Here is a 57,671-nt window from a genome sequence, read left to right as displayed (position 1 = left end):
CGCCAGCGCCAGCGCCATCCTTGCCAGGGCGTATTTCTAGCTTGAATAGGCCTTGTCCCGCTTCTTTGTCAGTTTCTATTTTTTGTATATCGGCCTGCTGACCAATAGAAAAGAAGTGTAACAGGCCCGAGGAACGCCGGTCTACGAAAGCGCTTAATTGCTTAAAATCTCGAGCCGATGTGCCCTCGATGACTTCGGGCAGGTATTGGGGCGTCTCATCATTTAGACGCAGGCGTACTACGGCTAGTAGGTTTTTAACGGCCGGGTCGGTGCGCATGTAGGCCCGGCCCTGGCCATGCACGTGCCGAAAATTCAATTCATCTTGCTGGTCAGCCAAGTGCTCGTTTTTCAGTTGGGGCCAGATATGCTGCCCTTCCTTCCCCGCATTGCGCCAGCCGTTGGCTTCGATGAGCACCAACGTAGGCCGCTCGTGCGAAACCGCTACTACGTGCGCGGCAAACTGCGCTAGCTCGGGCGGGGATAGCTTGGGGCTAGGCTGGTCTTTCTGAAACGCTGGCACACCGCGCTGCTTTAGCAGAAATTGACCCAGCCGGGGGCCAGCGCTGGCATAGGGCTGCCAGACCTCCTCATGCGGAAACAGCACATCTACTTCGCCCGTAGCGCGCAGCCGCACGGCCACGGCATAATGCACTTCAGGGTCTTGCACCTCGCGGCGGTACAAGGCAATGACATCCAGATTGTCAGCCAATAGCGCGGGTAACGCCGCGTGCTTATAGAGGGCGCTAGGCGGGCCACCCAGTACGCCGGGCTGGCGCACCAGCAGGTCGAAGGCCGCATTAGCGCCCCGGCTTTGCGCTCCGAAGGAGAATGATGCGCCATCCTTGCCAAAATCGGCCCTTCGCAACCGCTGCGAGGCAACACCCAGGCTAGCGCAGGCGGCCCGCACGGCCCCCTTAATGTGCCGCACTTCCTCTGAACAGTCTTTTTTAAGACCTTCGATGAAGGCAAAACGCGCGGGTTGGCTTTCCTGGACATACGCTTGCAGGAATATTTTCCAGGCTTGTCGCTTCACGTTGTGCTGCCGGGCGTAGTGCTGCTGCTTGGTACCAGCATGCAAGTCGGGGTCATACTTGTCGTACTCTGCCAGCAGTGTGGGGTCGGTGATTGGCACTTCTATGATGCTCAGCCACGCGGGCACCTGGCCGGGGGGCAGCAACAGGGCTTTTTGCACCTGTTGCTTCATCAGGGTTAGCGTGCTTTCCTCCCGGTACACCAGCAACAGCTGGGCGGGTGCCTGCCGCAAGGCTTGTCGCCAGCGGTGGTGAAAGTTGTCGGCAGTAGCCGAAGCGCTTTCGAGCGGACCAACGCCTTGTTGCGCTGCTTTGCGCCACTCGTTCTTGACCTTGCCATTGAAAAACTTACTGGTGCGCATGGCGGCCGGCACCTTGCTACCCTTAGGCAGCGGGTGCGTATCGGCTGGCACGGGCTTATCGGGGCGCAACCGCCCGCCTAGCAAGTGCAATACTTGGCGCAATACGGCGCGGCGCTCATCCAAGTGGAAGCCGGACTTGATGGCATGCCCCCGGCCGCGCGCGGTGTCGTAGCCATAGCCCTCGGCGTGAATTAAGTAAAACTCGTCGCCGGCCGGGTCGTGGGGTGGGCCTTCAATACCATAGGCAGCCGGATTAGCTATGAGTAACTCGGGTGCGGGCAGCAGCCGGGCCGAGGCATCCTCCAGCAGCTCGGGTAGCTGCAATTGCCACTCCCATTGCCCGTAGTTTTTACCTAGCTGCAGGCGCACCAGCGTAGCCGGGCCGCTGCCGAGCGGCGCGTCGGCCAGCCGGGGCGTGTGCAAGCCAGTAAGCACTGACACATTGCGCCGAAAATTTTCCCGCGTCAGGGCTTGATGGCCGTAGCGCTGGCAGCTAAGCCGCATAAATAGCCAGGGCCTGAGCCGGTTGCTGTCTTCATAAAAGCGGCCAGCTTGCGTTTCAACTTCAAAATCGAGGCGATAAGCAAAATAGCCTTCTTTCTCGGCAGGCATCTCCTCGTCGTACTGGCTTTTTTCGGGCTGGTAGCGGGCTCGGAAGGGCTGACTGACGACGTAGATTTCCGTGCGGTCGCCGCCACCACCTTGTACCCTACGCCACGTTACCGGGCGCTGGTCATCGCCTACCGGGGCCGTTTGCCCATGCAGTAGGGTAGCCAGCAGCGCCGGCAGGGCCTGATAGATGAGGCCACTGGCCCGGCCTGGGTCGCGCACCAGCTCATCGGATTTATAGCGCTGCCAGCCGGCGGGCTTTAGCTGGCGCACGGCAGCTAAAAATTGCTCGCATTCAGCTGGCCTATCTTCTTCGTACTTTCTGGTCCAGTTTTTAGCCCTGATGCGTACCAGGCGATGAATGAGCGTCGGCTCGGGCAACGCTGGCGGTACCTCTGGGGTACCTACTACCAATAGGCGCCGGCCGTATTTGCGCCCCTCAAAGCCGTGGGCCAGCGTCGGCAGGCACGCCAACAGTAAGTTGTTAAGTTGCCGAATGGGCAAGCCCCGGCGGTTGGGCGCTACCGCCTGTATAAAAGCATCAGCAGCCTGCTCGTACTCACGGGCAAACGGCAGGCAATAAGCTTCCAGGCCGACAAAGCGGTCGGGGTCGGGAGTAAAGCGTAGCAGGCGCACGTCGGTCAGCGGCTTAGGCGGGTTTTTGGGCATAAGTTTGTTTTAAAAAAAGGAAGTTAAAAAAATACTCTTGTCCAGCTATTCTACAAATCCTTCAATAGCGTCCATCGCTTCTTGCAAAGGCAGATACAGCGCCTGGCCCACCGGGTCATCGTCGCTGGTGTACACGCGCAGGCGCTCTATCATGGCGGCTAGCAGGCTGGTTTCGGGTGCATCGGGCTGTGGATGGCCAGTGCGCGGGGCCGCATTGTTGGGTGCCCAGGCCGCATCTACAAAGAAGGCGTGGAAGGGCACCCCGCCGCGCAGCAGGCGGCCCATGGCCTGAATGACGTAGCCCAGCGTGGTGGCAGCCAAGTCGCGCCGGGGGTAGGCGCACAGGGCCGGGTCGTCGAAGAGGGTACTGTAGTACGAGCGGCTTTCGGCCTGCCGCCAGTAGCGCAAGGCTTGGCGGCGGGCGGCATTGGCCTTACCCAGGAGGCCATCGGCCTGCCAGGCCTCCTGCCCACTGTCCCGCAGCCAGTCGAAGGTGCGGCGATTCAATTCGCGGGCCACGGCCTGCGCATCATGCGGGTGCGGGTAGGGCCGCGTCAGAAAATACACGGCCCCAAAGGCGGCCCGGCCGTGAGCATTCAGGATGTTAAAGCCGCGCCCTACTGCGTTGAGCGGCGCTATCAGTACGCAGGCATCGTGTTGGTGCGCAAACTGCTCAATATCGGCCCGCAGCAAGCCCCCTGCGGGCGGTTCGCCCGCCGCTTGGGGCACGAGGTAGCGAATACTCCTGCGCTGGGCCAGCCAGCTGCTGCGTAGCGCATCGGCCGCCCAGCTGGCTTGTTCATAAGAATTAACGAATAGCAACAAGCGGCCCCGGTCGGCCCATTGCGCGGGGTCTTGCTGGCCTAGGTGGTGCAGGCGGTCGAGCATTTCGGCTAGGTGCCCTTGTCCACCCCGGCCGGCCAAGCCGCTCATTAATTGCGTAATGCGGCCCATTGTCTCAATCTGCCGGCCACCGCCGGAGATACGGATACCCTTATCCTGGGCATCGCGCTGCGGCAGGAACGCAAACTTGCTGCGGGCAATGGCCGCCATTGCCTCGGCCGGGGGCGATAGCAGCCCCTGCGGCGGCCCCACATGAAAAGTGGTGGAATCGGGCAGGTACGAGGTCCCCGACAAGGCTAGCACGTGCGGGCCGGGCTCGCCCGTGAGGTCGGCGAACAACTCGTGAAAATGCAGCACATAGTGCCGCCCTACGTTGGTGTAGGCAAAGAGCGACAGCGCATGGTCGGCCGCGCCGGCCTGCCGGCTGCCGCTAGCGTAGTAGGTGCCAAACTGCCGCCCCGTGAGCGGCAGCGGCAACAGGCTTTGCATGGCGGCCCGGCTACGGTGGTTGGGCGAATCGACCAGCACGCCGGCCGGGCGCTGGTCCCACTCGTATAATACGATGCGGCTGTGCCGGTCGAGCAGGGCTACCGTCAGCACCAGCTGTAGCTGATAGGCCAAGCGCTCTACCTCGGCGGCCGGGCGCTCGGGGCCACTAGGCACTTGGCTTAGGCCAAAAGCTCGCAGCCACTCGGCGCACTCGGTGCGTAGCTCGGCGTCGCTGGCACTTTCCTCGGCGTTGCTGAGGCGCTGCAGCAATTGCCACAAGGCACGGGTAGCATCCTGCTCCCGGGCGCGGCGGCTTAGCGGCCGGAGCGGGTCGGGCTCATCGAGCAAGGCCTCGAAAGGGTGCAGCACCGTGCGCGTCAGCTGCTCATTGGCTTGGCGCTGCGGCTCAGGCACTTCGGGCCGGTCGTATTCTGCCAGGCCAGCGATGCCTCGCGCCAGCCGGTAGCTGAGCGACAGCGGCGTGAACTGATGATTGGCCACCCACTGCTGCAAGAAGCCGGGGCCCCGGCCGGGCGTAAGTAGTGTCAGCAGGGCCGATATTACCTGCTGGGCGGCCCGCTCGGCGCCTACCCACCGCTGCGTACCCGGTGGCATCACCCGCGTCTGAATGGTATGGCGCTCGGTGGGCAGCGTAATCGTATCGAACAGCCCACGCTGACCGCCGGTCAGCTTTAGCTCCTGCGCATAAAAATCATCCAACCATTTGATAATGGTATCGGCCTCATCAAAAATTACCAGGTCGGACTGTTCATAGACCAACTCGCCTAGTTTCAAGGGCCGCTGCTCAACCTGCGGGGGCAGGCTGCCGCTGGTGAGGCCGCCGGGCGTTGTAATCCAGACCGCCGCAGCGGGCATGTCGCGGTAGAGCTGGTACTGCGGGCAGCTGGTAATAAACGGGCAGCTCACGGCGGTGCGGCTAGCCACCGGGGGCGCGGGGGCCCGGCGGCGGCCGCGGTGAGGGGCATCTGCCAGGGCGGGCGGCAGCTTATACAGGCGCTGGCAGGGCTCGCGGCCGGCGGGTAGCAGGTGGCCTTCCAGCTGAGTGGCTACCGTGCCGTCGGTGAGGCAGGCTTGCAGCGGGCACAAGGGGCTGAGCCAGCGCTCGCCCCAGTGCGGCTGCCGCCGTGCCAGGTGCTGGCGATAGTCGTCGGAGTGCGCAAAGGCCCGGCGGTGGGTTTCGCGGGTGCTGCGGCCTAGCAGCGGCACGGCCACCGGCGCACTGGTTTCGGGGTCGCCGGCAAACCAGGTATTGAGCTGGTTGGCTAGCCCCACGGCCGACTGCACATCGCCCACTACCAGTGTCATGCGCCGGCCCGGTGGCTGCTGGCAGAAATATGCCGCCAGCAGCATCGCCAGCGTAGACTTGCCCGAAGCTACCATGCCTGCCAGGTGCATAAAACCCTCCATCGGCAACTCATCGGTAGGGTCTAGGTGGCCCGCCCGCACCAGTTGAAAGGTGAGATTGCGAAGCCGGTCAGACCAATTTTGAAGACGGTAGCCACGATAGTCAGCGGCTAGCTTTAGCTCTAGCTGGTCCAGCTTTTCCGCCACGGCTTCCAGCGTAGCCCGCCTGATGCACAGCGGCTCGCGGGGCGGGCGCGGGGCTAGCCAAGCCGGCGGCAGCGGTGGCACGGCGGCCAGCGCCGCCGCACTAAAGCGCACTTGCACCAAGGCCGTCAGCGGCTGCTGGTCGTTAGTAGGCACCACGGCCCGAAACTGGTAGTCGGTATCAGCCTGCGCAAGCTTCGGCTGCGGGCGCAGCCGCCACGGCAGCCGCTCGGTTAGGCAACGCTGGAATAGGTCTTCCTGGATGCGGTTTGGCGGCAGCCGCTTCGCGTTGGCAATCAGGGTGGGCGATGGCTCGGCCGGGTCAAAGTGGTAGCTACGCGGGGCGTGCGCCGGCAGGGCCAGGTAGTCGCGCAGCGCCACCAGCCAGGCAAAGCGCGGGCCATAGGGCACCAGCTGCCGGGCATTGACCAGGGCGCGGCGGCGAGTAGCATCCAGGCGCAACAGACGTGCCTCGCGCAGCGGCATGCCACTCAGCAGCGCCCACGGCGCCGTTACCGGCTCGTCGTCGAAGCCTAGCATTTCGGCCAGCGCGAAAGTCAGCTCTACGTTCAGTAGCGTATGAGCCTCGGTGGCTGTCATGGGGCGGCCGCCTTCCTCAGGCAGCAGGCTCGTTAGCTCCTGCACGCGGTGCCGAAACACGGCCGGAGCCTCAAAGAACGTAAGCTGATTCATGAGCGGGGGCGCTTGGCGCGAGTGGTGAGCGTAACTTTTTGCGTTACCTGCCCCAGAAATTCTTGCAGGCCGACGATGGAGTGAGTAGCCGGCAGCTTGGCATTCTGGCGTACTGTGCGCAGGTAAGTGCTACCGTGGGGCGGGGTTAGCCAGCGGTCGGGCACCACGTAAAAGGCCCGGTCGTAGGCCAGGTCATGTTGGGTACCTAGCGGGTACAGACTTTGGCCTAACAGGCGCGGATTTTGCTGATCTTTCACGTCCACGGCCCAGTGGGTGCCATCGGCAGGCCAGCCCAGGCGCAGGTCATACTGGTCGAGGCCCGGCCACAGCACTGGGGCCGCTAGCTGCTGCGGGTACTGCTGGTGCAGGTACAGCAGCTCCGCATACAAGGCTAGCTCGGGCTTGCCCGGCAGGCACACGCGCCAGAGGTGGCCCGGCCGCAGGCGCAGCACTTCGCCGGGGCCAGCCGGCCCGGGCAGCACGGCCGCGCTACCCGGCAGGTGGTCGGCGCACAGGCGCGGGCGAATGCCGCGCAGGCCGCCATCGGCCACGTGCAGCGGCCCACAATGCTGGCAGTGCCAGTGTGGCCCCGGCCCGGCCGGCTCGTACAGCTCCCCTACCTCGGCCACTCTGATGAAGCGGGCATCCTCAAACGCCTCCCCAATGGCGGCAGCCGTTGTGAGCGGGTGCTCAATCAGGAACTGCCGCAGCCGCACGTAGTCGCGCTGGGCCGCCGGGGCGGTGGCCGGTTGGCGGTTTTTGTCGCGCAGCCGTGCCAGCAGGTGCGCGAATACCTGATTGTCCAGCACCCGCGCGGCAGCCACGGCCGAGCTTCCAGCTAAGCCGGCTTCTTCTACCAGTACCGTGTAATAGAAGCGATTAGCTTCCTCGCTAAGCTCACCATCTTCGAGCAGACTGAAATCACTTTCAAAAGCTGCTGCGCGGGGCAGGGTGGCGGGCCACCAGTCGCGCACGGGCCGGCTCAGCAGCGCTTGCCAGCCCCGCGCCGATAGGGGCGCTGCGGTGGCCAGCGCCACGGCTAGCCCGTTGAGCCCCCGCCGAAGCGCTGGCCCATCAAGCCAATGGGTAGCAGACTGGCGGCCAGCTTCCTGCAAGCCAATAACCATACTCTCGAACAGATGCGCTTGCGGGGTAATCGGGGAAGGAGGCGGTTGTTTCATATAATATTTTTTGTTTCAAAAATTAAACAACGCTTTTCTCACACTTCCAAACTTGCACTCAGGTTATTTTTGCAAGCTTAGCCCAGAAACCCATGAAACATCACTTAGATGCTGCTGCCCTTGCCGCCTTGGTGCGCGCCAAACGGGCCGGCCGGGGCCTGCGCGAGATAGCCGAGGAAATCGGCGAAATCAGTCCGGCTACCCTATCGCGGGTTGAAAATGAGAAAGCGCCCGACATGACGACTTTTCTGCGCCTCTGCGACTGGCTACAAGTAGCCCCGGCCCAGCTACTGGCCGCCCAAAATGGCACAGCTGACACGGCCCCCGACCGTCCCCAGCAGATTGCGTTGCTCCTGCGCTCTGACCGGCAGCTCGACCCGGCCACTGCCAACGCCTTGGCTTCGCTGGTAGAAGCAGCTTATGCCAAGCTGCCCCGGCACGATGACTAACCCCCTGGCCGGCCAGCCAATTTCGCCGCCCCGCCTATCTGCGGCCTTCCGCCAGCGGTGCGAAGCACTGGCCACCGAGGCCCGCTACGCGCTGGGTTTGAAGGCTTTTCAGCCTTTGCCTGCCCGGCAGCTAGCAGCCCATTACCAAGTACTACTACTTACTCCATTAGACTTGGCTGCGGATGCCGGCGCTGCTGTGGCGCAAGTGCTGAGCCAGCCCGGCTGGTCAGCGGCCCTCATTAGCCGCCAGCCGCCGGTTATCCTGCACCACCCGCTGCACTCGGCGGCCCGGCAGGAGGCTAATCTTATGCACGAGCTGGCGCACCTGCTGCTAGGCCACCCCCTACCTGCTTTTGACCCCGCTACCTGGCCGGCGACGCTGGACAAGCAGCACGAGCGCGAAGCGGATTACCTGGGTAGCTGCCTACAAATACCCCGGCGCGGCCTCGAATGGGCGCAGCAACGCGGTTTTACGCGGCAGCAGACCGCTGCGCATTTCGGGGCCAGCCTGCAACTAGTGAGTTGGCGCTGCAATGCTACCGGCATTACCATTTTGAGCGCTGCGCTGGATGCATAGCTACCTTTGAGGCCTGTGCCCATGCCCGATTCACCCTTAGCCACGCTACTCATCCAAACCGCCTTTATCGGCGACGTAATCCTGGCTACGGCGCTGGTCGAGTACCTGGCCGAGCACGCGCTTGGCCAGCCGCTCGACGTGCTTGTGCGGCGCGGCAACGAGGGCTTGCTGGCGGGTAATCCGCACATCCGGCGGGTACTTATCTGGGACAAAAAAAGCCAGAAATACCCGAACCTAGTGCGCCTGCTGAAGCAAGTTCGAGCGGAGCGATACGGCCGGGTAGTAACGTTGCAGCGCTTCGCCAGCACGGGGTTTCTCACGGCTTTTTCGGGCGCGCCGGAGCGGGTGGGCTTCGCCGAAAATCCGTTCAGCCGGTTTTTTACGCGGCGCGTGCCACACGTTATCGGCGACGGCACCCACGAGGTGGCGCGCAACCTGGCCTTAATTTCTGGTTTCCAGTTGCTGGTTTCTGGTTCTCAAACACCTACCAAAAACCAAAAACCAAAAACCAGCAACCCACAGCCCCGCCTCTACCCCACCCTAGCCGACGAGGCGGCCGCCGCGCCCTACGCCGCCGTGGGCGAGTATATCTGCCTGGCGCCTACCTCCGTGTGGTTTACCAAGCAGTACCCGGAGGAAAAATGGCTGGAATTGCTGGCTGCGCTGCCCGCTAGCCTGCCCGTGTACCTGCTCGGCGGCCCGCCCGATACGGCCGCCTGCGAGCGGCTGGCCCAGGCGGCCGCCCGGCCGGGGCTGGTCAACTTATCGGGCAAATTATCCCTGCTGGCCTCGGCCGCCCTCCTGCGCGGGGCGGTGCTCAACTACGTCAACGACTCGGCGCCGCTGCACCTGTGCTCGGCAGTGGATGCGCCGGTGTGCGCCATTTTTTGCTCCACGGTGCCGGCGTTTGGGTTTGGGCCGCTGAGTTCTTTTTCACGAATTGTGGAGCACCCGGGGCCGCTGGCCTGCCGGCCGTGCGGGCTGCACGGGCACGCCCGCTGCCCGCTGGGGCACTTCCGCTGCGCCCGCGAAATCGAGACGGCGCAGCTGCTAGGGGTGCTGGCAGAGGCGCGGGCGTGGCGGGCTACCAGGCCGGCCGCGAGCGGAACGGAAGGGCGCACCTAAATTGCCTGATTATGCGTACCTTACTGCATGGACCGCATCTATCATCTCCTCGCCGAACACTGGCACCTGAGCCAGGCGCAGTACTACCATCTGCACCTGCTCAGCTCGGTGCTGCTAGGCCCCTCGCTGGGCGTTTTGCTGTTGCTGCTTTTCTGGCGCGCGCGCCAGAAAATAGCCGTGCGGCCGGCGGTGTAGCCGCGCCCGCAGCCCTAGCCAAACTGCTCCCACAGCGCTCGCAGGCTAAGGCCACCCATGATGACCACCACCACCCAGCCGGCGGCCAGCATCCAGCGGGGGTGGCGGTACGTGCCCATGAGGCGGGGGCTAGCGGCGGCCACCAGCACGATGGCCAAGGCCAGGGGCAGGATTAGCCCGTTGATGGCACCGGCAAAAATGAGCAGTTGGGTAGGCTTGCCGATGCCCACGAAGATGGCCGTTGACAAAACGATAAATACCGAGATGCAGGCCCGCTCGTGGCGCGCAAACACGGGGTGAAACGTCTTGAAAAACGACACCGACGTGTAGGCCGCGCCCACCACCGACGAGATGGCTGCGCTCCACAGAATGACGCCGAACACCCGGAAGCCCACCTCGCCCGCCGCCGCGCGGAACACGCTGGCCGCCGGGTTGTCGGCGGCTAGGGTAGCACCGTGGCTGAGCACGCCCACAATGGCCAGAAACAGCACAAACCGCATGAGGGTAGAAATGACGATGCCGCTGACGGCGCTGCGCGTCACTTCAGCCTGACTGTCAAGGCCTTTAATTCCCGCGTCGAGCAGGCGGTGGGCGCCCGAAAATGTGATGTAGCCGCCCACCGTGCCACCCACGATGGTGACGATGGCCGCCGCGCTCACCTTGGCCGGCAGCAGCGTGTGGTGCAGGGCCTGCAGCAGCGGCGGGTGGGCGCTGAAGGCAATACCCAGCGTAAGCAAAATCTTAACCGTGCCCAGAATCTTAGTGAAGCCGTCGAGCATCTTGCCCACTTCGCGCACCCAGAATAGCAGCAGCGCCACCCCGCAGCTAATGATGGCGCCCTGCTCAAACGAGAGCCCGGTGAGCACGTTCAGCCCCAGCCCGCAGCCCGCAATGTTGCCGATATTGAAGGCGAAGCCGCCCAGAATGACCATGCCCGCCAGAAAGTACCCTAGCCCCGGCAACAGCTTATTGGCCAGGTCCTGGGCCCGCAACTCGCTCACGGTGAGAATGCGCCAGGTATTGAGCTGCGCGCCCACGTCGAGCACCACCGACACCAGAATGACGAACCCGAAGCTGGTGAGCAGCTGCTGGGTAAAAACGGTGGTTTGCGTCAAAAAGCCGGGGCCGATGGACGAGTTGGCCATCAGGAAGGCAGCGCCCAGGCTAGCCCCGCCCCAGGTGCGAAACTTTGGCTTCATCGGGGGCTGGGCGCTGGGACAGGTGCGCCGGTGGCCTGCACCGTTACGTTGGCCTCGGCCAGGGCCGTGCGCAGCTGGCGGGCAAACTCCAGGGCGTGGGCGCCGTCGCCGTGCAGGCACACCGTATCGGCCCGAATAGCCACCTCGGGCCCCTGCTGGGTGCGCACCCAGCCGCCCTGCACCATGCGCAGCACCTGGGCAATGGCCGCGTCGGCACTGGTAATGAGCGCGTCGGGCTGGCGGCGCGGCGTGAGGGTACCGTTGCTTTGGTAAGTGCGGTCGGCAAAGACTTCGTGGGCCGTTTTAAGGCCGATTTTCTCGCCGGCCTTTGTCAGCTCCGAGCCGGCCAGGCCGTAGAGCGTGAGCTCGGGCTGCACCTTGTAGATGGCTTCGGCAATGCTTTCGGCCAGGGCCGCGTTGGTAGCGGCCATGTTGTAGAGCGCGCCGTGGGGCTTAAGATGGTGTAATTGCCCGCCTTCGGCGCGCACCACGGCCGCCAGCGCCCCGAGCTGGTACACCGTCATATCAAACGCTTCCTCGGCCGAGATGTCCAGGTTGCGGCGGCCGAAGCCCACCAGGTCGGGCAGGCCGGGGTGGGCGCCGATGGCCACGCCGTGGGCTAGCGCCCGGCGCACGGTCTGGCGCATCACGCCGGGGTCGCCGGCGTGAAAGCCGCAGGCCACATTGGCCGAGGTGATAAAGGGCATAATTTCAGCATCCTGGCCCAGGGTCCAGGCGCCGAAGCTTTCGCCCATGTCGCAGTTTAAATCGACGGTAGCGGGAGGGTTCATAACAGATATTTCAGGTACACGGCGCGCGCCAGGGCCCGCAACTGCCGTTCCTGCGCAAGATACAGCGCCAGCGCCTCGGCTAGCCCCACGGGCTGAAAGCGCAGCCGCGCGCCCGGCAGCGCCTGCGCCAGCCGGCCCAGGTCGGCCGAGATAGCCTGGGCTAGCCGCGGGTAGCCCCGGTGGTCTGGCAGTCGGCCAGCAGCACAATGGGCTGCCCCCCGGCCGGCACCTGCACCGTGCCAAAAGCGACGGCGCTCGATAGTAGCTCGGCGGCGGTGAGGCGGGCCAGCACCGGGCCACTGAGCCGGGCGCCCATGCGGTCGGCCTCGGTAGTAACGACGAATGGTTCTTCCCAGAAAGCGCGCTGGCTAGCCGGCGTAAATTGCGCATATTCGGGCCCCGGCAGCGCCCGCACCACCAGCGGCGCGCCGGGGCGGGCTAGCGGTGAGTTATCAACGTGCCACCCGGCCGCACCCCAGCCAGCCGCACCGGCTAGCCGTATGCCTTTGAACAACGCCTGCGAAGCAGGCGCCCACTCGCCCACCGGCAGCACGTCGCCCGCCTGCAAGGCGCGCCCGGCTAGCCCACCTAACCCGGCGCGCAGATAGGTGGCACGGCTGCCCAGCACCGGCGGCACCGCCACGCCGCCGGCCACCGCCAGCCAGGCCCGGCCGCTCGTGTTGGGCGCGCCAAAAGTCAGCACCGTGCCCGCCCGCACCGCCACCGGCCGGCCCAGCGGCACAGGCCGGCCGCCGATAGCTACGGCTAGGTGGGCGCCGGTGAGGGCTAGCAGGGCGTCGGCCTCGAAGCGGAGCGTGGGGCCGCGCAAGGTGCATTCGAGGCCGGCCAGGTTTTCGGGGTTGCCCACTAGGATATTCGCAGTGCGCAGAGCCAAGGCGTCAAGCGCACCGCTCACCACGAGGCCGGTTTTTTGGTAACCAAAGCGGCCCAGGTCCTGCACCGTGGTGAACAGGCCGGGCTTTATGACGCTAATGCTCATGGCTAAGGCGCTGAAATTCGGCTTCGGAAATCGGCACGAAGCGCAGCCGGTCGCCGGCCTGCAGCAGGCTCGGTTGGGCCCGGCCAGGGTCGAACAGCCGCCGCGGCGTGCGCCCGATAAGCTGCCAGCCGCCCGGCGTGGGCAAGGAATAAACACCGGTTTGCGCGCCCGCGATGCCCACCGCGCCGGCCGGCACCAGCGCCCGGGGCTGGGCACGGCGCGGGGTGGTCAGCCGCGCATCGAGCCCGCCGAGGTAAGGAAAGCCGGGCGCAAAGCCGACCATGTACACCAGGTATTCGGGCTGGGCATGGCGGGCAATAACCTCTTCGGCCGCTAGCTGCGCGTGGCCGGCCACCAGCGCCAGGTCGGGGCCAAAGCCGCCACCGTAGCACACCGGAATTTCTACTAGTGGCCCCGGCGCGTAGTGAGCCGCGGCGGCCTGGGCAGCGGGCAGTAGTTTTTGCAATGCGCTCGCCATCTGCGCATAAGGCAGCTCAGGGCTAGCCTGGCTCAGCACCCAAGGGTCATAAAATACGGTGAGGGTGGTGAAGGCCGGCACGTACTCACGCAGGCCCAGCGGCGGGTGCTGGTCGAGCAGCCGCGCCAGCGCCTGCAGGAGCTGGTGCGTGCCTGGAGCAATAGCCTGCCCCAGCTCCAGCACCACGGCCGCATCGCCGAGCGGGTAGAGGCGCAGGGGTGGCGTGGGAGTAGCCATGCGGCGAGCAGCTTAGTTTTGGGAAATTGTTTGTCGTTCGTCACGCTTGCTATGCCCGTGAATTACCGTAAATATGGGGCGCTCGGCGGCCTGCTGCTGGCCGCAGCCTGCCAGCGTGCCACCTACCCTACCACCAGGGCGGCTACTGCTACCCTAGCCGCCCCGGTGGCTGCGCCAGCTGTAGTGCCCGGCGTGAGCCGCGAGCTGGCCGAGTTTCGCAAGCAGACCATCAGCCGCGTAGCGTATGAGTTGCGTCTGACCGTCCCCGCTAGCAAAGCCGACCCGGTACGAGCCGACGAAACCATCACCTTCCGCCTGCGCGACAACCGCGCCCCGGTGCAGCTCGATTTTAAAGGCCGGGCTAGCCAGCTGCACAGCCTGGCTATCAACGGCCAACCCGCCGCCATCGACTACCAGGAGGAGCATCTGGCACTGCCCGCCGCCGCGCTGCAAGTGGGCGATAACGTGGTCAAAATCAGCCTGAATGCCGGCGATTTATCACTGAACCGCAACGCCGACTACCTCTACACGCTACTCGTGCCCGACCGCGCCCGCACGGTGGTGCCCGTGTTCGACCAACCCAATTTGAAGGCCACATTTGCGCTAGCCCTCACGGTGCCGCCGGGCTGGAAGACTGTCGCCAACTCGCGCTGGGCGGGCACCGATTCGAGCAAAACGACCCAGTACGTTCCCTCCGACTCCATTAGCACCTACCTGTTTTCGTTCGCGGCGGGCAAATTTACGCGCGTGGCGCAGCAGGTAAACGGCCGGCCCATGAGCTTTCTGCACCGCGAAACGGACTCGACCAAAATCCGCCTCAGCGTGCCCGCTATTTTCCGGCTGCACGGCGAGACGCTGGCCTTTTTGGAGAAGTACACGGGCATCCCCTACCCATTTCAAAAATTCGATTTTACGGCCATCCCCGACTTTCAGTACGGCGGCATGGAGCACGTCGGCAACATTGACTACAAGGCGTCCAGCCTGTTTCTCGATGAAGGCGCGACCAAGGACCAGCTGCTGGCCCGCCAAAACCTCATCGGCCACGAAACGGCCCACATGTGGTTTGGCGACCTCGTGACCATGCAGTGGTTTAACGACGTGTGGATGAAGGAGGTATTCGCCAATTTCATGGCCGATAAGATGAACCCCGAAGCCGCCGCCGGCCCGGCGCAGCTGCTCAAGTTCGTCACCGACCACTACCCCGCCGCCTACGCCGTGGACCGCACTGCCGGGGCCAATCCCATCCGGCAGCCGCTGGAGAATTTGCAGGAAGCCGGCTCGCTCTACGGTAATATTATTTACCACAAGGCGCCCATTATGATGCGCCAGTTGGAGCTGTTGATGGGTGAAAAGCCTTTCCAGGAAGGCGTGCGGGAATACTTAAAAAAGTACGCCCACGGCAACGCCACCTGGCCCGACCTCATCGCCATTCTCGACGCCCACACGCCCGCCGACCTTGCCGCCTGGAACCAGGTGTGGGTAAACCAGCCCGGCCGCCCGGTATTCGACTACGAGCTGCAACCAGCGGCTAGCCAGCTCGTTATCCGCCAGCACGCTGAGGACGGCTCCGACCGCCTCTGGCCCCAGCAGTTTGAAGTGACGCTTCTGTACCCTAGCGGCCCCCTGTCGCTGCCCGTGAATATGAGCCAGCGTGAAGTAGCCGTGCCGCTGCCGGCCGGCAAAGGGGCGCCCAGCTACGTGCTGCTCAACTCGCAGGGCCTGGGCTACGGCGTGTTTCCGGTGGCCCCGCAGGCCGCCGACCACCTGGCCAGCCTCGCCGACCCGGTGGCCCGCGCCAGCACCTACATCGCCCTCTACGAGAATATGCTGGCCGGCCGGGGGCTGGCCCCGCGCCCGCTGCTCGACCGTTACCTGGCCCAGACGGCGCACGAAACCAACGACCTCAATATCAAGCTCATCACCGACCAGCTTAGTCATATCTACTGGCAGTTTCTGACGCCCACTGAGCGCAGTGCGCTGGCCCCAGCCGTGGAAAAAGCTATTTGGCAGGCCATGCAAAAGCAGCCGCGCCCCGGCGAGCAAAAGCTGTATTTCAAAGCCTACCAAAGCATTGCGCTCACGCCAGCCGCCCAAAAATGCCTCTACCAAATCTGGCAGAGCCAAAAAGCACCCGGCCTGGTGAAGCTGACCGAGGACGACTACACCAGCCTGGCGCTGGCCCTGGCCGTGCGCGACTACGCCGCGCCGCAACCCATTCTGCCCCAGCAGCTAGCCCGCATCACCAACGTAGACCGCCGCCAGCGCCTGCAGTTCCTGATGCCCGCGCTCTCGCCCGACGTAGCCACCCGCGACCAGTTTTTTGCCTCGCTTAAAGACGAGAAAAACCGCGAAAAGGAAGCCTGGGTGCAGAGCGCCCTCGGCTACCTGCACCACCCGCTGCGCCAGGCCACGTCGGAGCAATACCTGCCCGCTAGCCTCGATTTATTGGCAGAAATTCAGCAGACGGGCGACATCTTCTTCCCCGCGGGCTGGCTGCAAAGCACGCTGGGCAGCTACCAGTCGGCCACGGCGGCGCGCACGGTGCGCGAGTTTTTGGCTGCCCACCCCAACTACAACCCGCAGCTGCGCAACAAGCTGCTGCAAGCGGCCGACGACCTGTTTCGGGCCGAGAAACTGGTGCAGTAGCGCGGACTTTTAGTCCGCGAGTAATGGGCGCACTGACTCGCGGACTAAAAGTCCGCGCTACGGCCCGAACTTTGTTGCTTTCGCCGATTATAGTATCAATGTCTGATTACCACCAATTCGAGTATCCCAACGGTATCCGCCTCTTGCACAAGGAGGTGCCGCACACCAAGATTGCGCACTGCGGCTTTTTGCTCGACATCGGCTCGCGCGATGAGCAGGCGCACCAGCAGGGGCTAGCCCATTTTTGGGAGCACATGGCCTTCAAAGGCACCCACAAGCGCAAGTCGTTTCACATCCTCAACCGCCTCGAAACCGTGGGCGGCGAGCTGAACGCCTACACCACCAAGGAAAAAATCTGCTTCTACGCCACGCTGCTCAGCACCCACTTTGAGCGCGCATTTGAGCTGCTTACCGACTTGACCTTCAACTCGGTATTCCCGGAGCGCGAGGTAGAAAAAGAGCGCGGCGTGATTCTGGAGGAGATGAGCATGTACCAGGATGCGCCGGAGGATGCCATTATCGACGACTTCGACGCCGTGATATATGGCGCGCACCCGCTAGGGGTCAATATCCTCGGCACGCGCGAAAGCGTGAGCGGCTTTCAAACGGCTGATTTTCACGCCTTCTATAACGAAAACGTGCGCACCGACCGGCTGATTTTCAGCTCCGTCAGCAACCTGCCGTTTAAGGAAGTAAAGCGGCTAGCCGACCGTTTTCTGGCGCCTATTCCGGCCCGGCTAGGGCCGCGCGAGCGGCTACCGTTTAGCGGCTACGTGCGCCACGACCGCACCGAAACGCGTCCCATCTCGCAGGCGCACTGTATAGTGGGTGGCCCCGCCTACCCGCTCACCGACGAGCGCCGGGTGCCGTTTTTCATGCTCAATAACATCCTGGGCGGCCCCGGCATGAACTCGCGCCTCAACCTGGCGGTACGCGAAAAATATGGCCTCGTGTACACCATCGACAGCTCGTACTCGCCTTATACAGATACCGGCTTGTTCGGCATCTACTTCGGCACCGAGGCCAAGCAGCTCACCCGCACGCTGGGCCTGGTGCAGAAGGAACTCAAACTACTGCGCGAGAAAGAGCTGACTACCAGCCAGCTGCACGTAGCCAAAAACCAGCTCATGGGGCAGCTCGCCATGAGCGAGGAAAGCAACTCGGGCCTGATGCAGCTGCTGGGCAAAAGCACCCTCGACCTGGGCCGCGTGGAGCCGCTGCCCGAGATTTTTGCGCGCATTGAGGCCGTGACCGCTAGCCAACTGCGCGAGCTGGCCAACGAGGTGCTGGCCGAGGATAATCTCAGCATCCTGCAATACGTGCCGGAAGAAAAGTAGCAATGGCGGCCTCCCCGGTTTTTGGCCACGTAGGCACGGCGCAGCCGGGCGACTTGTTTGCCTCGCGGTTGGAGCTTTCGCTACGGGGCCAGCACCGGCCGCGGCGGGCCGGCGTGGGGGCTACGGCCGCCTTGGGTGCCGAAAGTATCGTGCTGGCCGAGCAGTACGAAGACGATGCTTACCATGACGACCACTTCTGGTATGCGGGCAGCGGCGGACGCGACCCCAAAACCGGCCGGCAAGTAACCGACCAAGCCCCCAACGATTACCGCAACCAGGGCCTCATGCGCAGCGAGCGCACGGGCCAGCCGGTGCGGGTATTTCGGCGCATCGCGCCGGGTGGCGACCGGCAATTTCGCTACGAAGGGCTGTGGCAGGTAGTGGCGCACACCTACGGCCCAGGTAAATCGGGCTTTCAAGTATTTCGCTTTAAACTGAAACCGTGGCAGTAGTCGAGCGCCCTTAGGCAGCCCTGGGGCGCTCTTTCGCGTTGTTGGGCCGCCTTGCTTTCTTACTATGTCCGATTTCGACTCTCCTCTCCAGGCCTACGCCAACCAGCATACCGCGCCCGAGCCGCCGCTGCTGCACCAGTTGTGGCGCGAAACCCACTTGCAGCTGCTGATGCCGCGCATGGCCACCGGCCACTGGCAGGGCCGGCTGCTGAGCTTGCTTTCGCACCTCCTCAGGCCGAGCCGCATTCTGGAAATCGGCACTTTCACCGGCTACGCTACTTTGAGCCTGGCCGAGGGGCTAGCCCCGAATGGCGGCCACCTGCACACCATCGAAATCAACCCCGAGCGCGAAAGCCGCATCCGGCGCTACGTGGCGGCGGCGGGGCTGGCCGGGCGCGTGAGCCTGCACATCGGCGACGCGCGCGATGTTTTGGCCGGCTTGGTCGGCGAAGTATGGGATTTAGTCTTTATTGACGCCGACAAGCTGCATAATGCCCGGTACTTTGAGCTTGTAATCAGCCAGGTGCGCTCTGGTGGGCTGGTGGTGGTGGATAATGTGCTGTGGGGCGGCAAGGCCTTGCCCGCTTATCCGCTCAAAGCCAATGACCACGACACCCGCGCCGTGCGTGCTTTCAACGAGCAAGTGCGGCACGACCCGCGCGTGGTACCGCTGCTGCTGCCCGTGCGCGATGGGCTGCTGCTGCTGCGTAAAATTTAAAATTCGTTTGTCCTGGCGAGCGCAGCGCGGCAATCGCAGCAGCACAGCGCCCGCGCCGGCCGTGCTGCCAGCTTCATGCGCCCATCGTTCGGAGGGGCGATTGCCGCGCTGCGCTCGCCAGGACAACTGTAAAAAATCAGTACCCTATGCGCTTGCTACTCTTCGCTAGCCTGGCCTGGCTGCTTACTTTCAGCGCGGCTGCTCAAAGCACCGTGCGCGGCAAGGTGCTCGATGGCAAAGACCAGAGCCCGCTCATCGGGGCCAATGCCGTGCTCATTCACCTGCCCGACTCGGTGCGCACCGGCTCGGCCGTGGGGGCCGACGGCAGCTTTGAGATAACGGGCGTGGCGCCGGGGCGCTACGTGTTTCTGGCCTCGTTCATTGGCTACCGCGACCAGCGCCAGCCCCTTACCGTGCCGGCCGGCGGCGCGCCCATCACCATTGGCACCGTGAGCCTGGCCACCGGCGGTGTGGCCCTGAAAACGGTGGTGGTGACGGGCCAGGCGGTGCAGGCCGTGCAGCACGGCGACACCACCAGCCTCAATGCCAAGGCTTTTAAGGTAAATCAGGACGCTACGGCCGGCGACCTCGTGACCAAGATGCCGGGCATCTCGGTCGATGCCTCGGGCAAAACCCAGGCCCAGGGCGAGCAGGTGCAGCAGGTGCTCGTCGATGGCAAGCCTTTCTTCGGCACTGACCCCGACGCGGTGCTCAAAAACCTGCCGGCCGAGGCCATCGACCGGGTCGAGATATTTGACCAGCAGAGCGAGCAAAGCCGCTTTTCGGGCTTCAACGATGGCAATACCCAGAAGACGCTGAATATCATCACTAAGCCGCAGTTTCGCAACGGGCAGTTTGGGCGGGCCGTGGTGGGCGCCGGGCCGGGCAGCTCGCCCACCAGCAACCAGGCTGGCCGCTACCGGGCTAGCCTGAATCTCAACGACTTTCACGGCGACCGGCGCATGACGGTGCTGGCCCAGAGCAACAACGTGAACGAGCAAAACTTCGGCACCGACGACCTGCTGGGGGTTATCGGCAACTCGGCCCCCGGCGGGGGGCGGGGCGGCGGGGGCGGCGGCTCGGGCGCTAACCCCGGCGATTTTTTGGTGAACCAGAGCGGCGGCATCAGCAAGACCACGGCGGCGGGCCTCAACTACTCGAATACCTGGAATAAAAAGACGGAGCTAACCGGCAGCTATTTCTACAACCACTCGAATAACACGCTGAACAGCACCACCAACCGCCAGTTTGTGACCGGGGCGCTGTACAACGAAAATTCGCTGTCGGGCAGCGCCAACACCAACCACCGCGCCAATTTCCGGCTCGACCAGAAAATCGACTCCATGACGTCGGTGCTGTTTCGGCCGCGCCTTTCGTGGCAGCAAAACGACGCCAGCAAGACGCTGGCCGGCATCACTTCGCGGGAAAATGTGACGCAGAGCCAGATTAATACGCTGTACCAGAGCAACAATCAGGCAATCAACCCCGGCGGCGACGTGCTGCTGCGCCGCAAGCTGGGCCGCCGCGCCGGGCGCACGCTCTCGCTCAGCCTCAACGGCCAGTATACCGGGCGCACGGGCACGTCCATTCTCAACACCACCAACATCGGCAGCACGGCCACCAACCTCAACCAGAAGTCGCTGCTGACCCAAAACAGCGGCAGCATCGCCGGCAACCTGTCTTATACCGAGCCGGTGGGCCAGCACGCCCAGCTGCAAGCCAACTACGCCCTGAGCTACGCGCCCAACAACTCGGATAAGCGTACCTACGACTTCAACAACGGCGACCAGCAATACTCGCGCCTCGACACAGCGCTGAGCAACGTCTTTACTAATTACTATCTTACGCAGGGCGGCGGGCTGAGCTACCGCTACAATACGCGCAAAATTCAGGCCTCCATCGGGGCCAACGGGCAGGTGGCGCGCCTGCAAGGCGACCAGACGTTTCCGCGCCCCGGCCCGGTCGATTATACGTTTTACAGCGTGCTGCCCCAGGCCATGCTGATGTGGCGGCCCGACCGCGAGCACAACCTGCGGCTGTTTTACCGCACCAACACCAACGCGCCGAGCATCAACCAGCTGCAAGCCGTGGTGAACAACTCGAACCCCTTGCAGCTGACCATCGGCAACCCGTTCCTGCACCAGGAATACGCCCACAATATGGTGGCCCGCTACTCGGCTACCAAGGCCGGCAAGTCGAGTAATTTTTTCGCCCTGCTCGCGGGCAGCTACACCCAGAACCCCATCTCGAACCGCACCATCGTGGCGAGCCGCGATACTACCATCGTGCCCGTCGGCACCGACCAGGCCCTGCGCCTGCCGGCCGGCGGCCAGCTCACGCAATCCACTAATCTTCAGCAGCAGTACACGCTGCGGGCGCTGGCTAGCTACGGCCGGCCGCTGACGGTTATCAAGTCGAATATTAACCTGAGCCTGGGTGCCAACTACAACCAAACTCCGGGCCTGGTGAATGAGCAGCTCAACTACGCCCGCACGCCCTCGCTCACGGGCGGCCTCACGCTGAGCAGCAACGTGAGCGAGAAGCTGGACTTCACGCTCTTCTCCAACTCGACGCAGAGCTACGAGCGTAATACGCTACGCAAACAATTGGATAACAGGTACTTTAATCAACTTACCCGCCTGCGCCTGAGCTGGATTGTGGGGCCGGGCATCTCGTTCCAGACCGACATAACCCACACGCTGTACCGGGGCCTGAGTGCCGCCTACAACCAGGATTATGTGCTCTGGAATGCCAGCATCGGCAAGAAGATTTTTCCGGGCCAGCGCGGCGAAATCAAGCTCTACGCCTTCGATATTCTCAAGCAGAACCGCGCCATTCAGCGCAACGTGACGGTGGCGTACTACGAAGACGTGCAAACCACGGTCTTGCAGCAGTATTTCATGCTGATGTTTACCTACAATATCCGCTCGGCTAATATGACGACCCTGCCCACCGCCCCCGATGGCCCCGGGGGCCGGCGCGGGCGCGGCGGCTTTGATGGCCCGCCCGGTGGCGGCGGTGGCCCACCCGGTGGTGGCCCCGGTGGCTTTGGCGGCCCTCCCGGCGGCTAGCGTGCCCGGCGCTACTATCGATAAAGAACATCAGGCTGACGCGAGGACGCGGCGCTACCGCTTTGCTGGGATTAGTACCCTAGCGGCGGGGAGAGCTACGTCCTCGCGTCGGCCTGACGTTCTTTACAGCTTGTGTTCAAGCGGCATCTTTCCGTTTTTCAGCTAACTTGCCAACCGTAGGCGGCGTGATACGTTGACTGGCATATCGTTATGAGAAAACTTTTCCCGGCCTTGCTGCTGGGGCTAGCCAGCCGCCCGGCGCTGGCCGCCGCCCCGCCCACCGTGCCCGCCAGCCTCGACGTGGCGGGCCTGCACCTGACCCTGGACGATGAAGCCCGGCAGCTGGTGCAGGCTAAGGTAAACAGCCTCTGCCGCCACCCGGCGTCGTTTGAGGCGCGGGTGGCGCTGGCCGAGGCCGCGTTTCCGCTCATCGACCAGGTGCTGGCCGAGGAAGGCGTACCGGCCGATTTTCGCTACCTGGTGCTCCAGGAAAGCGCCTTGCAGGGCAACGCCGAGAGCGCGCACGGAGCCGTGGGCTACTGGCAGCTCAAGCGCGAAACCGCCCTCAGCCTGGGCCTGACCGTGAACGGCAGCATCGACGAGCGCCGCCACCTCACGGCCAGCACGCGCGCCGCCGCCCGCTACCTCACCCGCAATAACGCCACGCTGCACAACTGGGCCAATGCCCTGCTCAGCTACAATACCGGCCTGGGCGGCGTGCGCCCCTACACCCAACCCGCCGACGCCGACGCCACCGATATGGCTTTCACGGCCGATACCAACCAGTATCTACTCGATTTTCTGGCTCAAAAAATTGCCTTTGAGCCGGTCTGCGCCCAGCACGCGGTGCCCTTTGTGCCCTGGCGCGAGGTGCCCGCCGCCCCCGGCCAAACGCTAGCTGAGCAGGCCGCTGCCCTTACCACCGACCCTGACGCCCTGGCCCAGCTCAACCCCTGGCTACTAGCCCGCGCCGTGCCGCAGGATGGCCACGCCTACACCCTGCTCGTGCCGCTGGCCGGCGCGCCACCCGTGGCCGCTAGCCCGGCGCCGGCGCACACCTCAACCCTGCCCGCCGCGGCGTTGCCTGCGCCTACCTACCTGCGCATCAATGGAATAAAAGCAATGTTGGCCCGCCCCGGTGAAACGGCCGCGGCCCTGGCCCAGCGCGGCGGGGCTAGCCTAGGCTTCTTCTTGAAAGTGAATGAGCTGGACCACGACGAGCCGCTGGCTCCCGGCGAGCCCTACTTCTTTCAGCGCAAAAAGGAAGCGGCTGAGGAGGACTACCACGTGCTGGCGCCCGGCCAGAGCCTGGCCGCCGTGGCCCAGCACTACGGCGTGCTGCGCCACGCCCTGCGCACCTTCAACCACCTGCCCAACGACGAGGCCATTCGCCCGGGCCTGGTGCTGTGGCTGAGCCACAGCCGCCCGCGCAACATTGCGGCCGAGTATCAGCCGGTGCCGGGTACGCGGCCGGTAGCAACCGCCCGGCCGGTGCCTTTGCCAGCGTCCACCCCGGCGCCGGTAGTAGTCGCCAGCCCTGCCCCTGATGACAACGATGAGCTAGCCAGCATCAACGACTTGCCAACCGAGGTGCCGGGCCCGCCGGTGCAGCCCCTGCCCGTGCCGCACCCGGCCGTGGTGGTGGCTAGCCCGGCTGCTCCCAGCCGCCCGGCCCTACTGGCCCCGGTGGCGGTGCGGCCGGTAGCAGCACCGACGGCTCGCCCAATGGCCGATTTTAGCCATCCCTACCTGGTGGCACCCGGCGAAACGCTGTATGCGCTCGCGCGCCGCGTGGGGGTGCGCCCCGCCGAGCTAGCCGCCTGGAACGCCATCTCGCCCGCTACCCCGCTGCGGGCCGGCCAGCTGCTGCACCTCAGCCCGCCCGCCGCCGAGCCAGCTTTGCCTAGCGAATACGGCCTCCCCGGTGTGTATACGGTAGCTAGCGGCGATACCTTTTACAGTATTTCGCGGCGCTACAACTGCACCGTAGCTGAGCTACTGGCGCACAACGAGCGCGCTACCCTGGCATTGCGCGTTGGGGAAACGTTGCGCGTGCCCCGGCAGTAGCGCGCTGCTACTGGCCTCACAACAAGCCCCGCTCACGTATTGTGAGCGGGGCTTGTTATTAATTTCCTACTTGCTGGCAATCAGCTTATAGCTTATTAAGCGCTACGGCGCGGTAGGCAGCGGCGCGGCCCACGGCCGCCTTGAGGTCGTCTTGCAGGGCGCGGCTGCTAAGCACGCGCGGGTGCAGGTCGAGCAAGGTGCCGTCTTCGGCAATGACGACGGCACTAGGCAGGCGCTCAATACTGTAGGCCTGGCGCACGGCCTCGCGCTGCCCCGTCGGCACGTAGGCCTGCACGCCGCTCAGCGCGGGCTCGGCGCAGGCCACCGTTTGCTGCCAGTTGGTGAGCGACTCGTCTAAGGCGGCCATGACGATGACGATGGGCTGGCCCGCTAGGCTGGCAGTTAGTTCTTTTAGAAAGGGGATTTCGCGCTGGCTAGCCGGGAAACGACTGTCCCAGAACATCAGGTACACCAGCTTGCCCCGGAAGTCGGCCAGCGACAGATTTTGACCATCAACGGTGCGCAAGAGTACCGGCGGCGCAGCACTGCCGATGGCAAACGACTGATTATCGGCTAGGTCGGTGCGCAGCAGGGCCACCCAGCCAGCCGGCGCCTGGGCCGTAGCGGCGTAAGTGTTCAGCATGGCCTGGGCGTGCGCCACGTGCCCCTGCCGGATGGTTTCGAGCACAATGCGACCCAGCACTACGGGGCGAGCCTGCGCGCGCAATAACTTGTCGGCCAGCTGGTAGCACACGGGGTAATAATCGGGGTTTGTTGGCTGGTGGCCAGTAATGCGGGCCTGGTAATGCACGTAATCCAGCAGAAAATCCTGATAGTGCTGGCTGGTCACGGCCAGCTCATTGCCGGGCAGCAGGCCAGGTTCTTGCAGAAAATTATAGTAGTCGGCCGAGAGCTCGATGCGCGGCTGGCCGGCCACAGTTTGCTCGCGCAGGTCGGCGTAGGTGAGGCGGTCTTCGGCGTAGGCATAAGCAATATCGGCCTCGGCGTAGGCCTCAAAAGCGGGCGTAAAATTGCCGCGGTGGCTAGCCTGCTTCAACAAGCTGCTTTCGTGGTCGCGCCGGTAATCCAGAAACGATAGAAAGCCTTTTTCTAACAGCTTAATATTTTCCGGTAATACTTGATAATCTTCGTTGTTCAGATATTTACGGCTCAGGTCTTGCAAGTAATTATTGGCCGCTGCGGCCGGCCGGTGGGCGCCGCCATCGCCAGAGTCAAACTTACCGGTGGCAGCCAGGTCTGCGGCATCGCCGCGCAGTTCCAGCACGTCGCCAGGCTCCAAAAAAACGGGCATTTCCTCGTCGCCGTAGCTGAACTGCGCCAGCGTAGGCCGCGAAACGGGCACCGAGATACTAAAGTCGCCGTTGGGCCCGACGTGCACGGCGCGCTGCTGCTCGTGGGTGGCTAGCGGCTGGCTCCACCAGCTCAGTAGCAGCTTTTCGGTGCCAGTGTTAGTCAGGTGGCCGCGCAGCTCGGCCGTAGTTTGGGCCACCACGGGAGTTGCCAGCAGGCTCAGACCTGTCAGCCAAAGGGTTAGTGCTTTCATGCAGGAGAGTGAGTGAATTGGGCAAACACGAAAGTTCGTAATTTGTTGCCCCGCGTCACTATGCCAAACCGGTACCGGGCGTTCCCTTCGCCGCGCAGTTCCAAAAATTGTCGCCAGCTTTGCGCCCCCAAACCCATTTCCCGGCCCCATGTCGCAGCACAAAGAAGTCAAGCTCGTAACTACCCACCAGATGCTGGCCATGAAGCAGCGGGGCGAAAAAATCTCCATGCTCACGGCCTACGACTACTCGATGGCCCAGATTCTGGACGGCGCCGGCGTGGATGTACTGCTTGTGGGCGACTCGGCCTCCAATGTGATGGCGGGCCACGAAACCACCTTGCCCATCACCCTTGACCAGATGATTTACCACGCCCAGAGCGTGGTGCGCGCCGTAAAACGCGCCTTTGTGGTGGTCGATATGCCTTTTGGCTCGTACCAGGGCAACAGCAGCGAGGCGCTGCGCTCGGCCATCCGCATCATGAAAGAAAGCGGCGGCCACGGCATCAAGCTCGAAGGCGGGGCCGAAATTAAGGACAGCATCGTGCGCATTCTCACGGCCGGCATTCCGGTGATGGGTCACCTTGGCCTTACGCCCCAAAGTATCTATAAATTTGGCACTTACAACGTGCGCGCCAAGGAAGAAGCCGAGGCCAACAAGTTGATTGAAGACGCCCACCTGCTCCAGGAAATCGGCTGCTTCGGGCTGGTGCTGGAAAAGATTCCGGCGGCCCTAGCCAAGCGCGTGGCCGAGGAGCTCACCATCCCGGTTATTGGCATCGGCGCCGGCCCCGACGTAGATGGCCAGGTGCTGGTCGTGCACGACGTGCTCGGCATCACCAAGGAGTTTAAGCCGCGCTTTCTGCGGCGCTACGCCGAGCTGCACGACATCATGACTGCCGCTGTGCAGCACTACGTGGCCGACGTAAAAAATCGCGAATTTCCGAGCAAGGAAGAAGGCTATTAGTCTGTTAAGCAAGAATTTACCCTTGCTTCTGCACTGCTCGGCGGCGGATTAAGACTCTCCGTTGGCCGCGGGTTCTTACCTTCGCGACCAGCAAGCCATTCGTTCGGGTAGTCACGCTGAACAAACCCGCCCCAGCGCGGGCGGGCCGCTAGCTATTTTTTGGCGAACAGATTATTTTTCCCGCAGCGTGCGCTGCGGCTTCTTGCTGCGTGAATCGTCCGAACCTGTGGGCCGAAGGCCGGGAAATTATTTTTGAAGACAATCACCTGTTGGTGATTAATAAGCCCGCCGGCATTCTGGTGCAGGGCGACGAAACCGGCGACGAGCCGCTTTCCAAAAAAGCCGAGGAATACCTGAAATTCAAGTATAAAAAGCCCGGCGCCGCCTTCGTGGGCGTGGCCCACCGCATCGACCGGCCGGTGTCGGGCATCGTGGTGCTAGCCAAAACCAGCAAGGCTCTGAGCCGCCTGAACGAGATGTTCCGCGACAGCCAGATGCAGAAAACCTACTGGGCCCTCACCGGCAAGCCGCCCGTGCCCGAGCAGGGCAAGCTGGTGCACTGGCTGGTGAAGGACCCCATGCGCAACGTCACGAAGGCCTACACCGACAAGCACGGCCAGGGTCAGCGCTCCGAGCTGAGCTACGAGCTGCTGGGCCCCGCTGCCAACCGCTATCTGCTGCAAGTGAACCCCGTAACGGGCCGCCCGCACCAGATTCGGGTGCAGCTGGCTACGGGCCTGGGCACCCCTATTGTCGGCGATGTGAAGTACGGCTTCCTCAACCCGCTGCCCGACGTGAGCATCGCGCTGCACGCCCGCCAGCTCGAATTGCAGCACCCGGTTACCAAAGAAGCTATGACCTTTGTGGCACCTCTGCCCGACGCCCCGCACTGGGATGCCGCGCGGGCCTTTTATAACGAGCCGGCTGGCTAGGGATGCTTAGAAACCGGCCGGTAGTCGAGGCCGAAGTTTTTGGCGTAGTCGGCTAGCGGCTCCAGGCCCATGCTGGCGCGTCGCTCATCCACGTGCGCTTCGTCAGCGATGGGCAGAAATTCGATTTTGCCCGTGTCCGGGTTGGAGTGCAGCTGGCTGCCGTAAATCTGCGGTTTGTTTTGAAAAGTCAGCACCCGGTCTTCAACCAGGGCCAGGTTTTGCTTGGCCATTTCGCCCTTGGCGGCCGCTGTGCGCATCACGGGCAGGTATTTCTGCATGGTAGCCAGGTTAGAATGCTGGATAACGAGGAAGGCCGCCAGGCTGCCCGAACGGCCCACCAGGCTAGTGCCAGGCCAACCGTACTTGTCGATGATAGCCATGACGCGGGGCAGGTTGCGGGCATCGGCGCGCTGCATCTGGCGCCACAGCGAATCCATCTGGGGCGATTTGGAGCCGTATTTTTCCTCCGTGGGGGCTATCTGGCGGCGCAGCCCCTGGTCCGACTCCAGGATTTCGGCCAGTTTACGCTTTAGTGGCTGATTAAGCTTGGCTTCGGCTTGTATCACAGTGGCTTGCAGCTTGCGTAGCATGGGTTCCCAGCGCTTATCGGGGTGCAAGGCAGTGAGGTCGCTGTCGGTTTTGAGGTGCGTCATGTCATCCCAACCGGCGGTGGTAGCCCGGTCGAGGTTTTGGAAAGCCTTCGCGGCCTCGCCCGCCAGCGCCCAGCTGCACGCCGCATTGTAGAAGTCGCTTGCGGTGGGCTGGGCTGCTTTCTGCCGAAAGCTTTCTTCATACCGCTGGGCCGACTCGCGGTATTCCTTGTTGTGGTAAGCCGCCAGGGCCTGGGTGCGGAGCGTGGCAAAAGTTGTCTGGGCCTGAGCCGCCGTGCTCCAGCATAGCCCTAGCGCAAGTAGTAAAGTGTATTTCATAGGCTTACGTAACGCGTGGCGCGCGGCAATTGGTATGTACTTGGTAAGGTTTACGCTGCGAATTACCATGCGGGGCTTCTTGGCTAGCCAAGCTGCTTTACAATGCCTAGCGCAGCTTCGGGGCGCAGTGTAACATTATGGCATTGTGCAAGCGCAGGGTCATTCTGGCTAAACAACGGCCGTAATTTTGTCTTAACGGTTGAACTAAGCCCCTCGCGAATATGCTTGTGCGGGCGGCGCTCGCCTCACGTTTACTTCATTACCGAATGGTCATCCTGGTTTTCTTCGTTGCCCACTATTACCTGTCGCTGTTCACGCAGACGTTTTACTTGCACCGCTATGCGGCGCATAAAATGTTTACGATGAACAAGTTCTGGGAAAAATTCTTCTTCCTCTTCACGTACATCTGCCAGGGCAGCTCGTTTTTGTCGCCGCGCGCCTACGCGCTGCTGCACCGCATGCACCACGCCTACTCCGACACGGAGCTGGACCCGCACTCGCCGCTGTTTTCCAACAACGCGTTTGATATGATGTGGAAGACCAAGAACATCTACAACGACGTGCTCAATAATAAGTACGAGCTGGCCGAGCGCTTCGAGGGCGACTACCCGGTGTGGCAGGCCGTGGAGGACTTTGGCGACAAGTGGTACTCGCGCTTGGGCTGGGGCACGCTCTACGTGCTGTTCTACATCCAGTTTGCCACCGCCTGGTGGCAGTATCTGCTGCTGCCGATTCACTTCCTGATGGGACCCATCCACGGCGCCATCGTGAACTGGGGCGGCCACAAGTACGGCTACCAGAACTTCGACAACCACGACCACAGTAAGAACACGCTGGCGCTTGATTTCTTGGCATTCGGCGAGCTGTTTCAGAACAACCACCACAAGCTGCCCATGCGCGTCAACTTCGGCGTAAAATGGTGGGAGTTTGACCCCACCTACGTGGCCATCTGGACCCTGGACAAGGCCCGCATCATCAAAATCAAGCGCAAGAACGTGCAGCCCAAGCAGCGCACCAAAAAGCTGGCCCAGGCCGCTTAATTGCCAACCTGGCACATTAAAAAGAACGGGCGGCCTCGCGAGAGGCCGCCCGTTCTTTTTGTGGCTAGCGGGGGCTAGCCAGGCTATTTCTGCAATACCAGCACGCCATTCAGGATGAACGTGCTGCCCTCGCTAGCCACCAGATTGTAGACCGGCTGCTCGCCGCCTGCGTATTCCTGCTTACGCAGCACAGTATGCGGCTCGTAGGCCTGCGTGTGCGCGTTGAGGCAGAGAATCTGCTCGCCTACTGCTACTTCGCCGGCGGGCTTGGGGCCGGCCAGAGTGGGCAGCGGGTGGTTGGGCGTGGCCTCCAGCACCCGGCTGGCGAGGTGCGCGTGGGTGGACCCCTGGCTAGCCTGCTCGCGCACGGCCACCACGTCGAGGCGCGTGAGGGCGTAGTTTTTGGCGGCGTGCACCGTCAGCCCCTGCACTTCGGCAAAGCCTAGCTGGCGGGTTTCGGGGTGGATGGAAGCCACGCGGTCGCCGGCCACAATGTCGCGCAGCGGCTTGTGGCCGCCATCGGCCAAGGCCACGAGTTGGTGGCCCGGAAAGCAGATGTCGCTGCCGTAGTGGCCGGCCTCGGCGTGCAGGTCCTTGCCCTGGTTGAGGTTCTTATACTGCTGAAAGCTCAGCTCCTTCGAGAGCACGTAGCTCAGCTTGAGCACGAAGTTGGGCTCCTGCTTGTCGATGGCGTGGATGTCCTCGAAGTACTTCTCCCACACCTTGCCGTCGGCCGTAAAATCGGGCAGCAGCGCCTGGTAGCGCTTGCCGTTTTCAGTGGTGTAGAAAATCATGGTGCCGATTTCCTGCATCCCGGCTTTGGCCACCAGCTTATACAGGTCGATGCGCTTCTTCAGGCCATCGTCGCCGGTGATGAAGTAGGGTTTGCGGGCTTCGTAGCGGTCGAGCACGTAGGCGTTCTCAAACTTGACGTAGCTCTCGGTGTCCAGGTCTTTGATTTGAAAGGCCTTGGCTTTCTGGTACTCTTCGAGCGTGAGGGGGCGCGGGTTGGGTTGGGCCAGGGCCGCGCCGCTGCCAAGCAGCAACAGGCTAGCCGTGAGAAAATAGTTGCGCATGTAATTGATTTTAAATCGTTTGTCATGCTCGGCATGACAAACGGATTTTCCCTGAACCAGTTATTTATGACACCTGCGTGAAAGCCTCTGCGAAGGCCTGCATCTCATCCATTCGCCCGATGCTGACGCGGCACCACTGCTTGCCATTAAACTCCCAGTTGCGGATGCTCACGCCGCGCTTGCCCATTTCCTCCACAAAGCGCTTGCCGTCCATTTTGATGGGAAACATCACGAAGTTGGTAACCGACGGAATGTACTCGTACCCTTCGCGCTTGAGCACGTCGTAGAGAAACTGCTTGGACGCCAGCGTTTTCTTCAGCGCGTCCTGCATGTAGGCCTGGTCCTGGTAGCTCACTACCGCCGCCCGAATGGCCGGCGCCGAAATGCTCATCGGGCCTACGGCGTACTGAGCCAGCGTTTTAATCATTTCGGGCTGCGCCACGAGGTAGCCCACGCGCAGGCCGGCAAAGCCGTAGAGCTTGGAAAAGGTGCGCGCTACCATGACGTTCTGGCCCTGCTTCACAGCATCCATCAAGGACGAGCCGCGCGGGTCGGGCAGGTAGTCAATATAGGCTTCGTCGATAAAAACGGGCGTTTTCTTGGAAACCCGCGCCGTGAAAGCCTTCAGCTTGGCCATGTCGAGCACGGTGCCGGTGGGGTTGTTGGGATTGCAGAGGTACACGAGCGCGGTGCGGCCGTCGATTTTCTTTTCCATCGCCTCCAAGTCCAGCTTGTAATCGGCCGTAAGGGGCACGGCCACGATGGGCGCCTTAAACTTCTCGGCCTTGCGCGGCAGGTCGGCATACGACGGGTCGCCGGTGATGATGGCGCCCTGCTGCCCAAAGTGCATGGCCGCCGCCAGCAGTAGCGGGCTAGACCCCGCGTCGAGCATAATGTACTCGGGCGTCAGGCCCTCAAAATCCGCGATTTTTTGCATGAGGTCGCGCGCCTGCAGCGGGTACTGGTAACAGCTCGTGAGCGAATCCGTGATGGCCTGCTTGGCCTTGTCCGATGGTCCAAACGGGTTTTCATTGGCCGAGAGCCGGGCGCGCAGCTGCACCGGAGCGGCCAGTAAGGCTTCCTCATCGGTGAGCTGGCTAGCCAGCGGCGAGAGGCGCTCGGCGGGGCGGGTGGCCGCCAGCGCGTCCAAACCCGTGGGCAACAGGGCCGCGCTGCCGGCTAGCAGCGCGCCCGACTTTATCCAGCTTCGGCGGTTCATCAGGTCTTGCATGAGCGTAGAGAAGTAAAATTTAAACCATTGACTGAAAAATACTTAGCTTTTAACCGTAGGGTAGCTCACGCGCTGGTTGCTGAGGCGGCTGTGCACGGCCGCCACCACGCTGCGCGCCGACTCGAAAGCGCCGGCCATCCAGGCGGTGAGGTAAGTAGTGTGCTCGCCCGCGAAATACACGTGGCCCTCGGGCCTGAGCAGTGCCTGATAAAGAGTCTGGCGCTCCTCGGGCGAGTACAAAGCCCAGCCGCCCAGGCTGTGGGGCTGCTTGTGCCAGCTCACTGAGTATGACTGCTCAAACTCTTTGGGGTACTGCGGGTGAATGAGCTGACCCTTTTGCAGCGCAAGCTGCTCGCGCTGGGCGTAGGTCAGCTCCCCCACCCGCTGGGCCTTCTCGTTGAAATTATAGTAGCCAATGAGGATGCCCTTCTGGCTCTGGTAGTCGTACGACGGATAGAATATCTGCGTCAACTCATTGTTAGTGTGCGTAATGCCACCGTAAATCTGCTCATCCTCCTCCCAAAAGCGCCGCTTGAACTGCAAGCCAATCTTACCAACCTGGATGTAGGGCACCCGGTCGATGGCCCGGCTCACATCGCCGGAGAAATTATGAGTCAGGTTGCTCAGCACCGGCAGCGGCAGGGTGCAGATGCACAAGTCGCCGGCCAGCGCGTGAGTGCCCTGCGCATCGGTATAAGTCACCGTCACGCCCTGCGGCTGGTTCTGGATGGTGGTTACTTCAGCCCCCAGCTTAAGGCAGTCGGCCACGCGCTTTTCCAGGGCCTGGGCAATGCGGTCCATGCCGCCCACGGCTTGAAACATAGTCATTTGCAGCTCATAAGTGTACTCGGCCACGTTGTAGAAGTCGGGGTCGAGCAGGCCCGAGCTCACAATATCGGTCAGCCGGTGAGGGTTGCTGAGCTTGCCGGCAACGTTGCCCGCGCCCGGTGCTTCGGCATAGCCGCGCCGCGACGAAGCTTTATAGAGCTTATCAAGGTCGAGGCCACCTTCGGCGCGCAGATACTCCAGCACTTTGGCACTGTCTTCGGCCGAAAGGGCAGTATCTATCTGATTCTGGCTTACTACTTTGGCTAGCAGCTCGCTCATGTAGCCCCGCATGTCGTTGTGAATCTCGCGGGCCCGCACCTTTTTATTCGACAGCGGTCCCTTGCCCTCGGCAAAGTAGTAGCTGCCCTCGTTCACGTTGTTATACACCTCCAGCGGCACTCCTAGCTCCTTGCAATAGTGCATGCTGAGCTGGTGATGATGCGGAATGCGTGAAGGCCCGGCGTTGAAATACAGTCCTTTATCAAAGACTGCCGTTTGCTGCGAATTGGTCGTTTCGGTAGTAGTGACGCCGTCGCGCACGCTCCAGCAGCGGCCGCCGCTTCGCTGCCGAGCCTCCAGGATGGTGCAGCGGTAGCCCAGCTTGCGCAACTCGTAGGCGGCCGTCAGGCCGGCTAGGCCACCACCCAGCACGATAACGTGCTTGCCCTGGCCACTGCCTGCCCGCAGGTCGAAGGCGTGCACGGGCGCAGCGGGTAACAGGTTCAGCGCCAGAATAGCTGGATACGCCCCGGCTCCGAGCGCTGCACTTTTGGTCAAAAAGGCCCGACGGGAGATAGCATTTTCCATCAAACTGAATTATGACCTAAAAATTAAGGGATAATTTTTACAAATCAAGCATAATTAACCAGAATACCCTCTATTTAAGGGGTAACTTTTAATAAAAATTTACTAAATCTTAAAAATACCCCCCTAACAATGACAGCAAGACTTTAATCGGCTTATCCGCCTTCATCTTAGCTAGCATTCCGTGCTTACTTACAATAGTTGGGCAAGGCATGGCGGTAGTAACCTTTTCACGCCGTACCTTTGCGGCCCGAAATACACTTCACCCAGACGCACGAGTTGCGTCGCACAACCCCTAAGGTTTATGGCAGTTAAAATCCGCCTCGCCCGCCGTGGCCGCAAAAAGGCCGCGACTTACGACATCGTAGTAGCCGACGCCCGCGCTCCCCGCGATGGCCGCTTCATCGAGAAGCTCGGTACCTACAACCCCAACACCAACCCCGCCACCATCAACTACGACGGTGACCGCGCCTTTTACTGGGTGATGAATGGCGCACAGCCCACCGAAACGGTGCGCGCGATGCTGGCCTACCGCGGCGTACTGCTGCGTCGTCACCTGCAACTCGGCGTTACGAAGGGCGCCCTGACCCAGGAAGTAGCCGACCAGCGCTACCAGCAGTGGCTGAGCGAGAAAGACGCTAAAATCGAAGCCAAGAAGTCTGGCCTCGTAGATACCAAAGCGGAGAGCCGCGCTGCTGCTCTGGCTGCCGAAACCAAGGTGAAAGAAGCCCGCGCTACGGCCCTGGCCGCCAAGCAGGCTGCTGCCCTGGCCGCTGCTACCCCGGCTCCGGCTGCTGCCGAAGGCGAAGCTACCGAAGGCTCGACGGAAACCGCCGAAACTTCGGCCGAGGCTGCCGCTTAGTTTTGGGGGCACCCCGCTACGAAAGAACGTCATGCCGAGCGCGCTCGGCATGACGTTCTTTTTTGAGCCCGCGCCCGCATTTTTGTTCATTCGCTTACTCCGCTCCCCCGGCCATGACTCTCGACGAATGCTTTGAGCTAGGTTTTATTGTGAAGCCCCACGCCCTCAAAGGCATGATGGTGACCCAGTTGGACGTAGATGACGCGGCTACCTACGACCGGCTCAAAACCGTGTACCTGGCCTTGCCCACCGCGCCTACCAAGCTCACCGCCTACAGCGTGGAGCGCGTCAACCCGCAGGACGGCCTGCGGGTGCTGCTCAAATTGCGCGGCATCGACCGCATCGAGGAAGCCGAGCCGCTACGCGGCGCCAAGCTCTGGCTGCCGCTGAGCGAGCTACCCGCGCTTGAAGAACACCAGTTTTATTTTCACGATGTCATTGGATTTCAAGTTGTTGATGAAAAAGAAGGCGAACTAGGCGTAGTGGAGAACTTCTACGAGCTGCCGCAGCAAGACGTGCTAGCCATGCGCTACAAAGGCCAAGAAGTGCTGCTGCCGGTGGTAGATGAGCTAGTGAGCCACGCCGACATGGAGGCCAAGAAGCTGTTTGTCAATATGCCCGAGGGCTTGCTCGACATCTATATGAACCCCGGCGCCCATAAAAATCCGAACGCCGACTAGGATAACTTTTGCCAGGTAGCCGCGCGCGCCTTGAAATAAGGCAGATGGCTAGCTACAAAATCTGTGAAATCAGTTTTACTCTGCGCTATTCCGTGATTCGGTTCGACATTCTCACCTGCCAGCCGGACTTGCTCGACAGCCCGTTTGCCCACTCCATCGTGAAGCGGGCACAGGACAAGGGCCTAGCCGAAATCTGCGTGCACAACCTGCGCGATTACGCCATCAATAAGCACGGCCAGCTCGACGACTACGTGTTTGGCGGCGGGGCCGGCATGGTGCTGCGCGTGGAGCCTATTGCCAGCTGGATTGATGAATTGCAGACTCAGCGGAAGTACGAGGCCATTATCTACCTCACGCCCGATGGCGAAACGCTGCGCCAGCCGCTGGCCAACCGGCTCTCGCTGCTGGGCAACGTGCTTATCATTTGCGGCCACTACAAGGGCGTAGACCAACGCATTCGTGACCAGTATGTTACGCACGAAATCAGCCTCGGCGACTTCGTGCTGAGCGGGGGCGAACTGGCCGCCGCCGTGCTGGTCGACGCCGTGGTGCGACTGCTGCCCGGCGTGCTGGGCAATGAGGAATCGGCGCTGTCCGACTCTTTCCAGGATGACCTGCTGGCGCCGCCCGTGTACACCCGCCCGGCCGAGTGGCGGGGGCTAGCCGTACCCGAGATTCTGCTTTCAGGCAATACGCCCAAGATTGAGGAATGGCGGCACGAGCAGGCGCTGGCCCGCACCCAGGCCCGCCGTCCCGACTTGTTGCAGTAGCGACCGAGCGTGGCTGGTAGCATCTGCATAAGCTAGCCACTGTTGCAGGCACTAATTGTAACGTAATAAGATGCTTCGCAAGCGGACGTTAGCTGGACATGACAAAAGAGTTTGCATTTGCGCGCTTAATTTTCTATCTTTGCGCTCCGTTTCGCAAAATACCAACCTGTGGGCAGCGGCGCTGCCTGCTTTGTAATTCTTTTTTTCGCCATGAGCGTACTACTCGATTTCATTAATGCCGAAGGCCAGGAGCGCCGCGCCAGCTTTCCCAAGTTTGCCGCCGGTGACACCATCAACGTGCACGTAAAAATCCGCGAGGGCAACAAGGAGCGCATTCAGCAGTTCCAGGGCGTGGTTATCCAGCGCCGCAACCCCAGCAGCAACGGCGAAACCTTTACCGTGCGTAAGATTTCGAACCAAATTGGCACCGAGCGGATTTTCCCGCTGCTGTCGCCCAACATCGACAAAATAGAGCTGATTCGTCGCGGTAAGGTGCGTCGCGCCCGTCTGTTCTACCTGCGCGGCCTCTCGGGCAAAGCAGCTCGTATCAAGGAGCGTCGTCGCGACGTAGTAGCTGCCGCTTAAGCTGCGCTATTTCGCCTAGCCATTCAGCCGGCCTTTCCCTCGCGGGGAGGGGCCGGCTTTTTTGCGTTTGCTGCGGAGGGTCTGGCAACGTTGTCGGCAACGATTGCGCAGAAAAAGCAGTGCCTTAGACTGCCAAGCAGCTTGGGTTACGGCTAGCCGTCGGGAATTTAGCGGTTCGTTCCTACCCTTCCGCTCATGAACTCCCATCGTTTGGTGGCCGCGCTCGGCTTGCTGGGGCTGCTGGCGTTTGCGCCCACGGCCCCGCCCCACAAGACCAAGGTGTATTTGATTGGCGACTCCACGATGGCCAATAAAATTCCGGCTACTTTCCCTGAAACCGGCTGGGGGATGCCGCTGGTCACGTTTTTCGACTCCACGGTAGTGGTTGATAACCGGGCGCAGAATGGGCGCAGCACCCGCACGTTTATCGCCGAAAATCGCTGGCAGCCGGTGGTCGAGGCGTTGCAGCCGGGCGACTACGTGTTCATTCAGTTCGGGCACAACGACGAGTCGCCCGAGAAGGTGGACCGCTACACGCCGCCCGCCGACTTCCGGCGCAACCTGCTGCGGTTTGTGGCCGAGACGCGCAGCAAGCGGGCGCTGCCCATCTTGATTACGCCCGTGTCGCGGCGACAATTTGACAAAGATGGGCGCGTGAAGGAAACCCACGTCACGTACTCGGCCCTCACGGCCGCCGCCGCTGCCGAGGCCAAAGTGCCCTTGGTGGACCTCGACCGGCTGAGCCGCGAGCTGCTGCAAAAGATGGGCGATGAGAATTCCAAGCTGCTCTTCATGCAGCTAGCCCCCGGCGACCATCCCAATTACCCGCTGGGCCGCAACGACAACACGCACTTCAATGAGCTGGGCGCCCGCAAAATGGCGCAGCTCGTGGTGAATGACCTACGCGCCCAGCACATTGCGCTTGTCGAGCAACACCTCGCCAAAGCCTTGGCTAAGAACATGGTAGCTGCTCCGACCGGCGCAGCCGCCCAGCCTACTACTCCGTAAATGAAAGCGCTTTACCTATTGGCTGGCCTCAGCCTCACGGCCCTGGCTAGCCACGCCCAGACCACCGGCCCGCTCGTGGTGGCGGCCGACGGCAGCGGGCAGTTTCGCACGGTGCAGGCGGCTATTGATGCCGCGCCCAACCAAGCCGATAAGCCAGTTATCATTCAGCTCCAGCCCGGCACTTACCGCGAAAAAGTGACGGTGCCGACGCTGAAAACGCACCTCGTGCTGCGCGGCACCAACGCGGCCCGGACGGTTATCACCTACAGCGACCACGTGGGCCTGCCCGGCATTACCACCCCTAGCTCATACTCGGTGCTGGTGCAGGCCAACGACTTTACGGCTGAAAATGTAACGTTTGAGAACGCGGCAGGCTACACGGCCGGCCAGGCGGTAGCGCTGAACGTGGAGGGCGACCGGGCCATTTTCCGGCACTGCCGCCTGGTGGGCAACCAAGACGTGCTGCTGCTGGCCACCGGCGGCAGCCGGCAATACTACCAGGACTGCTACATCGAGGGCACCACCGATTTTATTTTCGGGGCCAGCACCGGCGTGTTTGACCACTGCGTGATTAAGAGCAAGAAAAACTCGTTTGTCACGGCCGCTTCTACGCCGCCTGGCCAGCCTTACGGCTTCGTGTTTATGGATTGCAAGCTGCTGGCCGACACGACCCTCGCCAAGAAAGTATACCTCGGGCGGCCCTGGCGGCCCCAGGCGCAGGTAGTGTACCTGCGCTGCGAGCTGGGCGGCCACATTGTGCCGGCCGGCTGGGATAACTGGAAAAACGCGGAGAACGAGAAAACTGCCTATTACGCGGAGTATAAGTCAGTTGGGCCCGGCGCGAAGCCGGCGGCTAGGGTACCGTGGAGCCACCAGCTCACGGCGCAGGAGGCAAAGAAATACACGCTGAAGCAGATTTTTGCGGGTAAAGAAGCCTGGGAGCCGAAGCACTAACGGCACGCGTTAGCTCCTGTCTTCACCAAAGGCGCCGCAATAAATGGTACCTTTGCCGGGTCATTGCTTCTCTCCCCTACCTCCTACCCCATGCGTATTTCCCGGCTAGCCGACCAACTGAGCGGCTCCGAAATTATTCGAATTGGCAATGCCGTGAGCGAGCAGATTCGCCAGGGCGCCACCATCTGCAACCTCACCATCGGCGACTTCGACCCCAAGCTGTTCCCCATTCCGGAGGCACTGCGCAAGGGCGTGATGGCTGCTTACGAGGCCGGCCAAACTAATTACCCGCCCGCCGCCGGCACTGCCGACCTGCGCCAAGCCGCCGCCGATTTCTTGCAGAAGCGCCTGGGCCTGAGCTACTCGCCCAACGATGAGCTGCTGGTAGCCGGGGGGTCGCGCCCGCTCATTTACGCGGCCTACCTGGCCCTGGTAGACCCCGGCGACCGTGTGGTGTACCCGGTGCCGTCGTGGAACAATAATCACTATTGCCACCTGTCGGGGGCTAGCCAGGTGATGGTGCCCACCCAGCCCGAAAACGACTTTATGCCCACGGCGGCGGAGGTGGCCCCCCACCTGGCCGGCGCCTCACTGCTGGCCCTGTGCTCGCCGCTCAACCCTACCGGCACGGTCTTTACCAAGGAGGTGCTGGAAGAAATCTGCGACCTCGTGCTGGCCGAAAACCAGCGCCGCGGGCCCGACGAAAAGCCGCTCTACATCCTCTACGACCAGATTTATTGGCTCCTGACCTTCGGCCAGACCCAGCATTTCGACCCGGTGAGTTTGCGCCCCGAGTTGCGCGACTACGTGGTGTACATCGACGGCATCTCGAAGTGCTTTGCCGCTACCGGCGTGCGCGTGGGCTATTCGTTTGGCCCCAAACTGGTAATTGACAAGATGAAATCACTGCTGGGCCACATCGGCGCCTGGGCGCCCAAGGCCGAGCAAGTGGCCACCGCCGCCCTGCTGCCGCAGGCCGATGTGGTCAATGACTACCTCACCGACCTGAAAAATGGCCTGCAAGCCAGCCTGGAAGCCGCCTACGAGGGCCTGAAAGCCCTGCGCAGCCAGGGCTACCCGGTCGATGCCATTACGCCGGCCGGCGCTATTTACCTCACGGCCCAAATTGACATCATCGGCCGCACCACGGCGGCGGGCACGGTGCTAGCCAGCACCAAGGAAATCACCGATTACCTGCTCACCGAGGCCCAACTGGCGGTGGTGCCGTTCAGCGCCTTCGGCGCCTCGGCGGCCGAGCCGTGGTTCCGCCTTTCGGTGGGCGCCGAATCGGCCGGCTCTATTCAGGCGGCGCTGCCGCGCCTGCAAGCCGCGCTGGATAAGCTGAAGTAGGCCGGCAATAGACTAAGGTTTTGATTTAAGGTAAAAAGACCGTCCAACTGAGTTGGACGGTCTTTTTGATTCTTACTCTCCGGCAGCCTACAGCGACACGCTACCCGTTTGCCGGATATCGCGCGAGGAGCTGCCCACCAGCAAATCGAACTTGCCGGGGGCTAGCACCCAGTCATTTTTGGCCTCGTCGTAGTATTTGAACGACTCAGCGGGCAGCGCGAGGGTTACGGTTTTAGTCTCGCCGGGCTTGAGGAAGACCTTTTCAAAGGCCTTCAGCTCCTTCTCGGGGCGCTTCACGGCCGTTTGGCCGGGCTTCACGTAGAGCTGCACCACCTCGGCGCCGGCCACCGGGCCGGAGTTGGTAACGGTGAGCTTGACAGTGGCGCTCTCCTTGCCGGGCGATACAGTGAGGGCGCCGTATTTGAAGGTGGTGTAGCTCAGGCCGTGGCCGAAGGCGAACTGCGGCGCTACTTTGTAGGTGTCGAAGTAGCGGTAGCCCACGTAAATGTCGTCCTTGTAGGTCTGCTTCAGCGGGTTGCCGGGCGTGCTCGGGTATTCGCCGAGCTTCATGGCGGGCGAGTCTTCCAGCTTCACGGGGAAGGTAAAGGGCAGCTTGCCCGACGGGTTTACGTCGCCGAACAGAATGTGGGCCAGCGCGTTGCCGCCTTCCATGCCGGGGTACCAGGCCTCCACGATGCCTTTGGCCTGGCTAGCCCAGGCCGACACGTCGATGGGCCCGCCGCCGAGCAGCACCACGGCCGTGCGCGGGTTGGCGGCCAGCACGGCCTGCACCAGCTCGTCCTGGCCGAAGGGCAGGTTCATGTCGGGCTTGTCGGTGCCCTCGGCGTCGTAGGCGTTGTCGCTCCACTTGGTGTAGTCGTAGCCGTGGATGGAGCCGCCCACGTAAATCACCACGTCGGCCGCCTTGGCGGCGGCCACTGCCTGCTGAATTAATTGCGGGTCAGCCTTTTGGCCGCGGGCAATGGTGTAGCCGGGGGTATAAGAGACATTGACGCCGCTACCCAGCTCATTCTTAATACCTTGCAGCGCCGAAACCTCGTACTTGGCCTTAATTTGGCCGCTGCCGCCGCCCATAGCATTCATGCGCTCGGCATTGGCCCCGATAACGGCCACCGTTTTCACCGACTTCTTGAATGGCAACAGATTACCCTCGTTTTTAAGTAGCACGATGCCTTCTTCGGCCACTTTGAGCGCAGTGGCCTGGTGCTCCTTGGTGTTGTAGGCGCCGGGCTGGCGCTTGGTGGGGCCTAGCTGGTGGGTGGCGTATAGCACGCGCAGAATGCGGCGCACCTTGTCGTCGAGCAGCGGTACTAGCGTGGGGTCTTTTTTGAGGGCCGCCAGGGCCGGGTCGGCTAAATAAAAGCGGTCGTAGTAGCTGCGGGCGGGCGCGGCGGCGCCCGCGCTGGCGGTAGCCTGGCTCTGGTCGACGTTGCCGTACATCATGGCCAGGTCGCTGCCCATTTCGAGGTCGGTGCCGTTGCGCAATGCCTCCTGGGTGTCGTGCACCGAGCCCCAGTCGCTCATTACCAAGCCTTTGAAACCCCACTCGCCTTTCAGAATGGTGTTCATCAGGTAGGCATTCTCAGTGGCGTAGGTGCCCCGAAACTTGTTGTAGGAGCCCATGAGCGAGTACACGCCGCCCTGCTGCACGGCGGCCCGGAAGCCGGGCAAATAGATTTCGCGCAGCGCCCGCTCGCTCATGTACACGTCGATGTCGTCGCGGTGGGTTTCCTGGTTATTGGCCGCGTAATGCTTCACGCAGGCCGACACACCCTGGCTTTGCACGCCCTGAATGTAGCCCACCACCATCTTCGACACCAGAAACGGGTCTTCACTCAGATACTCAAAGTTGCGGCCATTCAGCGGGGCGCGCACGATGTTGATGCCGGGGCCAAGGATGATATCCTTGCCGCGCGCGTTGGCTTCGCTGCCCAGCACCGTGCCGTAGGCGTGGCCCAGCGCGGGGTTCCAGGTGGCGGCCAGGGTGTTATTGGTAGGCAGGTAGGTGCCGGCGTCGTCGGCGCCCACGGGCGGCTTCCAGTTGCGGCCCTGCTCGGGGCGCACGCCGTGCGGACCATCGGAGGTCATTACTTCGGGGATGCCCAGGCGCGGCACGCCACCAGCGGCGAAGGCCGAATTGGCGTGAATCAGGTGCACTTTCTCTTCCAGCGTGAGCTTGGCGAGCAGGGCCGTGATGTCGGCCTCGTGGCCGAGCAGGGCCTGCTGGGCATTGGGGCTAGCCATGACGGTGAAGCGGGCCGCCGGGCGCGCAGCGGACTTGGCTTTTTGGGCCCGGACGCCACCGGTTGCGGCGCAAAACAGCGCCGCCGCCAGCACAGCCTGGGCACGAATGGAAAAATAGTGCATGTAACAAAACAGCGAAAAGAGGGTGGGAAAAACAGTGTAGCCGCCGCTGGGGCTGCCTAAGACCGAAGGTATGGGCTAGCGGACAGCGGGCCTACTTTTTAAGGCCAAATTACTATTTCCAATCACCGCCCGCCCCCGGAATTGTCCTTTTCTTCCGCTAAATAAGACATTGTAAAGTGGTTATTATCACTAAAATGCTGTACTATTGTTCAATCTAGCTAGCTTAGGCAGGCGCCTGGGTAGCTAGCCAGCCGGCCCGGAGTCTGCAGACAGCGCAGTTTTTTTTATTCCTCACTCTTTTTCACGTCCTATGCCCACCCACTACCGCTATTCTTTGCGGCCCACCCGCTTGGCGCTGCCGGCCCTGCGCCTGCTGGCGCTGGCCGCGCTGCTCGGCACCGCCAGCCCCGCGCGGGCCCAAACTGCCAACCTACCGCAGCTCGGCAAGGCGAGCCTCAAGGAAATTCTGGCCGCCCTCACCACTGAGGAAAAAGTGAAGCTGGTCGTCGGCATGGGCTTTTATCCGTCGGGCTTTCCCGAAGGCCTGCTGCCGCCCGGCAACCCCGGCGACCGCGAGGTGCCCGAAAAAGTACCCGGCGCGGCCGGCCGCACCCACGCCATTGCGCGGCTGGGCATCCCGTCGCTCACGCTCTCGGATGGCCCGGCGGGCGTGCGCATCGACGCCATTCGGGGCAAGGACAGCACCAAGACTTATTACGCCACGGCCTTTCCGGTGGCCACGCTGCTCGCCTCCAGCTGGGACACCACGCTGGTGCGCCGCGTGGGCGTGGCCTTCGGTAGTGAGGTGCGCGACTTTGGCATCGACGTGCTGCTGGCGCCGGGCATGAACATCCACCGCAACCCGCTGGGCGGGCGCAACTTCGAGTATTATTCCGAAGACCCCGTGGTGGCCGGCAGCGTAGCCGCGGCATTTGTGAACGGCGTGGAAAGCAACGGCGTGGGTACTAGTATTAAGCACTTTGCGCTTAACAACCAGGAATTTAACCGCATGCAGCTCAACTCGCACATTAATGAGCGGGCACTGCGCGAGATTTACTTGAAAGGCTTTCAGCTGGCCGTGAAAAAATCGCAGCCCTGGACGGTGATGTCGTCTTACAACAAGATAAACGGCACCTACACCTCCGAAAGCCACGACCTGCTCACGAGCTTGCTGCGCCAGGAATGGGGCTTTAAAGGGCTGGTGATGACCGACTGGTACGGCGGCTCCGATGCCGTGGCCCAGCTGAAGGCCGGCAACGATTTGCTGGAGCCGGGCACCTACAAGCAAACCCAGGCTATTTTGGCGGCGCTCAAAAGCGGCCAGCTCACACCCGCTCAGCTCGACGTAAACGTGACCCGCGTGCTGGCGCTGGTGCTCAAGTCGCCCACCTTCAAGGGCTACAAATACAGCAGCCAGCCGGCCCTGAAAGCCAACGCCGCCGTGGCCCGCCAGGCCGCCGCCGAGAGCATGGTGCTGCTGCGCAACGAGGCCAGGGCCCTGCCGCTGGCTGCCGGCCAGCAGGTGGCGCTGTTTGGCAACACGTCGTATAGCCTCATTGCGGGTGGCACGGGTAGCGGCGACGTGAACCGCGCCTACACGGTGTCGCTGGCGCAGGGCCTGAGCGCCGCGGGCTTCACGGTGGCCACTACCCCTAGCCAGGCCTACGCCCAGTACCTGCGGACCGAAAAAGCCAAGCTACCCAAGAAAAGAAGCTTTTTTGACCCGCTGCCCGTCATTCCCGAAATGCTGCCCGACGCGACCATGCTAGCGCAGCAGGCCCAAACCAACGACGTGGCCATCATCACGCTGGGCCGCAGCGCCGGCGAGGGTGGCGACCGCAAAGTAACCGACGACTTCGACCTCACGAGCGCCGAGCAGGCGCTCCTCAAGCAGGTAGCCGCAGCCTTCCATGCGCAGGGCAAGAAGGTGGTGGTTATCCTCAACACCGGCGGCGTAATGGAGGTGGCCAGCTGGCGCAGCCAAGCCGATGCCATTTTGCTGGGCTGGCAGCCCGGCCAGGAAGGCGGCCACGCGCTGGCCGACGTGCTCAGCGGCCAGGTATCGCCCTCGGGCAAGCTCGCCACTACGTTTCCCGTAGCCTATGCCGATGTGCCTTACGCCACAGAGTTTCCGGGCAAGCTGCTGGCCAGCACTGCCCCGGGCGCAGACGGCTCGCTGATGGGCAAAGCTTCCGAAAACACCTATAACGAAGGCATTTACGTGGGCTATCGCTACTACAATACCTTCAAGGTGAAGCCGGCCTACGAATTTGGCTACGGCTTGAGCTACAGCACCTTCACCTACGGCAAGCTGCAGCTTAGCGCGCCTTCGCTGGCCGGCAAAATCACGGCTAGCCTCAACGTGACCAACAGCGGCCCCGTGGCGGGCAAGGAAGTGGTGCAACTGTACGTGCACGCGCCAAAGGGCATCCTGGCCAAGCCCGAGAGCGAGCTGCGCGCCTTTGCCAAAACCAGGCTGCTAGCCCCCGGCCAGTCGCAAATCCTCACCTTCACCCTAACCGCCGCCGACCTGGCCTCCTACAACACAGCTGCCGAGGCGTGGCAGACCGACGCCGGCACCTACACCGCCCGCGCCGGGGCCTCGTCGCTCGATATTCGCCAGTCGGCCACCTTCTCCGTTCCCAAGCCAGTGGTGGTGCAAAAAAGCCGCAAGCTGCTGGCCCCGCAACAGACTGTAGAGGAGCTGAGCGTAAAATAGACTCGGCTAGCTCTACCGTCCCGATACCTGACTTAAAAAGAACGTCCTGCTTCAACAAGTTCAGCAGGACGTTCTTTTTTAGGTTCATGGGCTTTTACCCCAATTGCTGCCAGCTTAGTTATCTGTCACCGGCACGCGGGGTTCGTGAGCACCCGAGTCAAACGGTACGCCCGCATCTTTTAGCGGCGCTTTGTTGGCCAGAAACAGGCCAATGGTGGCGGCCAGGCCGGTAGCTACCACCACGCCGGCCACTACGGGGTTGAGGCGAGCGCGGGTGTAGAGGCTGGTTTCCATTACGTGGCCGGGGTTGTTGCCATGCACTTTGGCGTGGGGGCCGTTGGGACGGTGCAGCGAGCCGGCGGGGTCCTGGGCGCGGGTGCCTTGCTGCTTCTGCTGGGCCACGCCGGTTTTGGCTTCCACCCAGTCCATCACGCCGGGCACGTATTTATTCACGCTGCTCATGATTTTACCCCCGCCGCCCACGAATACATCGCGCATGGGGTTCACGGCGGCGTGCAGAATGGCATTGGCTACTTCCTCGGGCGCGTACACGGGCTGGGGCAGCTTGGGCTTTTCGGCCAGGTAGTTGCGGGCGTGCTCGGGGAAGGGCGTGTTGATGGCGGCGGGCTTGATAAGCGTCACCGATACGGGCGCCTTCTCATCGGCCAGCTCGATGCGCAGGGCATCGGTAAAGCCCTTCACAGCGTGCTTACTCGAGGCATACATACCCTGAATGGGTACCGACACGTCCGATACCACGCTGCCCAGGTTGATGAGCGCGCCGCCGTGCCGCTTGAGGTGCTTAATGGCCTCGAGCGACCCATTCACAATGCCCCAGAAGTTGGTGTCGTAGAGGCGCTTAAAATCTTCCAGGTTGCCCTGTTCGAGCTTGCCCCACATGCCTACGCCGGCGTTGTTGACCCAGGTATCGAATCCCCCAAAATTGGCATGGGCGGCGTGGTGAATGCGACGCACGGCGGCCGGGTCGGCCACGTCGGCGGCCACGGTCACGACCTGGCCGCCGAGCTGGCGGGCCACGGTATCGAGGTCGGGCTGCGAGCGGGCGGCCAGCACGAGGCGGGCGCCGGCCTTGGCCGCCGCCTTGGCCGTGGCAAGCCCGATGCCGCTAGTGGCGCCGGTAATGACAATTACTTGCTGGTCGAGGGGTTTGAGTTTGACGGACATTTGCAAAGAGGTTGGAAGGGAAAAGGACAGTTGGAACGGCCGGGCCGGACCTTCCCTTACGGGCTGCCGCGCCAAATGGATAACGTAGCCGCCGGGCCCGGCGGGATGGCCCTACCTTTGGGCTTCTATTCCCAACCCTCGCGTATGGCGGATTCTTTTTCTCAACAAGCTGCTCTTAAATCGCTGGCGCTGCTGGGCTCTACGGGTTCCATCGGCACGCAGGCCCTGGAAGTCGTGCGCGAGCAGCCGGGCCGGTTTCGGGTGGCGGTGCTTACGGCCGGGCGGCAGTGGCAATTGCTGGTGCAGCAGGCCCAGGAGTTTCGGCCGGCCGCCGTGGTTATCGGCGACGAGTTTTACCAGGAAGTGAAAGCCGCCCTGGCTAGCCAGCCCCAAACCCAGGTACTGGCCGGCGCCGCCGCCCTGGCCGAAGTGGTGCAGCGCCCCGACGTCGACGTAGTGCTCACGGCCCTGGTGGGCTACGCCGGGCTGGTGCCCACGGTGGCCGCCATCCGGGCGGGCAAAGCCATTGCCCTGGCCAATAAGGAAACCTTGGTAGTAGCCGGCGAGCTGGTTACCAAGCTGGTGCGCGCGCACGGCGTGGCGCTGCTGCCCGTCGATTCGGAGCACTCGGCCATCTTCCAGTGCTTAGCCGGCGAGGCCCAAAACCCCATCGAGAAAGTCATTCTTACCGCTTCGGGTGGGCCTTTTCGGGGGCGCGGGGCTAGCGAGCTGGCCCACATCACCAAAGCCCAGGCCCTGAAGCACCCCAACTGGACAATGGGCGCTAAAATCACCATCGACTCGGCTACGCTCATGAACAAGGGCCTCGAAGTAATCGAAGCCAAGTGGCTGTTTAACCTTGAAAATGACCAGATTGAAGCCGTCGTGCACCCCCAGAGCATCGTGCACTCGCTGGTGCAGTTTCAGGACGGCTCGCTGAAGGCGCAGCTCGGCCTGCCCGATATGAAGCTGCCCATTCAGTACGCGCTGGGCTACCCCGAGCGGCTGCGGAATAACTTTCCCCGCTTTTCGTTTCTCGACTATCCTACCCTCACTTTCGAGGCGCCCGACCTGGGCACGTTTCGGCACTTGCCGCTAGCCTACGCGGCCATGCGGCGCGGCGGCACGGCGGCCTGCGTGCTCAACGCGGCCAACGAAGTGGCGGTAGCCGCCTTTTTGCAGGATAAAGTCAGCTTTCTGGGCATGGCCGACGTGGTAGCCGGGAGCCTGGAAAGGGTGCCGTATCTTGCAGCCCCAACCCTAGCCGACTACGCCGCTACGGATGCCGAGGCGCGTAGAATCGCTACTGAGTTACTTGACAAATAATTACCTGACACCTGATACGTCTGTCATGCTGAGCTTGCCGAATCATCTTGCTCGCTTCGTTGAAAAGCGCTCGAAAGATGCGAGCGAGATGCTTCGGCAAGCTCAGCATGGCGGTTAGTTATTACCTACAAATCCCTCTCTTTGGAAATTCTCGTTATGATTGGCCAGCTGGTGCTGGGCCTCTCGCTATTGGTTGGCTTGCACGAATTTGGGCACTTCGCCTTCGCCAAGCTTTTTAAGATTAAAGTCACGAAGTTTTACATCTTCTTCGACTTCCTGTTTCCGCTGCCCCACGTCTGGAACTTCAGTCTGCTCAAGAAAAAAGTGGGCGAGACGGAGTACGGCATCGGCTGGTTTCCGCTGGGCGGCTATGTGGCCATTCACGGCATGGTGGACGAAACGCAGGACGCCGACGCCCTGGCCGGCCCGCCGCAGCCCGACGAGTTTCGGGCCAAGCCGGCCTGGCAGCGCCTGCTGGTGATGCTCGGGGGCATCATTATGAACGTGCTTACCGGCATCGTCATTTTTACGGCCCTCACCTACAAGCTGGGCGAAAGCTACCTGCCCGCCTCCGAGGCCCGCTACGGCGTAGTAACGACCCAGCTGGGCCGCGAAATGGGCTTCCGCGACGGCGACCAGATTGTAAAAATCAACGGCCGGCCCTTCGCCGAGTTCAACGACGTGTACGACCCCAACGTGCTGCTAGGGTCGGAAAGCTACTACACCGTGGAGCGCGGCGGCCAGCTCCTCGACCTGCCCAAGCTGCCCCCGCGCTTCATGGACAAGATGAGTAAGGCCGGCGACAGCCTGTTTGTGGAGCCGCGCCAGCCTTTCACCCTCAAGGAGGTAGTGCCCGGCAACCCGGCCGCCAAAGCCGGCATCGTGGCCGGCGACCGCATCACCCAAATCGGCACCACGCCCATTCAGTACTACGACGAGTTGCTGCGCACCCTGCCGCTTTACAAGGGCAAAACGGTGCCCGTGCAGGTGCAGCGCGCCGGCCAGACCCTGACCTTGCCCGTGGCCGTGAGCGCGACCGGTAAAATTGGGGTGCGCCCCGAGCCGCAGCTGCACTTCAGCACCCGCTACTACAGCCTGGGCGAGGCCGTGCCACAAGGCGTCAAAAAAGCATTCGGCGTTATCACCTTGCAAGCCAAGGCGTTTACGATGATTGCCAAGGGCCAGGCCTCGGCTTCGGAAAGCCTGGGGGGCCGGTAGAAATTGCCCAGCAGTTTGGTGGGCACTTCGACTGGCCGCACTTCTGGACCCTGGTGGGCATGCTGAGCATGGTGCTAGCCTTCATGAACCTGCTGCCCATTCCGGCCCTCGACGGCGGCCACGTGCTGTTTTTGCTCTACGAGATGATTCTGCGCCGCAAGCCGTCGGAGAAATTCCTGGAAGGCGCCCAGCGCGTGGGCACGGTGCTGATTCTGGCTTTGATGGTGTATGTGATTGTAATTAAGCAGGTAATGAAGCTGTTTTAAATTAATTTTAATTCTTTAAAACCCGGCTGTCATTGCGAGCGCAACGGTGTGGAGCGCGGCAATGACAGCCGGGTTTCTAAACGAGCCTTCCACTGCTATGCGCAAACTTCCCCTCCTGCTAAGCCTGCTGCTGGGCCTGCCCGGCGTGGCGGGCACCCGCCACGCCTACCACACCAGCATTCTGGAGCTGAAGCTGAACCCGCAGAAGCAGCAGGTAGAGCTGGCGCTGAAAGTCTTTACCGACGACTTCGCCAAGGCGCTTTCCAAGGGCCAGCCTAAAGCCGTAGACCTGCGCGAGCCCCGCGCCCTGCCCCTGGCCGAGCTGTATCTGCACCAGCACCTCAAGCTGCTGCTGCCCGCCGCCCCGCGCCAGCCGCGCCTGCCGCTCGATGTGCAGTTTCTAGGCCTCCAGCCCGAAAAGGATGCCTACTGGCTCTACGCCAAGGTGCCGCTGCCCCATGCTACCAAGGAACTGCTGTTGCAGCAGGGCGTATTACTCGACGAGTTTGCCGACCAGATGAACATCGTGAATGCCGAAGGCAACGGCAAGAAAATCAGTGCCCTGCTGCGCAACGGCCACGAAGAGGAAGTACTGAATTTTTAAGCAGAAACGTGCCACGGCGCGCTCCTACCCATAAGCCCCGGCACCCTAGCCGCCGTGGCTAGCCTCGCCCAGCCACTCGCCAAACGGCCCCAGCGCCCGCAGCGCCGCCAGCACATGCGCCCGGAAAGCCTCGGGCGATAGGCGGCGCACCTCGGCATCGGGCAACGTGTGCATGAGCAGAAACTGCTTGTGAAGCAGCCAGTTAGCTTCGGGGTGGCTAGCCTCGTAGTCGGGTGGCATCTTCCTGAGCTGCTCGCCGGCCAGGCCCCGCGGAAAAAACTGCCGGGCCGCGGGCGCGGCCAGCAAGGCGTGCAGGCCCTCGGGCGCGTAATCAATTTCCTGCCGGATGGCGGCCAGCTGCTCTTTGGTGGGCTCGTAGAGGCCGCCGGCCACGAGGGTCTGGCCGTTGGCGCCAATTTGCACGTAGCGGCCGGGCGCCTCCGAATGCTTGCCGCCAGCGGCAAAATAGGCCGAAAAGTGCGTTTTGTAGGGCACCTTTACTTTGGAAAAGCGCACGTCGCGGTAGATGCGGAAGATGCACTTCTTCGGGTCGAGGCCGGCCAGAGCGGGCTCATCCGGCACCAATTCACGCAGCCAGTAGGCCACATCCTGCTCAAAATCAGCACGCAGGCGGTCGTAGGTGGCTTTGTGGTCTTGAAACCAGTCGCGGTCGTTGTGCAGGGCGAGGTCGTGGAGGAAGTCGAGCAGGGCAGCGGGGTTCATGGCTGCAAAGATGCGGCCGCTAGCGGTGCGGCTAGCCCCGGCGCGCATACTAAGCGCTTTGCCCAGGGCGTTGTTCGGCGCCTTACTTGTTCAATCACTGCACCTTGCCCCGCCTTTTACTCCTGCTGCTGTGCACCCTAGCCGGGCCGGCCGCTGCCCAGGCGCCAGCGCCGGCACCCGCATCATTCTGGCCTCAACAGCTTGCTTACGCGCGGGTTCGGGCCGCGTATGCGCGCGGCTGGCCTGCCCTGGCCACCCAGCTGCAAGCCCAGCAGCTCGATTCGGCGCGGCTGGAAATATTCTTCCGGCTCATCAAAACCAGCCGGGTGCTGGAGGTGTGGGCGCGCAATCGGGGCGACGTGGTGTTTCGGCTGCTGCGGAGCTACCCACTGGCCGCCACCTCGGGTACGCTGGGCCCCAAGCGCCGGGCCGGCGATGGGCAGGTGCCCGAGGGCTTTTACACCATCAACCGCTTCAACCCCCAGAGTGCTTACCACCTCTCGCTTGGCCTCGACTACCCCACGGCCGATGACATTCTGGCCACCGGCCTGGCCGACCCCGGCGGCGACATTTTCCTGCACGGCTCCACCGTGACGGACGGCTGCCTGCCCCTTACCGACGCGGGTATCGAGGAAGTGTACCTGCTGGCCGTGGCGGCGCGGGCGGCCGGGCAGGCCAGCATTGCGGCGCATATTTTCCCGTTTCCGCTCACGGCCCCGGAGCTGGCGCGCCGGGCCGCTAGCCCCCACGCGGCCTTCTGGCAAGGGCTGGTGCCCGGCTACACGTACTTTGAAACGCACCACGCGCCGGCGCCGGCTAGCTACTAGCATCGGCCAGTCGGCACGGTTTTTTCGTTTAGCGGGATAATCACCCTGCTTTATTTGCTTATGAACCGGCTTTTGCTTGCGCTGCTAGCCTTCACATTTTTTACCCAAACTGCTAGGGCCCAGCGACCTACCGACAAATGGTATTTTGGCCACCAGGCCGGGCTCGACTTTAGCAGCGGCGCGCCCACACCGCTGCTCGACGGCGCCATGACTACCTACGAGGGCTGCGCCACGGCCACTACCAAGCGCGGCGAGCTGCTTTTTTACACCGATGGCCAGACCGTGTGGAACCGCCAGCACCAGCCCATGCCGGGCGGGCGCCACCTCATGGGCTCGGGCAGCAGCACGCAGTCGGCGCTCATCGTGCCCGACCCCGGCTCGGGCAATATCTTCTACATCTTCACGGTGGCGGCCCAGGGCGCGCCCGACGGCCTGCGCTACTCGGTGGTGGACATGACCCGCGACAATGGCCTCGGCGATGTACCGCGCGCCAACCTGCTGCTCATCACGCCGGTCGCGGAGAAGCTGGCCGCCGTGCGCCACCCCAACGGGCGCGACGTGTGGGTAGTGGCCCACCGCTGGAATTCCAACGCCTTCGTGTCGTACCTCGTCACGGCCGAGGGCGTGAGCTCGGGCAAGCCCATCCTGAGCAACGTGGGCAGCATGAATGCCGGCCCCGGCCGCAACGCCATCGGCGCGCTCAAATTCTCGCCTGATGGCACCAAGCTGGCCGCCGCGCTCTGGCGCGAAAACAACAAGTTTGAAGTCTACGACTTCAACCGCAACACCGGCAAGGTGAGCAATCCGCGCAGCTTCGGGCCCTACGAAGAAGCCTACGGTGTCGAGTTTTCGCCTGATGGCCGCTTGCTCTACGGCTCCTGCAATGGCAATACCAAGGACAAGAAAGTTGCCGCCGCCAGCGAGACCCAACTCGTGCAGTTCGACCTAAAAACCGGCAAAGCCAGCCAGGTAGGCCACTCCTCCAACCACAAGCTGGGCGCCTTACAGCGCGGGCCCGACGGCAAAATCTACGTGGCCCGCGAAGACAATTCCTTCCTGGGCGTGCTTGAGCAGCCCAACACCAGCGGCCCGGCCTGCCAGTACGTCGATGACGGCCTGAAGCTGGGTGGCCGCCGCAGCAAGCTCGGCCTGCCAGGATTTATTGCGGAGCCCTGAAACAACCGACAGCTGGCTAGCCCCAATGGCTGATTCGGGCGTATTTTTACAAAAAATAGCCAATGAAATCTTCCCTATTCGCTGCAAAATTTCGCCTCCTCGCCCTGCTCCTATTCGCCACGGGCAGCCTGCTCACGACTTCCTGTAAAAAAGACGACGCGGTGACCGACTATTCGGCCGCCGACGATGCTGCTATCAAGAAGTATCTGGCCGACAACTCGATAACTACCGCCCAGAAGCAGACGTCGGGCCTGTACTACGTGCCCGTAGTGACCAATGCCAGCGCCGCGCTGCCCAAGGCGGGCGAGGTAGTTTCGGTGCTCTACACCGGCACGCTGCTCAATGGCACCGTCTTTTTCTCTACTTCCCAGAATGATAATACGCCCGTCAGCTTTCAGCTGCTGCCCAACCAGGTTATTCCCGGGTTTGCCGAAGGCGTGAGCCTGATGCACAAGGGCGACAAAGCGGTATTCCTGATTCCGTCGGCGCTGGCCTTCGGCACGACGGGCTCGGGCACCACAGTGCCGGCCAACACAGTGGTGCGCTACGAAGTCCAACTGGTGGATATCAACCCGAGCTTTGCCGTGCCCGACGACAAGCTTATCCAGAAATACCTGACTAAGAATAATATCACCACGGCGCAGAAACAAGCTTCGGGTCTCTACTTCGTGCCCACCGTGAGCAACCCGAGCGGCACGCCGGCCAAGGCCGGCACTACGGCCTCGGTGCTTTACACCGGCCGGCTGCTCGACGGCACCGTCTTTGATGCTTCGTCGCAGCACGGCAACGCGCCCCTCACCTTCGTGGTGGGTGCTAATCCCAAGCAGCTCATCGCGGGCTTCGACGAAGGCGTGAGCTTGATGCGCAAGGGCGAAAAAGCTACGCTGCTCATTCCGTCGGGGCTGGCCTACGGCACCACGGGTGCCTCGCCCAGCATTGCCCCCAACACCGTTATCATCTTCGACGTCGAAGTGACCGACGTGAAGTAAGCGCCCGGTTAGCCAGACAAAGCGGCCCGGCCTGGCACTTGCCAAGCCGGGCCGCTTTGCGTAGGGCGAGCTGGCTAGCCCTAGCTCTTGCCAATCTTAAACCGCAGCACGCCAAGCGCTACCGAGGCATACGGGCTCTTCTCCGAAAAATAGCCCAGCACGCTGCGGGTGCTGAAACCCGCCTCCCACACCGGCGTAACGAAGGTGAAACCGAGCGGCACATTCAGGCTGTAGCCCGCGCCGCCGCTCAGGCCCGAGCTCAGGCGCAGCCAGCGCCGGGGCTTGTAGTCGAGGCCCGCCCCAATGAAGGGCGCCGGCAGGTTGCCAGCCACCTGGTTGAGCGGCACCGTTACGTCGAGGCCCGCCTCAAAAAGTTCCGAGATGCGCACGCCGCCGCCCAGGCGCAGCTTGGTGGGCAGGCTAGCCCGGCGCTCCTGGGCCGTTTGGTAAGTAAAAAGCGTCTGGCCGCTGGCCCCGAACTGGTTGACTACATCCCGGATAACATCGTAGGTGGTGAGGCCGCTGTACTGCGGAAAGCGCAGGCTCTGGTCGGTGGCCGTCACCACATTGCCGGTCCAGGTCATCGAGCCCATGTCCGTCACGGCCACGCCCAGGCGCACAAACCTGCCCACTTCGGCGGCTAGCCCCAGGTCGAAGCCATTGCCCGTGCCCACGGGCCGCAAGCCGCTGCCGCTGGCGTAGTTGAACGTCGGGCTGCCGGCCAGGCTGCCGTAGTTAATATTAAAAATGGGCGACAGCGACGAATAGGCCGCCAGGCTGCCGCCGCTGATGCGCACATCGGCCACGCCCACGCCCTGAAGGTAGCGGTAGCCTGCCCCAGCCGTGAGCCTGAACACGCCCGGCACGTCGAGCACCTCCACCCCGTAGCCCACGTTAAACTCGTTGGTGAGGGCCAGCTGCATTTCGGTACCGTCGAGCGCGGCCGAGAGCAGCGGCGGCGTGCTGCCGCTGCGCGGGTTGCCGGCCGCATCGTAGTACTGCTGCACCAGGGCCGCCTGCTGGCCATTTACCAGAATGTCGGCGCTGTTTTGGTTGAGGGCCACGTGGCCGCTCAACCGCTGGTGCACCGACACGGCTAGCCCACCCAGGCCGGGCGGCAGCGTGAACGCCAGTCCAAAAGCCGTGGCGTCAGCATTGATATTCAACGCGTTCGGGCTAGCAAGATTTGCTGCCAGCGAAGTGCGCTCGGCAGCGGTGAGCTGGTCGTTGGGGTGAAAAACCAGCTTCTTGAACTGGCTGTTGGTGAGCGACTGCGAGCCCACACCCGCGCCCACCTCGCCTACCGTGAACGACACCAGGCTCGTGCCCTGCCGGCCCAGGTTGGCCGGGTTGATACCCAGCGCCTGATAATCGAGCGCAAACGTGGTAGCCACGCCGCCCCGGCCGGTAGCCGAGAAATTGCTCAGCTCGTTTTGGGCCAGGGCGGGCATAGTGGCTAGGCCGGCTAGCGCGGCTGGCAGCAGTAAAAAGGGTTTTTTCATAGCAAAAAGCAGTGCGCGCCAGTGTGGGCAGCGGCGGCAAAACTACGGGTACCCTACCCGAGGCCAACCCAAAACTCGACCGATGCACACCTACGCAAGGCCATTGACGCACCTGGCTATCCAAGTGGCGCCCCGCGCCCCGGCTTGCGCGCGGTGCGTATTTTGCAGCCGTGCCCCCTCCCATTCTCTCCGCCGCCGACTATGCCCAGGGCCTCGCCGCCGGGCAGCGCGGCACCCTGGCCCGCGCTATCACACTGGTCGAAAGTACCTTGCCCCAGCACCAAGCCCTGGCCCAGCAGGTGCTGCAAGCCGTGCTGCCCCGCACCGGCGGCGCGCTGCGGCTCGGCATCACGGGCGTGCCGGGCGTAGGCAAAAGCACCTTTATTGAGGCGCTGGGGCTGTATCTGGTCGATAAGCTGGGTAAGAAGCTGGCCGTGCTGGCCGTAGACCCCAGCTCACCGCGCGGCGGCGGCAGCATCTTGGGCGATAAAACCCGGATGCCGCAGCTCACGCTGCACCCGCGGGCGTTCATCCGGCCCTCGCCGGCCAGCGGCAGCCTGGGCGGCGTGGCCCGCGCCACCCGCGAGGCCCTGCTGCTGTGCGAAGCGGCCGGCTACGACGTCATCTTCGTCGAAACCGTGGGCGTGGGCCAGAGCGAAGTGGCCGTGCACGGCCTGGTCGATTTCTTCCTGCTGCTGCTGCTGGCCGGCGCCGGCGACGAGCTGCAGGGCGTGAAGCGCGGCATCATGGAAATGGCCGACGCCCTGCTCATCACCAAGGCCGACCACGGCAACGAGGCCGCCGCCCGCCGCGCGGTGCGCGACTACGAGGGCGCGTTGCACCTTTTCCCGCCCGCCGCCAGCGGCTGGACGGTGCCCGTGCGCACCTGCTCGGCCCTCACCGGCGCGGGCCTGCCCGAAGCCTGGCAGCTCATCGAGGCCTACGCCGCCCAAACCCAGGCTAGCGGCTACTGGCAGCAGCGCCGCGCCCAGCAGCAACTGCAGTGGCTCGACGAAGCCGTGCGCCAGGCCCTGGAGGCGCAGTTCTACGGCCGGGCCGGGGTGCAGCAGGCGCTGCCCGGCGTGCGGCAGGCCGTGGCCGCCGGGCAGCTCACCCCGTGGGCGGCGGCGGGGCAGCTGTTAGCTAATCAGGCTTAATACTCAGCACTCCACGGGATAGGGCTAGCGGGTATCTTAATTAAGTAACAGCCGTAGACGCTCTTGCCATGACGGTGATAGGTAGGGCGTGGCCAGCAAGGCCCGTACCAGCCCTTGGTCGTGCGAACCAGGGGCCAGGCACGTCACCATATCCTGAATAGTGACCGCGTGAGGCGAGCGTTCAATTAAACTGATTGTGTCACCGGCCTCCAATACACCCGGCTGTTGCACCCGAAAATAAATGCCGCTGCGGCCGGCCTGCTCAAATTCCCGCACCACGGTCGGCCGCTGCAGGCGAATACCCAGCTTTACGCACGGACGCCGAGGCTGCATAGCCTGCAGCACCGCCGTACCCATGCGGAAACAATCACCTAGCCGCACTTCAGATTCCAGCAGCCCTATAGTTGTGAGGTTTTCGCCAAAGGCACCCGGCACCAACAAGTCGACTGGCAGATACTGTTGCCAGAAAGAATAATGCTCGTGAGGATAGGCATACACGGCTTTGTCGCGCCCGCCGTGCACGCGCAGGTCAGCTTGCCCATCGCCAGCCAAGTGCTCAGACAGCACCTGCACCGCGCCCACTGTGGGTTGCTTAAAAATGCTGGTGCGCACAATTTTACCTTGCCAAGCAATGTCTTGCGGCAACGCCACGTTGACGGAAAGTAGCTTCATGCGACAAAGTAACGCTATGCATTACGTCATCGCCAGCACCTACTTACCCGCTAGCTCCGCCAAATACACTTCCAGCATCGGATACCCCCCGCGCCAACCTTTGCTCGGTCACCAGCATCCCTGGGGTTGAGCTTGTGGGCTAACTCCCAGGCGTCGGGCAGGCCATCGTGGTCGGTGTCGGCGGGGGCGGGCTTAGTGGCTAGCACCGGCCAGGCTTTTTGCGATGCGCTGTAGGGCGTGCCGTGGGGGTAGCCGCCCTGCACGTCGATGAGGCGGCCGGTGCGGGTGCGCACCTCGCGCACCATGCGCTGGTCGAGGGTATCGCGCAGGGGGCGGCTAGCCCCGGCGCCGGCCAGCACGAGTTCGTAGGCCTGGGCGGCGGGCTGGGTCGTGACGGGGCCGAGGTCGAAGGGCTGGCTAGCCTGGGCCAGCACGGTATCGGCGCGGGTACCGCCGTTCATGTCCACGCCGCGCCAGTTGTGGGCGGTTACTTCAGCGCTAGCCTCCTGGTAGTTACCGGCCAGGTAAAACTTGCCGTAGGGCAGCGGGTTCGAGCCTTTTTCGAGCTTGTAGGGGTTCAGCAGGCGGGCACGCACGGCAGCTTTGGTGCTGGGGCCGGGCTTATAGTAATTGTTGACGATGTTGTAGTTACCACCCTCACCCGCATACACGTTATTCTCGCCCCAGTCGTAGATGACGTTGTTGCGGAAGTCGCAGTTTTCGTAGCCGGCCGGGTGGGTGTAGCGGCTGCCGTTGAAGCGCGGCGTGCGCGAGTTGCAGTGCACAAATAGGTTGTGGTGCATAGTGGCGTGCTGCCCACCCCAAATGCCGCCGTAGCCGTGGTGCTCGTAGTCTTTGTCGCCCGCCTCGAAGTGGTACGAGTAGTTGAGCGGCGGCCCGACGAGGTTCCAACTCAGGGTGGTGCTATCGCCCTCGTACACCGAAAACGCCTCGTCGGTGCTCCAGCTCATCGAGCAGTGGTCGATAATAAGCTGGCGGTTGCGCAGGCCGCCGAAGGCGTCGTCGCCGCCCGCGCCATCCTTGAAGCCTTGGTTCTGGTTCTTATCGCCCATCCGGAACCGGATAAAGCGCACAATCACGTTGTTGGCCTTCACCTGCACCGGGTAGTCGGCCAGGCAAATGCCGCCACCGGGCGCCGTCTGGCCCGCGATGGTCGTATTGGCCTTGTTGAACGTGAGCGGCGAGAGCAGGTGAATGGTCCCCGACACCCGAAACACGATGGTGCGGGCCGGCGCTTTTTGCTCGCTCAGCTGCACGGCGTAGCGCAGGCTGCCGGGCTGGTTGTCATCCCGCAAGTTTGTCACTTCGAGCACCGTAGTGGGCTGGGCGGCCGTGCCCCGGCCGCCGGTGGTGAAGCGCCCCGCGCCCTCGGCCCCCGGAAAGGCTAGCAGCGGCGCGGGCGGCGCAGTGCCCAGGCGCAGGCCCCAGCCGGTGGCCATCGTAGTCAGCAAAAGCGCGTGGCGCAGTCCAAAGCCGGGCAGCATATCGGGTAGAAAAAGGGGTGGGAAGAAGCGGCGGGCTGCAAATATGACC

General features: G+C 62.8%; 47 protein-coding genes (1 of these 47 only partly in view). 29 read left to right on the top strand and 18 right to left on the bottom strand.

Translation table 11 applies throughout. The annotated features are described in order from the left end of the window. The 3 genes in view from GKZ68_RS05915 to GKZ68_RS05905 are tightly spaced (at most 45 nt apart) and all read right to left on the bottom strand, a layout consistent with a single transcriptional unit that may run on beyond the window. Positions 1-2,671 carry the 5' portion of an RNaseH domain-containing protein gene (locus GKZ68_RS05915; RefSeq protein ID WP_173111908.1) on the bottom strand. Its footprint begins 206 nt before the window's first position, so 2,671 of the gene's 2,877 nt are visible here — the first part of the coding sequence; its start codon is at positions 2,669-2,671; the stop codon falls past the left edge of the window. 45 nt (positions 2,672-2,716) lie between these two features. Further along, positions 2,717-6,265, bottom strand: coding sequence for a hypothetical protein (locus GKZ68_RS05910; RefSeq protein ID WP_173111905.1), 3,549 nt, complete (start codon positions 6,263-6,265; stop codon positions 2,717-2,719). Continuing rightward, positions 6,262-7,446: a hypothetical protein gene (locus GKZ68_RS05905; protein WP_173111903.1), complete on the bottom strand. Its 1,185-nt coding sequence runs from the start codon at positions 7,444-7,446 to the stop codon at positions 6,262-6,264. The genes GKZ68_RS05910 and GKZ68_RS05905 overlap by 4 nt, the downstream gene beginning before the upstream one ends. 92 nt (positions 7,447-7,538) lie before the next feature. Here GKZ68_RS05905 and GKZ68_RS05900 point away from each other — a divergent pair, with 92 nt between their 5' ends. Genes GKZ68_RS05900 through GKZ68_RS05885 form a run of 4 tightly spaced genes read left to right on the top strand, consistent with a single transcriptional unit; the run spans position 7,539 to position 9,792 of the window. Continuing rightward, positions 7,539-7,895 (top strand): helix-turn-helix domain-containing protein, encoded by a 357-nt coding sequence (locus GKZ68_RS05900; RefSeq protein WP_173111900.1) that lies wholly within the window; start codon positions 7,539-7,541, stop codon positions 7,893-7,895. Beyond that, positions 7,867-8,472 carry an ImmA/IrrE family metallo-endopeptidase gene (locus tag GKZ68_RS05895; protein WP_173111897.1) on the top strand — a complete coding sequence of 202 codons (606 nt, stop codon included), beginning with the start codon at positions 7,867-7,869 and terminating at the stop codon, positions 8,470-8,472. The genes GKZ68_RS05900 and GKZ68_RS05895 overlap by 29 nt, the downstream gene beginning before the upstream one ends. Positions 8,473-8,493: 21 nt before the next feature. Then, positions 8,494-9,597 (top strand): glycosyltransferase family 9 protein, encoded by a 1,104-nt coding sequence (locus tag GKZ68_RS05890; protein ID WP_173111894.1) that lies wholly within the window; start codon positions 8,494-8,496, stop codon positions 9,595-9,597. A 27-nt stretch (positions 9,598-9,624) separates the two neighbouring features. After that, positions 9,625-9,792 (top strand): hypothetical protein, encoded by a 168-nt coding sequence (locus GKZ68_RS05885; protein ID WP_173111891.1) that lies wholly within the window; start codon positions 9,625-9,627, stop codon positions 9,790-9,792. A 14-nt stretch (positions 9,793-9,806) separates the two neighbouring features. On the opposite strand, the gene GKZ68_RS05880 is transcribed toward GKZ68_RS05885, so the two are convergent. The 4 genes from GKZ68_RS05880 to pxpB form a co-directional block, all read right to left on the bottom strand. After that, a complete protein-coding gene (locus tag GKZ68_RS05880; protein WP_173111888.1) occupies positions 9,807-10,991 on the bottom strand; it encodes an NRAMP family divalent metal transporter in 1,185 nt (394 codons plus the stop codon). Beyond that, entirely contained in the window at positions 10,988-11,782 is a 795-nt protein-coding gene (gene pxpA / locus GKZ68_RS05875; RefSeq protein WP_173111885.1) for a LamB/YcsF family protein, read from the bottom strand. The genes GKZ68_RS05880 and pxpA overlap by 4 nt, the downstream gene beginning before the upstream one ends. A 160-nt stretch (positions 11,783-11,942) precedes the next feature. Beyond that, positions 11,943-12,782: a biotin-dependent carboxyltransferase family protein gene (locus GKZ68_RS05870; RefSeq protein ID WP_217275320.1), complete on the bottom strand. Its 840-nt coding sequence runs from the start codon at positions 12,780-12,782 to the stop codon at positions 11,943-11,945. Then, on the bottom strand, positions 12,772-13,497 hold the full coding sequence (pxpB, locus tag GKZ68_RS05865; protein ID WP_173111882.1) for a 5-oxoprolinase subunit PxpB: 726 nt from the start codon (positions 13,495-13,497) through the stop codon (positions 12,772-12,774). The genes GKZ68_RS05870 and pxpB overlap by 11 nt, the downstream gene beginning before the upstream one ends. A gap of 51 nt (positions 13,498-13,548) precedes the next feature. On the opposite strand from pxpB, the gene GKZ68_RS05860 reads away from it, so the two are divergent. The 6 genes from GKZ68_RS05860 to GKZ68_RS05835 all read left to right on the top strand — a co-directional run bounded on the left by GKZ68_RS05860 (position 13,549) and on the right by GKZ68_RS05835 (position 23,788). Beyond that, the gene (locus GKZ68_RS05860; RefSeq protein ID WP_173111879.1) at positions 13,549-16,143 is read left to right on the top strand and encodes a M1 family aminopeptidase; all 2,595 of its coding nucleotides are present in this window, start codon (positions 13,549-13,551) and stop codon (positions 16,141-16,143) included. Between the two features lie 98 nt (positions 16,144-16,241). Further along, positions 16,242-17,480 (top strand): pitrilysin family protein, encoded by a 1,239-nt coding sequence (locus GKZ68_RS05855; RefSeq protein ID WP_173111876.1) that lies wholly within the window; start codon positions 16,242-16,244, stop codon positions 17,478-17,480. A gap of 2 nt (positions 17,481-17,482) precedes the next feature. Further along, the gene (locus GKZ68_RS05850) at positions 17,483-17,932 is read left to right on the top strand and encodes a YDG/SRA domain-containing protein (protein ID WP_173111874.1); all 450 of its coding nucleotides are present in this window, start codon (positions 17,483-17,485) and stop codon (positions 17,930-17,932) included. Positions 17,933-17,996: 64 nt separating this feature from the next. After that, positions 17,997-18,650, top strand: a complete 654-nt coding sequence (locus GKZ68_RS05845; RefSeq protein ID WP_173111873.1) for an O-methyltransferase — start codon at positions 17,997-17,999, stop codon at positions 18,648-18,650. A gap of 146 nt (positions 18,651-18,796) precedes the next feature. Next, the gene (locus GKZ68_RS05840; protein ID WP_173111871.1) at positions 18,797-21,721 is read left to right on the top strand and encodes a TonB-dependent receptor; all 2,925 of its coding nucleotides are present in this window, start codon (positions 18,797-18,799) and stop codon (positions 21,719-21,721) included. Positions 21,722-21,931: 210 nt separating this feature from the next. After that, positions 21,932-23,788, top strand: a complete 1,857-nt coding sequence (locus tag GKZ68_RS05835) for a LysM peptidoglycan-binding domain-containing protein (RefSeq protein ID WP_173111869.1) — start codon at positions 21,932-21,934, stop codon at positions 23,786-23,788. Positions 23,789-23,873: 85 nt separating this feature from the next. Here the strand turns inward: GKZ68_RS05835 and GKZ68_RS05830 are convergent, their stop codons facing one another. Beyond that, a complete protein-coding gene (locus tag GKZ68_RS05830) occupies positions 23,874-25,352 on the bottom strand; it encodes a redoxin family protein (protein WP_173111866.1) in 1,479 nt (492 codons plus the stop codon). A gap of 148 nt (positions 25,353-25,500) precedes the next feature. On the opposite strand from GKZ68_RS05830, the gene panB reads away from it, so the two are divergent. Beyond that, positions 25,501-26,316 (top strand): 3-methyl-2-oxobutanoate hydroxymethyltransferase, encoded by an 816-nt coding sequence (gene panB / locus GKZ68_RS05825; RefSeq protein WP_173111863.1) that lies wholly within the window; start codon positions 25,501-25,503, stop codon positions 26,314-26,316. A 209-nt stretch (positions 26,317-26,525) separates the two neighbouring features. After that, entirely contained in the window at positions 26,526-27,248 is a 723-nt protein-coding gene (locus tag GKZ68_RS05820; RefSeq protein WP_173111860.1) for an RluA family pseudouridine synthase, read from the top strand. On the opposite strand, the gene GKZ68_RS05815 is transcribed toward GKZ68_RS05820, so the two are convergent. Next, positions 27,245-28,177 (bottom strand): DUF6624 domain-containing protein, encoded by a 933-nt coding sequence (locus GKZ68_RS05815; RefSeq protein WP_254244178.1) that lies wholly within the window; start codon positions 28,175-28,177, stop codon positions 27,245-27,247. The genes GKZ68_RS05820 and GKZ68_RS05815 overlap by 4 nt on opposite strands. Positions 28,178-28,443: 266 nt before the next feature. On the opposite strand from GKZ68_RS05815, the gene GKZ68_RS05810 reads away from it, so the two are divergent. Then, complete coding sequence (locus GKZ68_RS05810; RefSeq protein ID WP_173111858.1) at positions 28,444-29,217, top strand: acyl-CoA desaturase; 774 nt, start codon at positions 28,444-28,446, stop codon at positions 29,215-29,217. 83 nt (positions 29,218-29,300) lie between these two features. Here the strand turns inward: GKZ68_RS05810 and GKZ68_RS05805 are convergent, their stop codons facing one another. The 3 genes from GKZ68_RS05805 to GKZ68_RS05795 all read right to left on the bottom strand — a co-directional run bounded on the left by GKZ68_RS05805 (position 29,301) and on the right by GKZ68_RS05795 (position 33,129). Continuing rightward, positions 29,301-30,293, bottom strand: a complete 993-nt coding sequence (locus GKZ68_RS05805; RefSeq protein ID WP_173111854.1) for a Hint domain-containing protein — start codon at positions 30,291-30,293, stop codon at positions 29,301-29,303. A 64-nt stretch (positions 30,294-30,357) separates the two neighbouring features. Next, entirely contained in the window at positions 30,358-31,524 is a 1,167-nt protein-coding gene (locus GKZ68_RS05800) for a histidinol-phosphate transaminase (RefSeq protein WP_173111851.1), read from the bottom strand. 42 nt (positions 31,525-31,566) lie between these two features. After that, a complete protein-coding gene (locus GKZ68_RS05795; protein WP_367949206.1) occupies positions 31,567-33,129 on the bottom strand; it encodes a flavin monoamine oxidase family protein in 1,563 nt (520 codons plus the stop codon). Positions 33,130-33,460: 331 nt separating this feature from the next. On the opposite strand from GKZ68_RS05795, the gene GKZ68_RS05790 reads away from it, so the two are divergent. The 7 genes from GKZ68_RS05790 (at position 33,461) to GKZ68_RS05760 (ending at position 39,365) form a co-directional block, all read left to right on the top strand. Next, positions 33,461-34,018: a 30S ribosomal protein S16 gene (locus GKZ68_RS05790; protein ID WP_173111849.1), complete on the top strand. Its 558-nt coding sequence runs from the start codon at positions 33,461-33,463 to the stop codon at positions 34,016-34,018. Between the two features lie 113 nt (positions 34,019-34,131). Next, positions 34,132-34,698 carry a ribosome maturation factor RimM gene (gene rimM, locus GKZ68_RS05785; RefSeq protein WP_173111846.1) on the top strand — a complete coding sequence of 189 codons (567 nt, stop codon included), beginning with the start codon at positions 34,132-34,134 and terminating at the stop codon, positions 34,696-34,698. 95 nt (positions 34,699-34,793) lie between these two features. Next, positions 34,794-35,468 carry a tRNA (guanosine(37)-N1)-methyltransferase TrmD gene (trmD, locus tag GKZ68_RS05780; RefSeq protein WP_173118198.1) on the top strand — a complete coding sequence of 225 codons (675 nt, stop codon included), beginning with the start codon at positions 34,794-34,796 and terminating at the stop codon, positions 35,466-35,468. A 210-nt stretch (positions 35,469-35,678) separates the two neighbouring features. Then, the gene (rplS, locus tag GKZ68_RS05775) at positions 35,679-36,053 is read left to right on the top strand and encodes a 50S ribosomal protein L19 (protein WP_173111843.1); all 375 of its coding nucleotides are present in this window, start codon (positions 35,679-35,681) and stop codon (positions 36,051-36,053) included. 195 nt (positions 36,054-36,248) lie between these two features. Then, a complete protein-coding gene (locus GKZ68_RS05770; protein WP_173111840.1) occupies positions 36,249-37,061 on the top strand; it encodes a rhamnogalacturonan acetylesterase in 813 nt (270 codons plus the stop codon). Then, complete coding sequence (locus tag GKZ68_RS05765; protein WP_173111837.1) at positions 37,062-38,015, top strand: pectinesterase family protein; 954 nt, start codon at positions 37,062-37,064, stop codon at positions 38,013-38,015. Positions 38,016-38,105: 90 nt separating this feature from the next. Continuing rightward, positions 38,106-39,365 (top strand): pyridoxal phosphate-dependent aminotransferase, encoded by a 1,260-nt coding sequence (locus tag GKZ68_RS05760; RefSeq protein ID WP_173111834.1) that lies wholly within the window; start codon positions 38,106-38,108, stop codon positions 39,363-39,365. A gap of 87 nt (positions 39,366-39,452) precedes the next feature. On the opposite strand, the gene GKZ68_RS05755 is transcribed toward GKZ68_RS05760, so the two are convergent. Then, positions 39,453-41,753: a glycoside hydrolase family 3 C-terminal domain-containing protein gene (locus tag GKZ68_RS05755; protein ID WP_217275319.1), complete on the bottom strand. Its 2,301-nt coding sequence runs from the start codon at positions 41,751-41,753 to the stop codon at positions 39,453-39,455. A gap of 310 nt (positions 41,754-42,063) precedes the next feature. Between GKZ68_RS05755 and GKZ68_RS05750 the strand changes: the two genes are divergently transcribed. Continuing rightward, positions 42,064-44,472, top strand: coding sequence for a glycoside hydrolase family 3 C-terminal domain-containing protein (locus GKZ68_RS05750; protein WP_217275317.1), 2,409 nt, complete (start codon positions 42,064-42,066; stop codon positions 44,470-44,472). 114 nt (positions 44,473-44,586) lie between these two features. Here the strand turns inward: GKZ68_RS05750 and GKZ68_RS05745 are convergent, their stop codons facing one another. Next, the gene (locus GKZ68_RS05745; RefSeq protein WP_173111831.1) at positions 44,587-45,657 is read right to left on the bottom strand and encodes an SDR family oxidoreductase; all 1,071 of its coding nucleotides are present in this window, start codon (positions 45,655-45,657) and stop codon (positions 44,587-44,589) included. Between the two features lie 144 nt (positions 45,658-45,801). On the opposite strand from GKZ68_RS05745, the gene GKZ68_RS05740 reads away from it, so the two are divergent. From GKZ68_RS05740 to GKZ68_RS05730, 4 genes are all read left to right on the top strand, one after another. Continuing rightward, the gene (locus GKZ68_RS05740; RefSeq protein ID WP_173111828.1) at positions 45,802-46,983 is read left to right on the top strand and encodes a 1-deoxy-D-xylulose-5-phosphate reductoisomerase; all 1,182 of its coding nucleotides are present in this window, start codon (positions 45,802-45,804) and stop codon (positions 46,981-46,983) included. A 141-nt stretch (positions 46,984-47,124) separates the two neighbouring features. Beyond that, entirely contained in the window at positions 47,125-48,201 is a 1,077-nt protein-coding gene (locus GKZ68_RS05735; protein WP_367949204.1) for a site-2 protease family protein, read from the top strand. Continuing rightward, positions 48,114-48,467, top strand: coding sequence for a site-2 protease family protein (locus tag GKZ68_RS22590; RefSeq protein WP_367949225.1), 354 nt, complete (start codon positions 48,114-48,116; stop codon positions 48,465-48,467). Before GKZ68_RS05735 ends, GKZ68_RS22590 begins: the two co-directional genes overlap by 88 nt. Before the next feature lie 97 nt (positions 48,468-48,564). Next, positions 48,565-49,071, top strand: a complete 507-nt coding sequence (locus GKZ68_RS05730; protein ID WP_173111825.1) for a DUF6702 family protein — start codon at positions 48,565-48,567, stop codon at positions 49,069-49,071. 45 nt (positions 49,072-49,116) lie between these two features. Here the strand turns inward: GKZ68_RS05730 and GKZ68_RS05725 are convergent, their stop codons facing one another. Next, positions 49,117-49,794, bottom strand: a complete 678-nt coding sequence (locus GKZ68_RS05725; RefSeq protein WP_173111823.1) for a DUF2461 domain-containing protein — start codon at positions 49,792-49,794, stop codon at positions 49,117-49,119. A gap of 104 nt (positions 49,795-49,898) precedes the next feature. Between GKZ68_RS05725 and GKZ68_RS05720 the strand changes: the two genes are divergently transcribed. The 3 genes from GKZ68_RS05720 (at position 49,899) to GKZ68_RS05710 (ending at position 52,786) form a co-directional block, all read left to right on the top strand. After that, positions 49,899-50,621 carry a murein L,D-transpeptidase family protein gene (locus GKZ68_RS05720; protein ID WP_173111820.1) on the top strand — a complete coding sequence of 241 codons (723 nt, stop codon included), beginning with the start codon at positions 49,899-49,901 and terminating at the stop codon, positions 50,619-50,621. 60 nt (positions 50,622-50,681) lie between these two features. Then, a complete protein-coding gene (locus GKZ68_RS05715) occupies positions 50,682-51,797 on the top strand; it encodes a WD40 repeat domain-containing protein (RefSeq protein WP_173111817.1) in 1,116 nt (371 codons plus the stop codon). A gap of 62 nt (positions 51,798-51,859) precedes the next feature. Beyond that, entirely contained in the window at positions 51,860-52,786 is a 927-nt protein-coding gene (locus GKZ68_RS05710) for an FKBP-type peptidyl-prolyl cis-trans isomerase (RefSeq protein ID WP_173111814.1), read from the top strand. Positions 52,787-52,866: 80 nt separating this feature from the next. On the opposite strand, the gene GKZ68_RS05705 is transcribed toward GKZ68_RS05710, so the two are convergent. After that, positions 52,867-54,288, bottom strand: a complete 1,422-nt coding sequence (locus GKZ68_RS05705) for a DUF5723 family protein (RefSeq protein WP_173111811.1) — start codon at positions 54,286-54,288, stop codon at positions 52,867-52,869. A 170-nt stretch (positions 54,289-54,458) separates the two neighbouring features. Between GKZ68_RS05705 and meaB the strand changes: the two genes are divergently transcribed. Next, positions 54,459-55,445: a methylmalonyl Co-A mutase-associated GTPase MeaB gene (gene meaB, locus GKZ68_RS05700; RefSeq protein ID WP_254244176.1), complete on the top strand. Its 987-nt coding sequence runs from the start codon at positions 54,459-54,461 to the stop codon at positions 55,443-55,445. 36 nt (positions 55,446-55,481) lie between these two features. Here meaB and GKZ68_RS05695 read toward each other — a convergent pair whose 3' ends face one another. Together GKZ68_RS05695 and GKZ68_RS05690 are read right to left on the bottom strand one after the other, a co-directional pair. Continuing rightward, entirely contained in the window at positions 55,482-56,117 is a 636-nt protein-coding gene (locus tag GKZ68_RS05695; protein WP_173111808.1) for an MOSC domain-containing protein, read from the bottom strand. Positions 56,118-56,167: 50 nt separating this feature from the next. Continuing rightward, a complete protein-coding gene (locus GKZ68_RS05690) occupies positions 56,168-57,622 on the bottom strand; it encodes a polysaccharide lyase family 1 protein (RefSeq protein ID WP_173111806.1) in 1,455 nt (484 codons plus the stop codon). Positions 57,623-57,671: the final 49 nt, after the last annotated feature.

The organism is Hymenobacter sp. BRD128, from assembly GCF_013256625.1.
GTDB lineage: Bacteria > Bacteroidota > Bacteroidia > Cytophagales > Hymenobacteraceae > Hymenobacter.
Note: the sequence above shows the minus strand (reverse complement) of the source record. Positions and strands in the feature narration are given on the sequence as shown.

Coding starts and splice junctions, on each gene's coding strand:
- GKZ68_RS05910 (WP_173111905.1), bottom strand. CDS start 6,265: ATGAATCAGCTTACGTTCTTTGAGGCTCCGGCCGTGTTTCGGCACCGC.
- GKZ68_RS05905 (WP_173111903.1), bottom strand. CDS start 7,446: ATGAAACAACCGCCTCCTTCCCCGATTACCCCGCAAGCGCATCTGTTC.
- GKZ68_RS05900 (WP_173111900.1), top strand. CDS start 7,539: ATGAAACATCACTTAGATGCTGCTGCCCTTGCCGCCTTGGTGCGCGCC.
- GKZ68_RS05895 (WP_173111897.1), top strand. CDS start 7,867: ATGCCAAGCTGCCCCGGCACGATGACTAACCCCCTGGCCGGCCAGCCA.
- GKZ68_RS05890 (WP_173111894.1), top strand. CDS start 8,494: ATGCCCGATTCACCCTTAGCCACGCTACTCATCCAAACCGCCTTTATC.
- GKZ68_RS05885 (WP_173111891.1), top strand. CDS start 9,625: ATGGACCGCATCTATCATCTCCTCGCCGAACACTGGCACCTGAGCCAG.
- GKZ68_RS05880 (WP_173111888.1), bottom strand. CDS start 10,991: ATGAAGCCAAAGTTTCGCACCTGGGGCGGGGCTAGCCTGGGCGCTGCC.
- pxpA (WP_173111885.1), bottom strand. CDS start 11,782: ATGAACCCTCCCGCTACCGTCGATTTAAACTGCGACATGGGCGAAAGC.
- GKZ68_RS05870 (WP_217275320.1), bottom strand. CDS start 12,782: ATGAGCATTAGCGTCATAAAGCCCGGCCTGTTCACCACGGTGCAGGAC.
- pxpB (WP_173111882.1), bottom strand. CDS start 13,497: ATGGCTACTCCCACGCCACCCCTGCGCCTCTACCCGCTCGGCGATGCG.
- GKZ68_RS05860 (WP_173111879.1), top strand. CDS start 13,549: ATGCCCGTGAATTACCGTAAATATGGGGCGCTCGGCGGCCTGCTGCTG.
- GKZ68_RS05855 (WP_173111876.1), top strand. CDS start 16,242: ATGTCTGATTACCACCAATTCGAGTATCCCAACGGTATCCGCCTCTTG.
- GKZ68_RS05850 (WP_173111874.1), top strand. CDS start 17,483: ATGGCGGCCTCCCCGGTTTTTGGCCACGTAGGCACGGCGCAGCCGGGC.
- GKZ68_RS05845 (WP_173111873.1), top strand. CDS start 17,997: ATGTCCGATTTCGACTCTCCTCTCCAGGCCTACGCCAACCAGCATACC.
- GKZ68_RS05840 (WP_173111871.1), top strand. CDS start 18,797: ATGCGCTTGCTACTCTTCGCTAGCCTGGCCTGGCTGCTTACTTTCAGC.
- GKZ68_RS05835 (WP_173111869.1), top strand. CDS start 21,932: ATGAGAAAACTTTTCCCGGCCTTGCTGCTGGGGCTAGCCAGCCGCCCG.
- GKZ68_RS05830 (WP_173111866.1), bottom strand. CDS start 25,352: ATGAAAGCACTAACCCTTTGGCTGACAGGTCTGAGCCTGCTGGCAACT.
- panB (WP_173111863.1), top strand. CDS start 25,501: ATGTCGCAGCACAAAGAAGTCAAGCTCGTAACTACCCACCAGATGCTG.
- GKZ68_RS05815 (WP_254244178.1), bottom strand. CDS start 28,177: ATGAAATACACTTTACTACTTGCGCTAGGGCTATGCTGGAGCACGGCG.
- GKZ68_RS05810 (WP_173111858.1), top strand. CDS start 28,444: ATGGTCATCCTGGTTTTCTTCGTTGCCCACTATTACCTGTCGCTGTTC.
- GKZ68_RS05805 (WP_173111854.1), bottom strand. CDS start 30,293: ATGCGCAACTATTTTCTCACGGCTAGCCTGTTGCTGCTTGGCAGCGGC.
- GKZ68_RS05800 (WP_173111851.1), bottom strand. CDS start 31,524: ATGCAAGACCTGATGAACCGCCGAAGCTGGATAAAGTCGGGCGCGCTG.
- GKZ68_RS05790 (WP_173111849.1), top strand. CDS start 33,461: ATGGCAGTTAAAATCCGCCTCGCCCGCCGTGGCCGCAAAAAGGCCGCG.
- rimM (WP_173111846.1), top strand. CDS start 34,132: ATGACTCTCGACGAATGCTTTGAGCTAGGTTTTATTGTGAAGCCCCAC.
- rplS (WP_173111843.1), top strand. CDS start 35,679: ATGAGCGTACTACTCGATTTCATTAATGCCGAAGGCCAGGAGCGCCGC.
- GKZ68_RS05770 (WP_173111840.1), top strand. CDS start 36,249: ATGAACTCCCATCGTTTGGTGGCCGCGCTCGGCTTGCTGGGGCTGCTG.
- GKZ68_RS05765 (WP_173111837.1), top strand. CDS start 37,062: ATGAAAGCGCTTTACCTATTGGCTGGCCTCAGCCTCACGGCCCTGGCT.
- GKZ68_RS05760 (WP_173111834.1), top strand. CDS start 38,106: ATGCGTATTTCCCGGCTAGCCGACCAACTGAGCGGCTCCGAAATTATT.
- GKZ68_RS05755 (WP_217275319.1), bottom strand. CDS start 41,753: ATGCACTATTTTTCCATTCGTGCCCAGGCTGTGCTGGCGGCGGCGCTG.
- GKZ68_RS05750 (WP_217275317.1), top strand. CDS start 42,064: ATGCCCACCCACTACCGCTATTCTTTGCGGCCCACCCGCTTGGCGCTG.
- GKZ68_RS05745 (WP_173111831.1), bottom strand. CDS start 45,657: ATGTCCGTCAAACTCAAACCCCTCGACCAGCAAGTAATTGTCATTACC.
- GKZ68_RS05740 (WP_173111828.1), top strand. CDS start 45,802: ATGGCGGATTCTTTTTCTCAACAAGCTGCTCTTAAATCGCTGGCGCTG.
- GKZ68_RS05730 (WP_173111825.1), top strand. CDS start 48,565: ATGCGCAAACTTCCCCTCCTGCTAAGCCTGCTGCTGGGCCTGCCCGGC.
- GKZ68_RS05725 (WP_173111823.1), bottom strand. CDS start 49,794: ATGAACCCCGCTGCCCTGCTCGACTTCCTCCACGACCTCGCCCTGCAC.
- GKZ68_RS05715 (WP_173111817.1), top strand. CDS start 50,682: ATGAACCGGCTTTTGCTTGCGCTGCTAGCCTTCACATTTTTTACCCAA.
- GKZ68_RS05710 (WP_173111814.1), top strand. CDS start 51,860: ATGAAATCTTCCCTATTCGCTGCAAAATTTCGCCTCCTCGCCCTGCTC.
- GKZ68_RS05705 (WP_173111811.1), bottom strand. CDS start 54,288: ATGAAAAAACCCTTTTTACTGCTGCCAGCCGCGCTAGCCGGCCTAGCC.
- GKZ68_RS05695 (WP_173111808.1), bottom strand. CDS start 56,117: ATGAAGCTACTTTCCGTCAACGTGGCGTTGCCGCAAGACATTGCTTGG.
- GKZ68_RS05690 (WP_173111806.1), bottom strand. CDS start 57,622: ATGCTGCCCGGCTTTGGACTGCGCCACGCGCTTTTGCTGACTACGATG.